The following is a 56225-nucleotide window of genomic DNA, read 5'->3' as shown; positions in this document are numbered from 1 at the left end:
GTTGGCCGGCGTCATTGCCTGTGTCGATCAACGTGCCTTGCGGATCCTGCGGCCCTACGACAAAGCCGAAGCCGTCACGCTGAAGGAGGCCGCGGACCTTGCCGGCAAGTCCGAAAGCGCCTTGCGCGAGTGGATCGAGAAATACCGCATCGGCAGGCTCGTTGTCGGATCCGTCATGGTCAGCATGCCGGCTCTGTACGCCTTGTTGGACGATTACACGTTCGCGCTGGCCGCTACCTGGCGGGGGATCGCGCCAGCTCGACCGTGCGGCCCTACTTCGAGCGCGCCGGGATGCGGAGGTAATCGAGATCGCCAAGCGCCTCGGGATCTGTCGCGCGAGCGTCTATCGGGCGCTCTCGTCCCAAACCACAACCTGAAGGGACATCAACGTGGCGATCGGACAGACAGGCGGTCGGCCGAGCACGCCCCACAAGGCGACAGCGGACCTGAAGGCCGCCGCCCATGCGATGGAAATGCTGCATCCTGACGAAAACAAACAGCCTCCTCCGTCATTTGAGGGACGCTGAACCGACCCAAGCGTTCCAGACTACGGCCCCGACACTCCGATGATCAGGGTCTTTTCACCATGCCTGTCGATCTCCCCATCCGCGAAAAGCAGCCTTCTGCACTAAGGCCGACCGTCTCAATGGCCCTCTGCATTGTCATCGCAGCGCTCGCCCTGTTTACGTTCGCCATGTTGCCGTCTTCAGCCGGTACAGGACGATTGCTGCCGCCCGAGGTGATGTACGGTCCATAGTGCCGAACGGTCTATCGCATCGAGGCGGACCAGTCGCAGCTGAGGGCATGCGGGTAAGCGAGGCAATGCGACCGAAACCGGGTTTAGCCGAATAAAAAACCTGGTCAGTTGGGTTTCGGCTCCGCGTGCTTCGCCACCCACATTTCATTCGACAGCGGCTTATCACTCACCGCATAGACGTGATGCTCGTTCTGGCTGGTCACATCCACCGAAGCGAGCGCCGGCTTCTCGTACCGGATAGCCTTCCCCGCCGCCTCAAGCCGGAATTCCAGCGGCTGTGACGGATCCTTGTAGATCAGCATGAGGAAGGCATGGGCATCCCCTTCGAAAGCGCCCGGCACAGCCAGCGCGATCTTTCCAGCTGCGGTCAGGGCGGCTGCCTCTGTCTCAGCCGTGCGCCTGTTCTTCGCCCCACGCGGACGGCCAGGCGGATTGCCAGTCGGTTTGGTCATTGCAGCTTCCCCGGCCGTATCCTGGCCAAGTCCTCAGCGGCATGCATCTCGATCAGTGCCGTAAGCTCATCATCGGTCATCTGCTCGATGGGCTTGCTCACGAACGTGGACTCCACAGCCGACAGCTTGGGCGCGTAGAACGGCGCCGCGGCCTTGGCGGCCTCCAGTCGCTCGGCGAAGCTCGGAACGTAGCCGCCGATCGCCTCACCCCGCGTCACGCTCAGCAGGAACTCATGCGGCAACATGCCGGAGGCGGCCGCACGCTCCCGCTGCTCCTTGCTGGCCCGATTGATCGCACCCTTGGGCCGTCCGGGTGCTCGTCCTGTCGGCTTCGTCATGGCGACCAATCTACAGCGCAAGATCGTGAAATGCGAGAGCCGTCCGGTTTACCCGTAGGCCGCCACTGCCTCCCGCACGATGTCGGGCCGATGCGCGATCGTCATCAGCAGCACTCGCGTGGCGCCCTCTGGTTTATTTCGTCCCTGCTCCCAATCCCGCAGCGTCGCGAGCTTCAGGCCGAACGCATTGGCAAAGGCCGGCTGCGACATTCCGAGCTTCGTCCGGATCTCCCGGGCGTCGACCTCTGCACCCGGCCGGCGACGAACAGGAGTAACAATCCGCTCATTTCCGCTCATTCCGGCATCAAACGGCGTCTGGCGCCCGCCCGCGCGCATCGACACGGAAAATTCCACTTCGGCCTCCCATCCGACGCCATAGCGCCGTCATGACTCTCAGGCTGGGCAGAAGCGGTCTTGGAAGAGGGATCGGTTACATGGGTAGCGGATACGCGCAAAATCGACTCGGCAACGAAGTTTGCGGCCTTGGCGACGGTCTCCTTGATCCACCCCAGCGCATCAGGCCGGGCCATCATGCGTTCGGCCTCCGCGATCACCGTCGCGGGATCTCGACCGCCGATATCCGACACATGGGCCGGTGCTGTCGTCACCCGATCCAGTATCTCGCCATAATGAGCAGCCCCGCGCAGCCGGATCGGCCCCCAGGGCGCTTGAGCTTCAATGTAGACGAGGGGCATCGGCTACCGTCCGCCTTTCTGCGGCCATCAATCCGGAACGAACGAAGCTGAAGCACACTCAGGTTTGTCGGTCATGAGATAATCCCACACGGCGCGGGCCTCCCGATGTCGGGCGTGGTGCATATCCCGAGCATCTCGCCCATCACCACTGACCGCCAAGCTGAGCTTATCGGCTAAGATCAGAGCCGTATCGAGCAGCCTCCAGATTTCCCCCACCGTGGTGTAGGTGTCTCGCAATTGCCCTCTCTGAAGATCGGGGAGTAACCGATGCGCTAAATGGTCATGGCGAAACCGCATAAGCACTCGCAGCGCTCGTTGCCCCTTGGGCGATCTTCGCAGCGAAGCATAGGCCTCGATTGCTTCGTCGGCCGCGGTGAGCACGGTTTCAGCGTTGATTTCGGCCATCTCTGGCATTTCAAAAAGCCAGTGACGTGCTCTCTCGGCCAACTCGTCCTGGCATCGCTTTTGCCGGAGCAAATGTAACACGAGCGGGATCGATGCCACATCCCTTTCGTTCGGATGTCTCGTTGCGCTCCCCGGATCGAACAGGCGTCCTAGCGTGCTTGCGATCGTGAATAGTGCTGCCGTCTGCAGGGTATTCATGCACTGCGCGCCACTGAATGCGGGAGAGCGGCCATGCTCTATCTTGAATTGGTGGATGGCATCATTTCCGCCCTCGAAAGCCGCATTCACCCTGGCTGCAAAATCGGCCTCCTCGCAAACCGCGTGAGCCATAGCGTCCAGGCGCTCTATCGCCTTGGCGCGTGTGAGCCGAACTGTTTTCGGCTTCCGCCGCTTGCTCATGGACAAGACATGTTTAGGGCTCGCCCAGCGATCCCATCGCCAGCCGAGCCCCGCAAGTCCCCGAAGGGATAGGCAACCAATATGCGCCCGGTAGCCTTACCGTTCAAGCCCAAGTGCGTGTCGCACGCCATCTGTGATGCGCTCCATGTCGTGAGGGCCCAAGGTCTCGCTCAGGAACTCCCGACCGACTGCCACCCGGTCAAGACGCGCATGAGAGACGGAGGCGAGTGCGCTGCATATGGCCCATGTCGGCACGCTCAAAGACCGATAGGCTCCGGCTGGAAAAGGCACCTTCGGCTGGCGTCGGCATAGGTGGTTCCGATGCTGAAAACGGCGCCACGATGCAGCGGCCGGGCTTTGCCCCGTGACGGCGGTTGTGCGACCGCGGTGAGATCACCACCACACGCCGCTTCTTCCGCATCTCGGGCGGCACCACGCCCGCCATGTCGAAGTCGCACATCAGGATTTGCCCGCGCTGCGGGACGAAGCTGATCGGCATTGCTACTCCGCCTGCTTCCGCAGCCGAACGCCTAGTTGCCCGTGGTTCATGAACTCGACGCGGGCACGTCGACTGAGCCTCTGGCGACGAGCAGGCCGGAGGAGATCAACGACGCACACAGGTCCGGACACGAGGCGCCCCGACTTTCGTATTTCCACCAGTGATCTGCTTGATCTTCCCCTTCGGACACGTGCCGTCATCGACCAGCATTGATTGTCCTTCGGGCAAGGTGCCGGCAGCAGGTTCCAATGCCGATGCTCGGGGAGCCGCGAGGAGACCCGTTGAGAACGCGGCAAGTATGACCGCCACCGCTCCTGCTTTGACCAGCATCATCGTTCTCCTTCGATCTTCTGCAACCTGACACCGGGCTGCGCGTGCTTCAGGAACTCGATGCCGTTCGTCATAGAAGATCCGAAGCTTCTTTGGCGGCGGCGGGCTCCAATTGTATTCCTGCTCCATTTCAAAGGCCGGGTCGCTGGCACACTTCGTCGTCATCCGCAAAATCCGCGACATCCGCGTTTCGTGCACTTCGCGCGGTTGATGTCTGTCCAGGCCCCCTGATCCGGAACACCTTCTCCGCACGATGCGGTGAGGGGCAATGGCCTATTACAACACAGCTTACGGCTCGACGCCGTCCTACGGTCAGAGCGCGACGCCGAGTCAGGGAAGCTCGTCCATATCGGCCCAGCAGATGGGACAAGCCAACGCGACATCACCCCTGGGCAACGTCCTGAGCCGCCTTGTCGCCACGGCTGCATCGCAGCAGCCCGGTCAGCCGATGCAGTTGCAAGGTGCTGTGCCGCAGCAGAGCGCGCCCGGTGGGATCTTCTCGCAGCTGATCGCATCGCTCGGAAATCAGAACGCGTCTCAGATGGCCGGTCCAGCCATGCCCAGCATGCCCTTCTCGAACGGCTTGATCGTCGCGGCGCCGGCACAGACCCAAGCGCAGAAGCCGCAGCAACAGCCAGCCGGGGACACTCCCTTGTTCGGCAGGACGCGCTTCGTCAACGGCCTGAACGTGGTGGGGTGACCTGTGCCATATCTCAACACCCAAAGCGGCCTCGGCGGCTTCTTCGACGCGCTGACATCGCAGCTTGTTCAACGGCGGCAGGCTCAGTCGGCCTATGATGCGTATGCGCAGGCGCAGGGTGCGCAGCCGCTTTCGGCCGATCGGCAGCCTGGCTTCTTCGACCGTCTGATAGGTGCATTCTCGACTGCGCCCCTCGACACCACGTCCAAATATGCTGCGGCCGCCTCCGGAACGACGCTTTCAAGTGCCGCGACTGGGCAAAATGCGCCAGCTCCGGCCACCTCGACGCCCGGCACCATGGCGCCTCCCGCTCCCCCGATGGCCTATACGTCGCCTGTCGCGGCACCTTCTCTAGTGTCGACGCAGTCGATCGTCGGTCCGGCCCCAGTGCCGCCCGCGTCTCCTCCCACACCGGCCGGACCGCTGCCGTCGATGGCGTCGGCTCAGGGTGTTCCGCAGAGTGGCGGCCTGCAGGGGCTGTTCACCAGCGCGGCTCAGAACTACAGCCTGCCGCCTGGATATCTGCCGCGCCTTGCCGCGATCGAGAGCAGCTTCAACCAGAACGCGGTCAGTCCGACCGGTGCGGCCGGCCCGTATCAGTTCACCAAGGGCACCGCCGCGCAATACGGATTGGCGGACCCCACCAATTGGGCGGACAGCACGGATGCGGCGGCGCGGCTCACAGCCGACAATGCGGCTTCGCTGACGCAGGCGCTTGGGCGTACCCCGACAGCCGGTGAACTCTACCTCGCGCATCAGCAAGGCGCGGCCGGCGCCGCGAAGCTTCTGGCGAACCCAACGGCCCGTGCGGGCGATGTCGTCGGCGACAAGGCCGTGAGGGTGAACGGCGGCGATCCCAACATGACCGCGGGGCAATTCGCGGGCATGTGGATGAGCAAGTTTGGCGATCCAGGTCCCGTAGCGCAATCGGCGATAGCGGCAGGCTTCAACACACCCTTCAACGGCCAGCCGATCGGCCCGAATCCGAACGGCTTCACGCCTCCGCAATCTCAGGATCCTGGCCTTCCAACGATGGCCGCGTCCGGCATGGGGACGCAGCTCCCGAATGCGACGCCGTTCCCAATAGCGCGCATGTCGCCATCGGCTGCCCGACTGGCCTCTTCCTCGGCCGGTCAGCCGATCCAGCCCGCTCCGGGCGGTGATAATACGCCTGATCAGCCGACTTCGCTCGCCTCTACCGGCTCGTCACCAGGATCCACACAGCAGGTCACCGGCGCTCCGCCGAGCCAGCCCTATGGCAGCGTGCCGCTCAATGTCGGCGGCCAGATGCTGACCCGGCAGCAGGCCGAGAATGCGGACGGCTTCGACCACACGGATTATGACGCGGCGGCCGCCAAAGCGGGCTTGATCCCTTCTGCGGCGACCGCACCGCCATTCGGGGATGGCGGGCCGTCTGTCGCCGCACCTTCGTCATCCTCGCGCAGCGCCGGGACCGCCGTGGCGCTCACTCCGGCCACGGCCGCGCCGTCTGCCGTCAGTCCTCCACCCGCCGCAGGCGCGCCGACGTCGAGCAACGCGGCCTTCTCCATTACGCCCACCATGATCGGCGCTCTGATCAAGAACCCCGATACGCAGCAGTTTGGCCTTCAGCTTTGGCAGCACATGCTGACCACGAAATCGCAGCCGCAGATCGCGCATTCGGGCGATTGGATCCTCGATGCCAATGGGCGCCCGCTCTACCAGATCCCCGACAAGCCCGAGCTCACCGACACGATCAAGAATTATCAATACGCTGCAGGGCAGGGCTACACCGGCGGGTTCACGCAATATCAGTCCGACCAGCAGAAAGCCGACAAGGCGCAGCTCGTCGACATCCCGCTGCCGAACGGCCAGTTCCAGAAGGCTTGGGCGCTGCCTGGGCAGAACCCGACCCCGGCCAATTATGTCGGCACACCGTACACCCGACAGCCAGCCAATCAGGTGACGATCGATCAGAAGGCCGAAAGCTCGCAAGAGGGCGAGTACGGCAAGGCGGTCGGTCAGGAGATCGGGGAGACCGTGAAGGCGGGCGCCAGCGCCCCGCAGGCCCTGAACCAGATCGCCATGATGCGGGCCGCGGCGGCTAGAGCCGGCGACAATCTCAGCACAGGTCCGTTCGGAACTTGGACGCTGAAGGCCAAGCAGGCGATCAGCAACGCGCTCGGCATCGAGATCCCCGGCACGTCCGAGGGCGAGGTCATCAACAACATCGGCTACGGCCTCGCGAAGCAGGCGGCCCGCGCCATCAGTAATCGTCCGACGCAGTTCGAATTCGGTCAGCCGCTCGCCGTCAAGCCGGGCTTGTCTCTGTCGCCGCAGGGTATGCAAGCGGTTCTCAACATCCGCGAGCAGGATCTTCGCGACCAGGTCGCCTTAGCGAGGCTCGCGAGCGTCAAGGCGAACCGGGATAATTGGGCGGCCGTGAAGGCGGATTATTACGACCAGCATCCCGTGATGAGCCCGTTTGATCCGTCACAGCCTCTCGGGGCCGGCGATGTGCAGGCAATCAACGATTCCGTGCAGGGCCGGCAGTCGCAGAGCATCAGCGCGCAGGAAGCCTCCGCACTGCCTGTAGTGTCATCGCCTGAGGCTGCGGCCCGTCTAAAACCAGGAACGATGTTCAAGACGCCCGATGGGCGGATCAAGCAGCGATAGAGGCCGACATGGCAGCGGATCCTTGGGCGGCCTTTCAGGATGTCGCGGTGGTGGACAACCCCCCACGGGGTGCGGCGCCGGACGCGGGTGGCGGCCGCCCGCTGACGGTGCGAGGTGGTACCCCTGCACCGGTTACAGCCTCGCCCGGTGCCGATCCATGGGCAGGGTTTCAGGATGTCCAGGTGGCGCCAGAAAAAGGCGATGCCGCGCCGCAGTCGCGCGGCTGGCGCGACACGGCGGGCGACATGGCCACGAGCACTGCGGCCGGCATCGAGCGCAGCGCGATCGGGGCAGTTGGTTTGCCGGCCGACGCCGCGCATTATGCGGGCAAGGGCATGTCGTGGGTCATGAACAAAGCGCGCGGGGCGGCTGGGCTCGATCCGATCCCCTTCGACGAGAACGACCCGACCGACCCAAGCCATTACATTGGCGCGGGTGCGATCACGAAGCGGCTTGAGGATGCAGCCGGCCCGATCTACCAGCCGCAGACCCGTGCAGGTCGCTATGCAGAGTCGGTGGGCGAATTCCTGCCGGGCGCCATGCAAGGCGGTATCCGCTCGCTTCTGAAATACGGCGTCGCTCCCGGTGTCGCGTCCGAGGCAGCCGGGGAGGCCACGCAGGGCACCGCCGTGGAGCCTTACGCGCGAATGGGAGCCGCAATCGCGACAGGAGGCGGTGCCGCGCTGGCCTCGCGCCCCGGAACCGCCGCGGGCATCCTGTCCGAAGCGGCCGGTGGGCTTGATGGGCCGACCCTGGCACGCGCTCAAGACCTCATGGACGCGGCGACGCGGCAGGGTTCGCCCATCACGCTGGCCGAGGCCGTCCAGCAGGTGACGAACAGCGGCACGCGGCTCGGCGCCGTGCAGCGTGTTGTCGAGCAGTCGCGTGGTGGCGCCGACACCATGGCGAAGTTCTACGCCAATCGGCCCGATCAGGTGCAACAGGCCGGCACCGCGGCCATCGACCAGATCGGCACCGTGCCGGCCGTGCCGCTCGACGGCTCGATCGGTCCTGTCTACCCGAACACGGCCGCGATTGGCCCGGGTGTGCAGCGCGCGGCGCAAGGGGCGCTCGATGCGTCGCCGCAGGGGCAGGCTTCCGCGCAAGCTCTGGCGGACGCAGGGCCGCGCGTGACGCCGGAGCAGGCCGGCCAGGTGATTCAGCCGGCCTTGCGCCAGACCTATGACGAGCGGCTGGCCGCACGATCGGCACAGGCGCGCCAGGACTATGCGGCAGCGGGACCCGACACGGTCGACCCCAGCCAGGTTCAGGGCATCATCGACGACCTCAATCGGCAGATTGCGGCCGACAAGACGGGGCTGCTGGCCGGCCCGCTCGGCGACCTCCGCAACCGGATCTCCATGCAGGCAAAGCCGCAACGGCCGCAGTGGGAGGCCGACCCAGCGGCCGGCGGCGATGTGGGGCCGGCACCGGACATGCCGTCGCCGCCACCGGAAGCCTACATGGATGCGCAGACCCTCGCGCCGAAGCCCGATCAGCCGCGGCCGCAATCATTGCACCAGTTCGTGCGCGCGGCCGGCGGCGTGCGCGATCCCGGCGGCGATCTCGCGGCCATGGGGCTCGATCAGGTGCCCGGGATCGTAGCAAAGCCGGGCCAAGGCCTCTCGCCCGATTATATGCGGCAGGCGGCGGCGCAAGCGGGCTACCTCGGCCCGAACATCGATGACGCGATGGCCAGCACGACCATTGGTGACCTTCACGACGCGCTCGCCAGCGAGAGGCCTGTACATTCCGTCCATGACAGCGCGGCGGTCGACGCGTGGAACGCCTACGATCTATCGAGGGCCGACGCCGATCAGCTTGGCCGCCCGACGGGACGCTCCGCCGTGCCGCTCAGGACGCCACTGTCGGCCTATGGTGACGAACTCGGGGCCGCGACCCCAGGCCAGCCGTCGCGCGTGCCGATCACCAACGTCGCGAACCTGAACCGGTCACGGAAGTATTTCCGCGACCGTATCGACCTGCCGCAGATCGCGCCGCGCTCGATCGACAAGGAAACGGCGGCCCGCCTCGGTCCCGCGCTGGGAGACCTCGACGCCGCCATGACGGCGGGTAGTCCGGCCTATGCGCGGGCGAACGCCAATTTCGCCAAGAACAGCGTGCCGTTACAGCCGTTCGAGAACACGCCCGGGATCGCCCGCGCCATCGAGCAAGATCCGTATGGCTCGCGGTTCCTGTCGCCGGCCGATCGGGTGCCGGGGATGATCGTGCAAGGTGGTCCAGAGGCAGCCCGCGCGTTCAACAGCGTCGCGACGTCGCCGGCCCGCAAGGCGCTCGAGGATCAGTTCACCACACAGATCCTCGATCAGGCCACCGGGCCGAGCGGCGCGGTCGATGCCGATCGGCTGGCCAGGACGGTGCGGGACCATGGCGACACACTGCGGCAATTCCCGGCTGTCCAGGCTCGGGTGCAGCGCGTCATCGACACCCAGCGCGCCACCGAGCCGCCGCGGGACAGCCAGGTCGGGCGACTTGCGGCCACGCGGGACTTTCGTGAGCAGGCCGCCATCCTGCTCAGCCCGAACCCGGTGCCGGGCAGCGCGCGGGACGTGGGTGACGCCGTGCGCCAGGTCGCGGCGCAGTCGCCCGACGCCGCAAGGGCACTGGTGTCGCAGCACATCCGGCAGGTGTTCAGCGAGGCGACGGAGAGCAACATGGGCGGCCCGAACCAATGGGGTGGCGCCAAGTTCAACGCCGTGATCCGTGGTAATGACGAGTAGGGCCGCAATCTGCGGGCGGCGGTCGAGGCGTTGCACGGGGCCAAGGTCTGGAACGACTTCCGCAAGACCCTCGATGTCTTCGAGGCCATGGGCCGGCGGCAGGCGCCGGGTTCGCAAACCGAGTTCAACCGGCAATTGTCCAGGGAGCTGCAGAAGGGCGGCAAGGCGGGCGAGTTGGTCGCATCGGCGGCCTCGCCGGCAGATTGGCTCGGCAAGGCCCGAGACATCTATGATAGCTGGCGCTACGGGCGCAACACGGCCGCGCTGGCCGACATGCTGACCCGGCCGGATGCAGCCAAGCGTCTGGCGCAGATCGCCAAGGCCCCGGCCGGCAGCGCGCAAGCAAGCGGCATGGCGGCAATGTATCTGCTGGGGGCATCGGCGCACCAAGGCCGAGACCGCGGTGCGCGTTAGGTCGGCAAGTTCCCGGCCGCACGGCAGTCGCAAGATGATCGCGCATCTCAGGGTTGAGAAGACGGGGATTGCTATGTGCATCCGAGCAGAGGCTAAGAGCTTATCAACTTCAGCGAGAACACCTGATCGCCGCATTGACACAACCAGTGGATGCGTTACCGATCGTTCATCTTACTGGGAGGAAAAGGTGAAGCGATTCGGTCTGGTAGCGTTTGTGCTGAGTCTGGGCTTGAGCAGCATCTCGCAAGCTGCAACCCAGGATTTCACCGTTCAAGGTACGGCAGGTCCATGGAGCCTGACTGCAAATCCGCTGCTGGACTATGGCGTCGGCGACAACACGGTCCCAACCATCATCAGCAGCGGCTTCGACTTCTCGGCCGGCTCGACATTCACGATCGGCTACATTTCCGGCTTCACTCAAACGAATTACCTCAGCCCAACGGTGGACGGCATCGGGGATCTCACATGGCCGGTGACAGGCTATATGACCTATCCGAGCTTCTACTATTCGGATCTCACCACCCCGAGCTACCTGCAGGAATTGGTAGGGGCCTTTGCAACCTCGGGCGGGACTGTGATCGGGAACCTCTTCGCGGTGCATGACGGCGGCACGTTCGTCACTCCCGCGGGCGCAAGCGAGTTGCTGCTCGGCATCAACGATCGCGTCTTCGTGGACAATCTCGGCTCCCTTACGGTTTCGGTCTCAGACGGGACTCCTGTTTCACCAGTCCCTGTCCCCACCTCACTTCCCATGTTCGGTGGCGCGCTCCTGGCTCTCGGCGCGCTCGCCTATCGCAAGCGCCTCAGAGATGCGCTGTGAGCTGCGCCAACTGTGGCCGATCCGTGTAGTAGCCGACTGAACCGGACGGAACGACCGAGCCGTAGGTATAGTTAGCCTGCGACGCGAAATTGCCGCCGAGGTACCACGTCCAACCAATCCAAACATCGGAGTTGGCCGATAGGTAGTCGAGTTGGTTCGTGCCTGCCTGCATCGGTAGCGTGCTGGTGGTCCAGCCAAATTCACCGACAAAGGCTTTAAACGGATTGGCTTTGGGTGTGCTCGTGTTTCCGTTCGTGTACCGGCACCAGTTGGTCATATCGACCATGATCGTGCTGCCAAAGCTGGCGTTGCCACCCTGCACGTCGTCACGGATACCACTGTTATTGCTGTCGAGGTAGGCGTGCCCCTCGAAGGCAAAGTTGTTCAGCGGATCGCCGTTGTTTCCCGTCCATCCCGGCTGGTTGAAGGTGCCCCACGCTGCGTCCTGCACTGACGTCCAACCGCGTCCTGCGCATCCGAGATCGCGCTATCGCAAAGCACGAGGCGGCGGAATTTGCCGGTCCACAGCAAACTGGCGAATTTGAAGAACCCGACTTCCGTCTGCCCGCCCACCGTGAAGCTGAAGGGAGGCGTGTCGACCGGAGTTCCGACCAGCGCGCCATCCTTGAAGCCGCGTAGGCCGCCCGTGACCCCGGAAGCAGCAGTGCCCGCAAATTCGTGCCACTGCCCGGTCACGCCGCCCACCGAGACGTTCAGGTTCGACGGCGGACCCGTGGTGGAGCTTAGCAGCGTGTAACCCGTGCTGGCCGAGAATGTGAATGGACCCGAATAGATGTTCTGGTTGACGAACCATGGGCCGTTCGAGGTCTCGTAGAGATCGGCGATGACGGTCTGGCCCGTCTGCCCGGCCCCCGGCATGTTGAACTCGCCCCGACATCCCGAAGCGACCGAGATGCTTGGATAGCCATCCGTGTCGGCCAGGAGGAGACTGGGCAGCGTGCCACCGAAGGTCAGATGGTTGCCGGCCGGTTCTTGGTCGTAGAGAGCGGTTACCGCGATCGTTCGCGATGACGCCCAATCCTGAATGGCCTGTCGGGGCAAGTCGCCCCGGTTGTTGAATGGAAAATCCATGTCCGAATTGCCGGACGTGTCCCACGGCGGCCGAAGCCGGATGGCCGGGCCGATGTACGGGGCATAGAGGCGGCGCAGGCCGAAGATGTTGCGCGGCTGGGCGGCCAAGGCGATGAAGCTGTCTGGTGCGGTCGCGAACCCGAGCAAGGCCGGATCGGCCAAGCCTCCGTTGTTCGTGCTGCCGATCTGCACGCCGGCCGTGGCTGTGGTCGGCGTCGCCGTGAAGCTCAGTTGCTCGTTGATATGCTGCCCGGCCGCCATGACCACCGAGGAGGGCGTGAAGGTCCAGCCAAGGTCCGTCCCGTCCGCAGTCTTGGCATGCGGCGTGATCGTGATGGGGCTTGAAATGTTGCCGCCGAACAGGATCTTGAAGGGGCTCGACGCAACGCCCGACGCGCCTCGGCGGATCGGGACGTTGCTTCCGTCGACCGGGAGAAACAGCGGATAGGCGGTCGGCGCGGCGGCGTATTTCTGAAGCACCGCACTTTGTGGCGACGGAACCCCGGATGGGCTAAAGTCGCGGTTGTTCGTACCGGGCACATAAGGGTCAGGGTCGTAGTAATAGCCGGTATTTGGGCTGAAGTTGTAGCCGGCCGACCAATAGGTGAATTCCATATTGCAGGCCTGGACGTATGCCGTCATGGCATCGCCAGCTTGCAGGTACGGTGCGTCGAAGCCCCACCCGCATTCGATGAGCGCCATCTTCACGCCATGCGCGTAAGCCCAGGCCACGACGTTCGACAGCCGCTGTGGGCCGATGTTGACGTTCGGCGCAAGACCGGGCGGCGCTTGCCCGCTTGCAGTGTCTGGTTTGGAGAGCACCTGCGCCCAGGTATAATTCGACCCCGAGCTATCCCCGTCGAGGTAGCAATGGACGTCGGCGACGAGCGCGTTGGCCGGATCGACAAGGTTTAGGAACCACGCCGCATTGTTGACAACCCAGTCCCACGCGCCTTGGTAGTGATCGCCGGCCACATAGAAGGGCTTCGTGTCGCCCGCGTTGCGGATGACAGTCAGAACTTGTTGATTGAGCTGGAAGCATAGGTTCTGGCTGTAAGGCGTCGACGGCGCGCTGCTGTTCGGGTCAAGGTTGTTCGGCTCGTTGATCGGCGAATAACCGTGGACCGCGCTGTAGCTCGGGTCGGCCATAATCAGAGGGAGGAGCTTCGTCCAATAATCGGCGAGATAAGATATCGGCAATCCGGTCGAACCTAAACGTGGGCCGGTGAGGCGCCCCGCGCCAAACGCGACCGTATGGTTTGCGTCGATCAGCACCGTGATGCCGAGTGTCTTGCACATCGCGAGAACAGCGGACAGTTTGGCGAACTCTGTCGTTGATATCGCGCCGCCGAGCGTCGGCTGCATCGCATTCCAGCCTAAGGGCTGCCGGATAAAGCTCATGCCGTGCGCCGCATACTTCGTCAGCATGTCGACCGACGGATAGGGATTGCCGCTTTCCGGCCCGGACATGTTGACGCCGAGCTTGAACGCGCCCGGCAACGCTTTGGGCGTCAGATCGTAGACGGAGCCTAGGCGTGCGGCAGCACCGCCCCGCCGCCTCATCATGAGAGCGGTGATGGGCATCAGTTGTCGATCGTTCCACTGGCCGTGAAGGGCCAAACGAAGCCGAAGTCGGGGTTGGGCGCGGCGGCGGGCGGGGGTGCAGGATGTTCCATGCCGCTCAGACTCGCCTGCGATCTCCATCGCCTCACAGACGTGTTCCGCAGCATCCGCGCGATCCGTGGATTTCGCGAACAAAGAGGCACACGCTCAGGAGCCGCGCCCGCTTTTCGGATGGCGAGATCATCGAGGTCAGTGCTCGCAGCGCGAATTGGCGGATGCGAGCAATCTGGCTAGAGTTTCGGCGTCCCCACGGCGACCCTTTTCGAGACACATTGCGACGCTTGCTCAAATTTTTGCACACGATCGGGGCGGTCGGGCTCATGGGATCGGTCGCGTCGCTGCTTGTCATGCTTCACTTTGCTCCTCCCCCGGCCTCAGCGGCTGGGTATGCGCTGTTGCGCGGCGCGATGGGCGCCATCGCCAAGTGGATTTTTATGCCGTCGATCGCACTCACGTTGGTCGCGGGCCTGTTCGCAATGGCACTGAACAACGCCTATCAGAATGCTGGCTGGGCCTGGCTGAAGCTGGCGACCGGTGTTCTCATCTTCGAGGGCTTCGCGCACGTTCAGGGAGCAATGCAGGACGAAGCCGAACGAAGTGCGAGAGCCGTTGCGGGCCAGGTCGATCCAGCGACATTGGGAGGATCGCCAGGGGCGGAGCAACTGACATTGTGGGTGGTGCTCGTTGTCGCGGTGGCCAATGTCGCGCTCGGCATTTGGCGTCCAAGACTGACCCGGCTTCCGAAATAGCCGTTCCAAGATCACGGGCGGCTGACGGTCTTTAGACTGCGGCTTGGATTGAGCGCGCTACAGGCCGCACCTGACGGCCTCGACACGCGCAAGCTGGCTGTGGCGATCATCAATGCAAAGGGCTCGATGGGGGCAAGGCTGTGTTGCGCAGGAGCCTGAAGCAATCGGTGGTGACGCGGTTTGGGAGATTTGGGCGGAAGGACGTTGTGCGGCGTGAGGGGAAGCGGTGGGTGCGAAGGTGTGGCTGACGCCGCTGCCGATTGTTCAAAAAATGAGCAAGTTCAGTCCGCATAGCTGCCTTGCGCGCCACCGTAAGCCATGCAATAAAGTCGTCCTGGACAAAAAAAGAGCCGCCCGAAGGCGGCCCAAGTCTAGGGAGGAAACACCCAAGAAGGGCATGCGACCTAAGTCGCTTTGAGACAATGCTCTCGCATTGCACAAATGTCTAGCCCCTTGTGGGGCTTTTTGCGTTTGGCTAATTAGCTTCGCGTAAGGCGACCCCGATCTGCAACGCTCTTGAGCCGACTAGAACAGCGTGGGCTGGCTCGGTGTGTGGGGGATCTGACCTGTTGCGTGGTCGCGGCAGCACGGGGCGGCGGGCGCGCTCTTTGCCATCCAGGCCCAGCCTCAAACAAGCCCCGGCCCGGTCGCTGTACCACTTGCCCTCATCAGTGATGAGTACCGGGTGCGGGACACTGCAACGCGGCTCCGGTCGCTATCCGAGCGCTTAACCGCCTCTTAACAACATCGCGCAACTCTGACTGATCGAGTCCATAGCACCACAGGCCAGAGCTTTGCCATGCTGATGAAAGCGCAGCCGATTGTTGATGGTCATACTGAGACAGTTCTCGAAGCAGCCGTGAGGCGACGGCTCTCAATGCTGGCGGTAGCGGAGGCTGAGAGGCAGCCGAAAGGCCGCCGATCCCGCAGGTTGTGGGGGCTTGGTATCGCTCTTCAGGATCGCGGCTTAACCAAGGCATGAGGTTGAGACACCGCTATGCCTCTGGTGCTCATCTCTGGTCCTTGTTTTTGCGTAGCTGCCTTTGTGCCGCGTGTTGACTTGCCACGATGGCACAAGCGGCCGGCGTTCTAATCTCTGGCGCCGGCCGCTTCTTACACCGCCCGGTTCCAATTGCCTTTCCAGGTCCGCGACACGGGCGGCACCATCGCGCACCGGATCGTTTGATTAAACGCACGATCACGGTGCGCACCGCTGCCAATACCCCTACCACACCCTCGACACCGGATGCCGCAAGGCCGCCTCGGTCGCCATGCGGTACCGTTGGCCAATCGACATGTGCGGTTGTCTTCTCGCCATGCCATTTCACGGCTGTAGGCTTCTAGGTAGGGAGCCGGCGGTATGGTGGTGGCCCTTGCCGTGTTCGACGCCTGTCCCCCCGGTCAAGAGGCCCGACGGGATAGGCGAAGCAAATATCTGGCGGCCTGCCGATCCGAAGCGCGCGTCCAGTGATTGTGTTCATAGAAAGAGGTGCACCATGGATCCGCAGATCGAAACCGTAGCGCGTGCAATATGCCAGGGCGCGGACCTCGACCCCAACCTGATGATCGATACGTCAGATTACCAAGGGGGCGCGAGGTCCATTGATCACCATCAGGTTTCGCAGTGGCACACCAAAGTTGCCGAGGCCACAAAGTTCGTCCTGATGCACAAGGCTCTGGTTCACCAAACCAGGGTGCAGATCCGGCTGACACAACCTTGAGGACAGACCGATAAGTGCAGGACGGGTCGGAAACGCTCCCGGGTAAGCATTCAGGATCATGATGGTGGCCCGCCCTTGGGCGACCGCCCCTGTCGTGCCGGCCTCGATCAGACCGCATACCGGTCCGCCCGGTCGGCACAGCGGGCGAACTCCCAGATGCGGCCCACCCCTTCCTCGTTCGCTTTAAGTAACGGCCACTAGGGCCGATGGCTGCCTCCCGCAGGTACTCACGCGACCTGGTTGCGGGAGAACGAGAAAGGCGTCGATTTCGGGGGTTTTGCGATGTATCGGACCCCCGCTACCAATCGCTCAATCGAGAAGAGCGCCTCCTAATTTGTTGTATTTGTTCGTTTGGTAGCGAGTCGGTGTCCGGCCGTTGTTAGACGTCTTACACATCTATCTCACAGTGTGACCCCGCGCCATCGGTGACGCCTTTGCCAAATCTGCCGTACCTTACTCGTCGCGGTGCCGGTCGGTATTATCTTCAAATGCGCATGCCACCCGGCTCGGGATATGCAAATCTCCTCCGGTTGTCCCTTGGCACAAGCGACCCTAAAGAGGCTCGCCGCAACCTTTGCAATGCTGAGACCGGAACCCGTCAGGCCGAGGAGATCTTGGCGCGATGCAGTTTATTCGCGCGCGCTGGCCGAGCTGCAACGTGGCAGGAGATTGACAATCGACAGCGTTTTCACTCGACCTTCTCGCCCTTTGCCAAGGAGGTACAGTTCTACAATGTGCCCGAGGAGACGCGGCTCGCCTTAGTAGCTGAATGGGAGTTCTTCTCCACGATGCTGCATGACGATAAGACCCGCGTTTATTTGGGAGCCATGACGCAAGATCGAGCGCCGGAAGCAGCTGAAGCTCGGAACGAGAGTGGTGCGTCAAATCAGTGCGAATCAAATTTTGATGGCCCCATCGCGCTCGCGGCTCGGGACGGCGCGTGACCGGGCGAAAATTGTTCCTGTTCCTCGCCGATTGCTTGAGCGAACAGAGCCGAAGCGCCGTAAACGCCAGCATGAGGACCGGTGCCGTCGGCATGAACACGCGCAGCAGGTCGTGGCCGCGATCGGAGCCGGAGACACGATAATCCTTGAGCTCGCTTTGCAGCTCGTCCAGCACATGCGCCTTGGCGTCGAATCTGTTCACGCGCACCATGGCGCTGACAGTGCCGATGCGGTCTGCCGTGAGGAGCTCGGCCGAATCGATCGACGTTCGCGTCAGCCCTGAGAACAGCGTCGCGAAACCGGTGAAGCAGAGCAGGTCGCTGCCGCCCGCGAGCTTGGGGTTCAAGCAGAACTGGAAGCTGGCCACCACGAAGTCCTGTAGGCAGTCCTTGCTGACCGCGACAGTGGAGGTCGTGATGAGCCGGGCGGCGAGTAAGGCAATGACGAGGTAAGGAGCGCACAGGCTCGACGAGAGCCGGAAACAGGCGAAGTCACGTGATTCACCCTTTGTTTCATTTGGTACGATCGTCATTTCGCTCAGTCCGAGTTGCCGCCCACGATCTTGCGCGTCAAGTCGTTTTCCTGGCAGCATCGGGTGCAAGTTCACCCGTGACGAGCAGGGTTGATGCCCACCGACGTAGCGGATCGGTTTAGATCCAGCGTTCTTGAGCCGAGTGCTCAGGCCGCATTTCTGACGTACGCGTTGGCGACAGCCGACGCCCTGATCGTTAGCCGCGCGTTGCGCGACGTCGCAGCTCCACAGGGACAGAGTTACGGCTTCGGTGATGACCTGGCGCTCAGCATCGTGCTCGCCGCGATCGAGGCGCTCGACATCGATCTGACGGTACGACCCAGGACGTGAAGCTTGGGCCACCATTATGACGGCGTTGGAGATGGTGGCCGGTCCACCCGCGTGTCGTTGCCACGGAACAGTATGGCATTGGGCTTTGGTTCGTGCGCGCGGAGCGGGATCACGGCGTGGCGGTGCTCGACGACCAGTTCGGACCTGGACCTTGATGGTCCGCTGCGCTGAGGAGCACGTCGACTTCGTGGTGCGGCGCGTCGGCGAAGGTGCCGCACCGGCGTCGGCGATCCGCCGCTGCCAGGCCACGTTGCAGGTCGATCGCAAGCCCGTCACGCATCATGGTCAGCGGGCGGGTATCTCGTCCTCGACGTCGGCTCCCTACTGCCGAGCCTGGAGACCGGTTTGCGAATGACTTCAGCTTCACGGACGGACAATCGAGGACGGAGGCGAGCTTTCTGGCCGGGCATACCGTTGGCGCCCTCAAGCCAATGCGCGACAGATGCCCGGCCGGCGTGAGTTGACGCTCCGATGCTTTGCTTCGTGCCGCCCGGAGTTGCCGAAGGAGCCCGGGCGATCGCGATTCGGCATCGTGCTAGCCGTTGTTTTGACCTCATTGGCGATGACGCTGCCGTGGCTCCGACCCGACCTGCGCCATGCAAGTACCGGGCACGCTCCGGTCAATCGGAGATGACCGAGCGGGACGGCAAGCCGCACTTCGTGACCGCGGCTCAATCGGCGATCCTGAGGCGCATGGCCGACGGCGGCACGCTGACCCGGTCGCTGGCCGGCGAACGGATGGGGTCGTTGCTCGAGGACCCGTTCACGGTCTTCGACGACGTGTCGCCTCGTCTCCTCCTCGCCGCTGGCTTCGTGGAACTTGTGCGTCTGGGACGCCTGCGCGATGACCGCGCCAATGTTTACCGCATAACGGCCGCAGGCCGAGCGGTCCTCAAGCCTGGACCATAAGGCATGGACGGCATGCTGGTCGTCTCACCTCACCAGCGCCATGACCTGCGAACTCAAGCCGGCGAATGACGCCTGGTACGTTGGATGTAGCCGCCGTTTCTGCTGTCAGGGTGAAAGAGCGAGCGGTCGGCGGCCGGGGGCCATCTGCGGTTGAGGAGAAGCCATGTGCGTTGCGCCATCTACACGCGGAAATCCCATTCGGAAGGGCTTGAGCAAACCTTCTACTCTTTGGACGCGCAGCGTCTGGCGTGTTCGCACTACGTGGCCAGCCAAACCTCGGAGGGCTGGGGCGAATTGCCGGACCGCTATGACGATGGCGGCTTCTCCGACGGGACGTTGGAACGTTCGGCTTTGCAACGCCTCCTCGCGGACGTGGCAGCCGGATCCATCGACATCGTTGTCGTCTACAAGATCGACGACTCTCACGATCCCTGCGGGATTTTGCTCGGCTCGTTGAAGCATTCGAGCGGCACGGGGTGACGTTCATCTCGATCACGCAGCAGTTCAGCACCACCAGCAGCATGGGACGGCTCACCCTCAACGTGCTCTTGTCTTTCACGCAGTTCGAGCGGGAGATCACGAGCGAGCGCACTCGGGACAAGTTGGCAGCATTGCGCGAGAGGGGCGTTTGGGCCACGGGGTTCCGGCCCTATGGCTACCGGCTCGAGGACCGCCTCCTGATCGTTGAGGAGGCTGAGGCAGCCGTCGTCTGCCGGGTTCACGACCTCTACGCGAAACTGAAGTCGGCCACACGGATCGCCGGCATTCTGCACCGTGGCGGCCTGAGGACGCACCGCGGAACGCCTTTTAACGAGACGGTTGGTTGGCGAACCCTGCAAAACCGGCTCTACTGCGGCGAACGCGCCTATCTCGGGAAGTCTTACGGGGTGTCCACAAGGGGATCGTATCGGATCGCGGTGGATACCAGATCCGAGAGCCGTCAAAACACGGCGTGATCTCCACGCTCGACCACCGCCTCGCCTCGGACCAAACGCGCGTAATGGTCGAACAGCGTTTCGGTGCCCGTGGATGGCGTGGCATGTGCATCGTAGCGCGCAGTCGCAGGATCCCAGACGAGCATGGACTCGGTCGCGTAGTAGCGACCGATCCGAGCGAGCTCGGCCTTGGCTGCCAGCGCCGGGATCACCCTCCCGATCGCCGAAAGCGCGGCGATGATCACGTCGAGCAGCATCACCGGCACATGGGTGAACCGAGGTTCGCGCCCGAGCAGCGCGAACAGCCGCTCGCCCTGCGCCTTCGGCGTGATCGCCTCGCCGGGTCCTCCGATCGGGAGCACGCGGTTGCGCCGTTCCTCGTTATCGATGCACTCCGCGAGAAAGGTGCCCAGGTCGTCGTCGCTAATCGGCTTGCAGGCCGTTAGGGCACCGTTGCCGAACACCAGGAACGGCTTGCCGCGTTGTAATCGATCGAGCTGGCCCGATAGCGATTTGAAGAAGGCAGTGGGACGCACGATGGTGTAGTCGAGCCCCGACTGGGCCAGCACCGACTCGAAGGCTAGTTTAGCGTGCTGGAACGCGAGAATCGGCTTTTGAACGCAAATTGCCGAGAGCAAGACGATATGCGTCACACCTGCCTCTTTGCTGACGCTCAATGCGTCGACATGCGCTTGATAGTCGATGGCCCAGGAGTCCGCCGGCAGGCCTGTGCGCGAGGCTAGACACGAGACCAGGACGTCGAATGGCTCGCCGCGTAATCCGTCGCGAGCCAGCGACAACGGATCCGTCACGTCCCCGCACCGCACGATCGCGCCCGCGAGTGCTCGGGCACGATCGTCCCGCTTCGTCGGCCCGGAGATGTTGGCGCTGTGTCTGACGAAGCAGACAACTTCGTGACCGCGCGACACCAGCACCCGCACGGTGGCTCGCCCGATGGTGCCGGTGCCGCCGAGAACCAGAATGCGTCGTCCCATGGTACACGTCAGATCCGCGGTCACGGGCGCTTTGTCCAGGCGGACAGCATGCCGATGCGAACGATAGTCGCTTGTGATGCCGCGTCAAACCCATTTGGACTGGGCGCCCGGATCGTCGATCCGGCCGTTACGACGAACGCGCGCCTGCAGCACGCGCCTTCTTCGGAAGCGAGATGCTCGCCATTCGCGAGGACTGAGGATTTGGCCGATGTTGATTCAATCTCGCGCCAAATAGTAGCCGCTGGCTGCTCGCCACCTTGCGGACATTCAGCGGCCGATACTGAACCGGCCGACGTCGACCCAACCCAAACATTGAAGAGGTCTGCTTTAGCTGAAGCTGATTGGCCCGAACGGGCGAGTGTGGCCGTGAAGCGACAGTCTGATTCGGAGCGGCAGGTGCAAAGAAGCCGGAATCGGCGGAGCAAACGGCGACCCAATGACGCCTTCGCAGTCACTCGTCGCACCAGTCGCAAGCACACATCCCCGCCAGCCATTGCGGCATCGTGGGCGTCACGCCGAGCTACGGCCTGATCGCAACAGAGGGCGTTTTTCCGCTCTCCTGGTCGCTTGATCACGTCGGGCCGCTCGCCCGCTCAGTGGCCGATGCCGCGATCCTGCTTGCCGGCTTCACAGGCGCACCGCTGTCCTGGCGCGAGCGGCAGCTCGCAGGCTCCGCATCGGGCTGATCCCCGCCCATCTCGATTCGCCGCCCACCACCGCAGGCGAGCGCACGGCGGTGTCCGACGCTCTGGAGCGCCTTCGCTGAGGCTGACGGCGCGGCTGAAGCGTGATGAGACCTGTGTGCGACGCCGTCGCACTCTGCGGCGACGCAATTCATCGGGGTCTCGCTCCGAGATGAGGATGATCCGTCATGCTCGGAGCCGACCCAGGTCCGCTCAACCCGCTATGAACCCAGTCCATCCTGCTTAAACTTCCTGCAGCGCCCCTCCCGCGGAGCGGGTTCGTGCTCTGGCGCACTGCAGGCTGGACGCGCACGACGGGAGCTGCCGAAAGGTGGCCGTTTACTTTGCGTTGCGACGACAGCAACGCCGTCACCCGGCCCCATGCCTCGAACCATGAACGCGAGTACTATCGTGTTGATCGGAAATAGGTTCAGGACCGACCCAGTCGCCACGATACTCATGCTGTTTGTAGGGAGAATGTGAGACTTCGTACCGATGCACAGCCTGAGCAATCCATGTGCATCCCGCGCATTGCTCATAGAATCCGAGTTGTCGGAGTAGCGGATGGCTTCTCATGGGGATTCTCGACGCGCGGCCAGATCGGCCGGGTCATTTTGCGATAGTCGGTGAGCCTTGGATTGGAGGGGTAAGGGGCGCCAGCGTCGATGTAGAGGATCTCGGCCGCGATCGGCACAAAGCCAGCGTAGAAATGATTGGTCGACTTGATCAGCAATACATCCTGGGCGAGCGGATCGAGGCCGAGATTGTCGAAGATGTCGGGCTCGAACGTCTGAGTACGGTTGGTGTTCAGGATCACATGAACACGGCTATCCTCGATGCGGACGAGGGCGGCGGGACCGAGGGTGACGCGGCTCGCGCCGAAGCTCTGCCAGCCTTCGGCGACCGCCCGCACCACCTCGACCGTGGCATCGATAGGGACCCCGCTATCTGGGCCCGCTTTGCCACCGAAGCGCAGAACGATGCGCGCGCCTTCGCCGGCCGCCCGGCAGAAGCTGACGGCCATCGGATCCCAAATCGTTGCCACGGCGACGTTATCCATCCGCCGTGCCAGGACTTCTCGCAGGATCAGGGTTCCGTCCCCGGCGACTCCGCCGCCCGGATTGTCCCAGACATCGGCGACCACGACCGGCTTCCCTGGGCGCTCGGTGACGCAGGCCTGCGCGCGGTCGAGCCCGTCCTTGATCGACAACATCGGCATGGCGGTTTGTCCCCGCATGGCGAAGACCTCCATGCCGAGCCGCTCGGCCAGCTCAGCGGCCTTCGCAGGGTCGTCATCGGTGACGACCAGCATCTGTGTCCCCATCTCCGGCACGTCGCCCGCCATGAAGCCGTGGATCAGCGAGATGGAGAGCACGCCGTCCTGGCCCTGCATCGCCTTGATCCGATCGACGAAGGAGCGGATCGGCTCGCGACTTGTCGGATAGATGTCGATCATGCGGCAGTCGAAGGTCGCCATGACCGGCCTGATCTCTCCTCGCAAGGTGCGAACCGCGAGGTCGACCACGTGCTCGCCACGGTCGTAGAAATCCGTGTGGGGAAATTCCAGGAACGCCGCCAGGATGTCGGCCTGCGCGACGCGCTTCCTGGTCAGGTGGCTATGAGGGTCGAGCTCCGCCGCGACCAGGACATCCGGCCCGACCAAGGCGCGGATCCGCTCTAGCAAGTCGCCTTCGCAATCGTCGTAGCCTTGCGCCACCATGGCACCGTGAAGTCCGAGCACCACGCCATCCACCGGCAGGGCTGCGCGGAGCTGATCGATGATCTCGTCCCGCAGTTCCTCGTAGGCGGCACGCTGGAGCAGACCACCCGGTTCGGCCCAGGTGGCAGTTCCCTCCACAAGATCGATATCGTCCGCCACGGCGCGGCGGCGCAGCGCGACCATGGGCGAGGAACAGAGCGTGGGCGTTGCCGGGTGGCCGCCGGGGGCGGCATAGAAGGCCGCTTCGAAGCCGGACCGATCCGTCGGCACGGGCGAGGAGGTATTCGTCTCGGTCGCGAAGGACGCCGTGAAGATGCGCATGATGGTCCTGTCGGTGAGAGGCTTCAGCCTGCGGTCGCGTGGCTGAGCTGGCGTGCCTTTTCGATCAGCAGTGCAAGACAGCGTTCACGCTGCTCCACGGCGCTGTCGATCGGCAGCACGAAACAGAGGGTGAAGGCCGCGATGCCGTTCCGGCCGAACACAGGCACGGCCTGACACCAAGTGTAGCTGCTCGCGAGGCCGGTGGCTTCGAAGAAGCCATTCTGCCGAGCCTGGGCCACATCGGACAGGAATTGGTTTGGCGAGAGCAGACCGCCGTTTGGGAGCCTAAAATCCGCCGGCGGGATCAGCGTCAGGATCGCTTCGTCAGACAGATGGCCGAGCAGCGCGCGGCCCGAGGCCGTCCAGGGAAGTGGCACTTCGGCGCCGACTTCGCTGGTGATGCGGAACGCGCCCGTGCCGTCCCGGCAGTCGAGCACCACATATTTGTTGTTCCGTCGCGTGCAGCACTGCACGGTTGCGCCGGTTGCGGCCGATAGAGAGTCCAATGCCTCACCGAACCGGCGAAGGCCGGAGTCGCTGTTCAGATAGGCGCTGCCGAACAGGTGCATGGTGCGGCCGAAGAAGACCTGCCCTTCCGCTCCGGCCGGTTCCAGCATTCCGGCCTCGATCAGCCGGTTGACGATCTCATAGATCGTGGAGCGGGGGGCCTTGAGCGCGCGGGCGATCTCGCCGGCACTCAGAGGCTGTCGCCGCTGCAGCAGCAGTTCCAGAACCCCGATCGCCCTGTCGATGCCGCGCTGCCGCTCGCCGGTGCGGGGCAGCATGGCGCCAGCGAGCGCCTCAGCGTCGGATGATTGCGTCAACGTCATCAGCGGCTCCGGCCGTCTTCCCGGAAAGGCTCTTGCACAAGGCGAAAACCGGGTCTAGCCTTCATTGTCCGATATTTAATACGACAGTCCGATATTCCGGACAAGATGCTGTAATCATACCTTGCGCAGCAAACCGCATGCCGCGGCCCTGCCGGTGTGGATCAGCCGAGCCAGAGAGGGTGATGGGATGACGAGAGTGTCGTATTTCGCCGCCGGTGTGGCCTGCATGGCGTTGCTGGCCGGAACGGCTGGGGCGCAGGCCGCCGCCAAATGCATCACGGGGGCGCATAAGGCGCCCTATACACTAGGCTGGGCCAATATCTATTCGGTTCCGACCTGGATGAAGCAGACCACAGATACGATCAGCCAGGAGGTGGACGCGCTGAAGCAGCAAGGCCTCGTGTCCAAGCTGATGATCACGGACGCGCAGGGCAACGCCAATACCCAGATCCAGCAGATCCAATCGATGATCGACGCCAAGGTCGATGCCATCCTGATAGACGCCGGCTCGGCCACGGCGCTGAACCGCGTGATCGCGGACGCCTGCGCGAAGGGCATCGCCGTGATCAACTTCGACAGTCTGGTCGATACGGACGACCTCACCGCCAAGGTCAACACCGACCAGGGCGAGTGGGGCAAGGAAGCGGCCGAGTGGATGGTCAATCAACTCGGCGGAAAGGGCAAGATCATCGTCATGAACGGCCCGGCCGGCATCTCGGTCAGCGACGATCGCCGCAAGGGTGCGGAGCCCGTGCTCAAGGCCCATCCCGACATCAAGATCCTGGCTGAGACCAACACCGAGTACAACGTCGCGCCTGCCCAGGAGGCGATGACGAACCTCCTGTTTAACAATCCCGAGATCGACGGCGTGCTCTCGCTCGGCGGTGCCCTGTCGGCCGGCGCGATCCTGGCCATGGACAAGCAGGGCCGCGCCCTTGTGCCCACGACGGGCGAGAACTACCGGCAGTTCCTGGAACTCTGGAAGAAGAAGGGGCTCAAGGGCTGGGCCACCATGCAGCCGAACTGGCTCGGCGCGCTTGCCGCATATACGGCCGTCGAGGCGCTCCAGGGCAAGGACGTGCCGGCCTATGTGAAGGTGCCGCTGCCGATCATCGACGACAACAACCTTGCGACCTATATCGCCCGGACCAAGGATTTCCCCACGGACGGCTACATCTACTCGCCCTACGATCAGGCGATGTTCGCGAAGCTTCTGACCCAGAAGTAGACCGCATCGTGGCGACGCCGGTTCTCGAAGCGCGTGACGTCCGGAAGGCCTTTTTTGGCAATCCGGTCCTGAAGGGCGTTTCGATCGCGCTCGAGCCGGGGCGCGTTCACGCGCTGCTGGGCGAGAACGGGGCCGGCAAGTCGACGTTGATCAACATCCTGTCCGGCGCTCTCGCGCCGGACAGCGGCGGCGTCTTGGTGGATGGCGTGGCGCTTCCGCTGACGCCCGTCGTCGCGAGACGGCATGGGATCGCGGTGGTACAGCAGGAACTCAGCCTGACCACGCACCTGTCGATCGCCGAGAATATCGGCCTCGGTGCCTTCCCGCGCCGCTTCGGCCTCGTGGATTACGGCGCCCTGGCGCGGTCGGCGCGCGCCTTGTGCGAGCGTGTCGGCCTCGACGAGGACATCGCGCGCCCCGTGGGCGACCTGTCGCTCGGCCGTCGGCAGTTGGTGGAGATCGCCAAGGCGCTTTATCGCAACCCGCGCGTCCTGATCCTCGACGAACCGACCTCGTCCTTGTCGGCCCATGAAACCCGCACGCTGATCGGCCTCGTCACCGCGCTGAAGCGGCAGGGAACCGCCATTCTCTATATTTCTCACCGCCTCGCCGAGGTCATGGAGATCTGCGACTACGTGACGGTGCTGAAGGACGGCTCCCGCACGGCGGACCGATCTCTGGACGGCGTGGATGCGGCCGCCCTCGTGCGGCTGATGGTGGGCCGCGATCCGGGCGACCTGTTCCCGACCTGGAGGCCGACCGCGGAGCAACAACCGGCCATCGCGGTCCGGGGATTCGCGGCTGGCCGCGTCCGCGGTGTCGATCTCGACCTGCGCGCCGGCGAGGTTCTCGGCATCGGCGGTCTCGTCGGCCAGGGTCAGGAAGATCTGCTGCTGGGCCTTTACGGCGCGATCCCCGCTGCGGCCACCACGGCGCAATTCGGCGGACGCGATGGCCTGCCCGGCAGCGTGACGGCCGCCAACTCATGCGGGCTAGCCTATATCCCGGCCGACCGGAAGCGCGAAGGCGTGCATCTGGTCCATGCCATCGGCAGCAATATGCTGCTTCCGGGCCTCGCCCGAGGAGCTGGCTGGGCGTGGCGTTACCCTGCGCCCGAGTCCACGCAGATCAGAGCCCTGGCGGCTCGCTTCGGGATCAAGGGTGATCTCGGTCGCGCCGCGCAGGCGCTCTCCGGGGGGAACCAGCAGAAGGTCGCCCTCGCCAAATGGATGCCGCTCGATCCGAAGATCCTGTTGCTGAACGATCCGACGCGGGGTGTCGACATCGAGACCAAACGGGACATCTACACCATGCTGCGCGGCTTCGCGGCCGAAGGTCGAGCCGTGATGCTCGCGAGTTCCGATACGCCGGAACTCGTGCATCTGTGCGATCGGGTCGCCGTGATGCGCGACGGTCGAGTGGTCGCTGTGCTTGCCGGACCGGAGATCAGCGAGGAGCGCATCGTTGCTCTCGCGATGGCGGCCGATGATGTCCGGAGCGCCGCATGAGCACGATGTCGGCTTCGGCCGTCGCGCACCGCGGCCTGTACCGCGCCGTCCAGCTGCGGCGGAACAAGGGCATCGGCGGCCTCACGATCGTGGTGCTGCTGTTCCTCGCGGCCTATGCGGTGCTGTTTCCGGGCCTTCTGACCTTCGAGGGCTTCGCGAAGTTCAGCCAAACGTGGCTCCCGTTGGCCCTGACCGCCATGGCGCAGGCCATGCTGATGCTGGCCGGCGGCATCAGCCTCTCGGTCGGCGCGACGGTCAGCCTGGGGGCCGTCGTGGCGGCCACGACCATGGGAACACCGCTGGGCGTCGCGGGAGGGCTCGGTGCCGTGGTTCTAGTCGGCTTGGTCGTCGGCGCGATCACGGGGGCGATCACGGTTCGCCTGCGCCTGCCAGCCATCATCGTGACGCTCGCCGGCTCCTTCATCATCGGCGGCGTCGCACTGCTCATCCTTCCGAGGCCCGGCGGTTCAGTGCCGACGACCGTGTCCGACTTGCTTGCCGGCACTAGCCCAGTGGCATTCGGGCTCCTGCTCGCCACAATCGCGCTTTGGAAACTCTACGCCGCGACGCCACTCGGTCTTGGCCTTTATGCTGCCGGGGAAAACCCGGTCGGCGCCTATCGCTCTGGCGTCGCGGTGGATACGGTTCTGATCGCGGCTTACGCGATCAGCGGGGCGCTGACGGCTCTCGCGGGGTTCTTCGTCGCGGCGCAGACCGGATCGGGGGATCCGGTGATCGGGTCGGCCTTCACGCTGAATTCGATCGCGGCCGCGGTGCTGGGCGGGGTCGGGTTTGGTGGCGGACAGGGTACGATGCGCGGTGCCTTCCTGGGCAGCCTGCTCCTCACTGTCATGATCAACGTGATGTTCTTCCTCGGCCTTCCTCCCGTGGCCCAATATATCGCCCAGGGGCTCATCATCGTGGGTGCCGTGGCTTTGCCGGAAATCGCGAAACGCAGGGCTCACCGGGCCGGGCGGGTGCAATCATGACCGCGCCGTCCTCCACTCTGAAAACATCGAGGCTTTCCGGGCTGCTCGGCAATCGAGCGCTGCTCACGTTGGGCATCGTGATCGCAGTCTGGATCGTGGCGAGCCTCACCAGCCGCGGCTTCGGCACCTGGGGCCATCTGCGCTACCTCATCGAGCTCGCGGCGGTGATCGGCGTGGTCGCGGCCGGTCAGACCCTGGTGATGATCGGGGGCGGCATCGACCTTTCGGTCGGCGCCGTGATCACCGTTACGGCCGTGGGCGTGCCGCTCCTCTCCATTCCAGGGGATGCGACGGGTCTGGGGGCCATCGCGGCCATTCTCGGCATCACGACCGCCATCGGCATCGTCAACGGGGCCGGCATCGCCTATCTTAGGGTCCATCCAATGATCATGACCCTGGCCATGGCGACCTTTCTCCAGGGCGCTCTCATTCTGCTGGCGGGCGGCAGCGCCGTCTCGGTCGACAATGCCGTGATCGACATGCTGGGCAACGCCCGCCCGTGCGGCATCCCGGCCAGCGTGCTTTTCTGGATCGCCGTGGCCCTCGTGACGGTCTTGATGCTGCGGCGGACCCGCTTCGGCGCGCGTGTCTATGCCCTCGGGGCAAACCCGCTCGCCAGTGCTCTTTCGGGCGTGAATGTACCCATGACCACGCTGGCACTCTATGGTTTCAGCGGGCTCATGGCCGGCCTCGCGGGGCTTCTGGCGCTCGGCATGAACGGCCAGGGTTACGTCGGCATCGGCGATCCTTACGTGCTGATGTCGATTGCAGCCGTGGTGCTGGGCGGCACCTCGATCCTGGGCGGTCTCGGAGGCTATGCCGGTACGGTGCCGGGTGCGGTGCTGCTGGTCACGATCTCGGGGCTGATCACCGTCGTGAACGCCTCGGCCGGCTGGCGCAGTGTCTTGTTCGGCGTGCTGATCCTGGGGCTCCTGCTCCTGTCAGGACGCGAAGCCGCCCGGCGCTAGCCTATGCAGTCCATAAGTCTCCACCGCTGTACCGAAGAAGAGCGCGTGCTGCTCGTGAGCCGACAGGGACGCCGTGATGGCCTTGAAGCTGTCCCATACCTCGTCGAAGGTGGCGCGCAGCCCCGCGACGGGAAAGTCGCTCGCGAACATGGCCCGGCTCGGGCCGAAGCTCTCGAGGCAGGCATCGACGACCATCGCCAGGCTCGACAGGGTCCAGTTGGGATCATAGGCGACGAGGTCCGAAATCTTGATGCGGACATTCGGGTTGGCAGCCACGGCCGCAAGGCCGGTGCGCCAGGCCCGCAAGCCCTCCGGCGAACGATCGATGGGGCTCCCGCAGTGGTTCAGGACGAAGGGCTGGTCCGGGAAGTCGGCCGCCAGCCTGGCCGCCGCGAGAAGCTGGGGCGCGAACACCATCAGGTCGAAGCCGAGGCCCGCGCCGCGAAGCTGTGCGAGATTGGCGCGCCAGACGGGATCCTCCATGAGGTCGCCGCGCGCCGCGAAGCGTCGGGCCGGGTCGGGGTCCCAGCTCAGGATGTCGCGGATGCCGACGACGCGCGGGTTGGCGGCCTGAGCCGCGATCGAGGCGGGTGCGTCCGGCTCCGCGAGCGAGACCCGCGCGACATAGCGCAGGGCCACGCCGTCCTGCTTGTCGAGCGTGTCGAGCCAAGTCGTTTCGCTGAGGCTGTCATCGGCGCGCCATCCGGCTTCGACGTGAACGGTCGCCACGATATTGTGCCGCGCCGCGTCCCGGCTGTAATCGGCGGGCAGATAATTGCGCCGCAGCGGCTCGAGGTCGCCCAGGCCGCCACGCTCTCCTGCCTGAGGTCGCAGCCAGGGATGACGTTGCATGTCGAGATCCCACAAGTGGTGGTGCGCGTCGACGATCGGGCCGGCATAGGGCTCGGGCATGGCTCTCTCTTGGAACGTCAGGTCTGGCGCCTTGTGACACGGCTCACGCCGCGAGACACCTCCCTTCAAAGATGCGCATCATGACACTTCCCGGCTCCGACTTTCTCGACGACACGGTCCGGGGCGTGCCGCCCGGCACGTCGGGTTTGCCGCTGGCGGCCGTCGGTCATCAGAAATGGCATCCGGCCGAGGGCGTGATGAGCCTGCCGGTGCTGACGATGGACGAGGCGGGCTTCCGGCACAACGCCGCCGCCATGATGCGCTATGTCACGCAGCACGGCGTCGCGATCGCGCCGCATGCCAAGACGCCGATGGCCCCCACGCTGGCCGCCCAGCTCCTGGAGGCCGGCGCCTGGGGCACCACCGTGGCCGATCCCCGCCAGGCGGCCGTCATGCTGCGGGCCGGACTCACCCGGCTGATCCTCGCCAACGAGGTTGGGGGCCTCGGCGGCGCCCGACGGCTCGCGGCCCTGTGTCGGAACTACCCGGAAGCGGAGATCTATGCCTTTGCGGATTCCACCGCGGCTGTCGGCGCGCTTGCCCAGACCTGGACCGAGGTGGACCTGCCGCCGCTGCGCGTGCTCGTGGAAGTGGGCGCGGCCCGCGCCGGGGCGCGCGATCTTACAACGGCCAAGGATCTGCTCGAAGCCGTCGCTGCCGCTTCCCACCTGAGCCTCGCCGGCATCGCGACCTACGAGGGTGCGGCGGCGCAACCGACGCCCGAGCGCAGCCTCACCGTCATCGACGCGCTGCTCGACCTCGCGGCCGAATTGTTCGTCCACGCCCGCGCCCTGAAGAGATCGGATGAGGCCCTGATCGTGACCGCGGGCGGGTCCGTGTTCTTCGACAGGGTGGTGGCCCGGCTCGGCACCGTGGTTGCGGCCGACGGCGCCGCCACGCTGGTGCTGCGCAGCGGCGCGATGTTCTTCGGCGATCACGGGATCTACGAGCGCGCCTTCGCAACCATCGACGGGCGCGAGGGCTTTCGCCTCGACGACGCACCCGCCTCGATGGCCGCGACATTCCAGCCCGTCCTGCGGCTCTGGGCCGAAGTTCTGTCCCGACCGGAGGCGGATCAGGCCATCTGCGGCATGGGCATGCGCGACGTCTCCTTCGATCAGGATCTGCCGCGGCCTCTGCGGGTCTTCCGCAACGGGGTAGCCCTGCCGACACCGAACTCGCTTTTCGCCACAACGAAGCTGAACGACCAGCACGCCTTCCTGAGCGTGCCGCCCGGATCGGATCTTCAGGTCGGGGATGTGCTGGAGTTCGGCATCTCGCATCCCTGCACCTGCCTTCACCTCTATCGCGTGCTGTTCGGCACCGACCCGGCCGGCCGCGTGTTAAGGGCCCATCCCACCTTTTTCGGCTGAGCATCCTGCTTCGGCCCAACCTCAGAGGATCAGATGACCATCAAGCGTTTTGACGTCGGCAGCCGCATGTCTCAGGCCGTCTCGGCCGGCGGCTTCGTCTATGTGGCCGGCCAGGTGGCCGACGACCGCAAGGCCGGTATCGAGGCCCAGACCCGCGACGTGCTCGCGAAGATCGACGCGCTCCTGTCCCAGGCCGGCACCACCAAGTCAAAGCTCGTGGCCGTCAACGTGTTCCTGCCCAACATCAGCGACTTCGACGCGATGAACACGGTCTACGACGCCTGGATCGACCCAAAGAATCCGGCGGCCCGCGCCTGCGTCGAGGCGCGTCTCGCTGACCCGGACCTCCGCGTCGAGATGACGGCCGTCGCCGTTCTCTGACAGGACTTCACGCCTGCCCCGGCGACGGGTCAGGCCAGTTGGAAGGAGTTGCCTTGCATTCCGGCGTCCACCACACCCTCGACTTCGATCGCGACGGAAAGCACTTCGACTGGCTGAGCATCCCGGTCTCGGTCGACCGCTCGCCCTATTTTCAAGTCAAGGTTCCGGTCTGCGTGATCCGCAACGGCGTGGGCCCGCGCGTGCTGCTCATGGCCGGCAACCACGGCGACGAATATGAAGGCGAACTCTGCCTCGCGCGCCTCGCGCGCCGGATTGATCCCTCTCGTCTCAACGGCACGCTCACCCTCCTGCCCATGGCGAACGCCCCCGCGGTGCGGGCCGCTAAACGATGCTCACCGATCGACGGTGGCAACCTCAATCGCGCCTTCCCGGGCGACCCGACCGGAACCGCGACGAGCCGCATCGCCCATGCCCTCGAACATGACCTGTTTCCCCGGCATGATGTCGTCTTCGATCTCCATTCGGGGGGCACGTCGATGGCCCATCTGCCCTGCGGACTGATCGAGAGCCAGGATGATGCGGCCACACAGTCCCGCGCGCTGGAACTGATGCGCAGCCTCGGCCTGCCCTTTGGTTTCGTGGCCGAAAACGGGCGGCAGGCGCCCACGTCCATGGGGGCTGCCCGTCGCGCCGGCGTGATCGGCCTCAGCGGGGAGTTTGGCGGCGGCGGCACGGCCTCGCCCCGCACGATGCGGGCCACGGCCCAGGCCATCGACGGCCTGCTGCTCAAGCTCGCCATGATCGACGTCCCGGTGCTCGGCAGGATCCCGACCGTCCCAACCGGACCGATGCAGATCCTGTCGCTGGCGCGCCATTCGCAGGCCATCTATGCCATGCGTCACGGCTGGTTCGAACCCGCGGTGGATCTCGGCGCCACGGTCGCGGCCGGTGACCTCGCGGGCTGGTACCATGACCTCGAACGGCTGGAGATGCCCGAAGAGCCCCTCCTCTTCGCCGAAGGCGGGATCGTCATTTCGCACCGTCTTCACACCATGTCGGAAGCGGGCGACTGCCTGATCCAGGTCGCCGAGCCGATCGCACAGTGAAGGACACCGTAGCCATGCATGCGTCGATGTGGACCTATCCGTGGGACGTGCAGGACCTGTCGGCCGACACGGTCATGCACGAGTTCGCGGAGGCCGGGCTCGATACGATCAGCCTCGCGACGTCCTACCATGCGGGCCGCTTCCTGCAGCCGCGCAGTCCCGTCCGGAAGTCCTATTATCCCGAGGACGGCACGATCTACTTTCGCCCGACCCCGAGCCGTTGGGCCGACGCAAGGCTGCAGCCAGAGGTTGCGAGCGTGGTGCAGGAAGGCGATGTCCTGGCCGATCTCATCCGCCGCCGCGACGCAGGCGGCCTGCGCGTTTCCGCCTGGACCGTCTGCTTGCACAACAGCCGTCTCGGCCTGCTCCATCCCGAGGCCGTGACCCGAAACGCCTTCGGCGACCCTAATTATTTCAATCTCTGCCCGTCGCACCCGGAGGCCCGCGCCTACGTTCGGAACTTAGTTGCCGACCTGAGCGCGACCTATAAGCCGGACGTGATCGAACTCGAGAGCCCCTCGTTCATGGGCTTCGCCCACGGTTATCACCACGAGAAGGACGGCGTGGGCCTGACCGCGGAGGACGATTTCCTCCTGTCGCTCTGCTTCTGCCCGGCCTGTCTCGCGCGAGCCTCTGCCGCGGGGGTGGATGGCGAGAAGGCCCGATCGACGGTCCGCCGCTGGATCACGGATGCCTGCGAGCGGCCCGTACCCGCGCCGCGCTGGCCGGAGTTTCCGGTCAACGGTCTCGACGTCTTCCGTTCTCACCCCGAGGTGGAGGCCTTCGTGCGCTGGCGCTTCGAGCCCGTTACCACTCTTCTCCGGGAACTGCGGGACGCTGCTGACCCGGCGAGCCGCCTCGTGCTGATCGACCTCAAGGACGGCTGGCTCGGCGGCTGCGACATCGCCGAGGCCGCGAAGGCGCTCGATGGCGTGATCCTCTGTGCCTATGACATGGATCCAGCTACCGTCTCCAGAACCGTGTCCGAAGGCCGGCGCGCGGTCGGGCCAGACAAGATCCTGGGCACCGGCTTCAGAGTCTTCTATCCCGAGATGACGAGCGCGGCCGACCTCGCAGTTCGCGCCGCCGCAGCCCGAGAAGCCGGTGTCGACAGCATCAATTTCTACAACTACGGCCTGATCCCAAAAAGGCGGCTGGAATGGGTTTCGGAGGCATGCCGGGCTGACGGCTGATCTGAGATGGTTGCTTTCGAGCTCCGGTCGGGGCCAAGTGGATGGCAGAGACGCGCACGGCAAGTCCAGCCGCTCTACGGCTCATCCTGGCTGTAGGGGGCTTGTCCGTTTCGCGACGCGGAGCCGGGCGGCCCAGGCTGTTGGCCGATGCGGTCCCAGCACGATAGGATGTGAACAACCAGAGTCGCTGTCGCAGGTTGTGCGACGCATTCTGACTAGCCCATCACCGTGCTGCCCACTTCCTTCCGCCGCCAGGCCGCTGGCGTCGACCCGACAATACGCTTGAACTCGCGCCCAAAATGATAGACGTCGCAGAACCCGCAGGCCTCTGCCACGTCCGACAACGGCGTGTTCTCGCGAACCATCATCGACTGGGCCGCGATGAGGCGCTCGCGAATAAGCCAGCGGCGGGGGCTCTCGCGCAAGTATTTATGAAACAGCCGCCGTGTCTGCGACGGGCTGAGCCCGGTCAATCGGGCGAGGTCGTCCATGTTCCATGGGCGGCGGATCTCTGTGCGGACGGCGGTGACGACACGCGCAAGCGGTCCAGCCGCGCCACCGGGCACGGGGCCGGCGAGGGCTTGGTCGACGATGAGAAAAAAATCGCCGACGAGCTGATTCAGCCGAAAGTCGAGGCTCGAATCGCGTCGCCGGAGAGCAGAAAAGAGGCGTTCGAACCAGGATACGAGAACCGCCGGTTCGGCGATCGTCACGCGTGGAACGCCGTCGCCGAAAAGCTTGATTCGCGTCGCCGCGGGGTTCGGGCCGTCGAAGCGGAACCAGAGAAGCAGCCACGGCGAGCGCGCATTGGCCACATGAGCGTGCGGCACCTCGTTCGGGATCCAGACGAGCTGGCCTGGCTGGATATCGATGTACTGCGCCGGCAGCTCGACCGTGCCGGTTCCGGACAAGCAGAAGAGAAGATCCTGGCCGACGTGGCTCGCGCGTCGGATGCAATAATTTGGCGCGGTCGCAACCTTGCCGGCGCGCAGCACGCTGAAGGCGCTGAGGGTCCAGTCCGCATCTGGAACGTAGTGAAGGTTTTCGATGAAGACAGTCTCGTCAGCCATGCGCGTTTTATACAAAACAAGCGATCCGACTGTCCATTTCCGAACATCGGCCCTCTGCGTAATCTTCTGGACACAACGGAAGCACGCCGGGCCTTAAACGAGCGTGGTACGCAAGAGGCCGGCGGGGGAGACGACGATGATCACCATGACCAGGGACGAGACCGCAGCCTATGCGCGCGACGGCTATGTTCTCCGCAAGGGATTGCTCAGCCAGAACGAGGTCACCCGGTTCCGCGACACCGCGCGCGAGCAGCTCGAACAGGAAAACCGCAAGGGCGCCGTGATGGCGAAAGGCGACAAGGAGGGTAAGACCACCCTCCTGAAGATGTGGACCAAAGCGGAAGACGATCAGTACGGTCTTCTCGCCCGCGACGAGCGCATGGTCGATCTCGCCGAGGATGCCGTCGGCAAGCCGGTCTACCTCTACAGCCACAAGATGACCATGAAGCAGCCCAACGAAGGCGGCGCTTGGGAGTGGCACCAGGATTTCGGCTACTGGTACAATTACGGCTGCCTCGCGCCCGAGATGATGAGCATCTACGTGTCGCTCGACAAGGCCACCAAGGAGAACGGCTGCCTGCAGCTCCTCAAAGGTTCGCACAAGCTCGGCCGGCTGAACCATATCCGCGAGAACGACCAGACCAACGTCGAGCAGGAGCACCTCGAGGCGGCGATCAAGCGCTTCGAGCACGTCTATGCCGAGATGGAGCCGGGCGACGCGTTGATCTTCGACGGCAACCTGCTGCATCGCTCCGATGCGAACCGCTCGAACACCTATCGCTGGGGCTACATCTGCTCCTACAACGCCGTGGACAATGCGCCTTTCAAGCGGGTGCGCGAATACGGCAATTATGAGCCCCTCGAGAAGGTGGCGGCGGGGTCCTTCACCACCAAATCGCTGGAGCTCGCCTGAGCCAGCTGACCGGCGGCTGAGGCCGCCGGACCGATAAACGTCGGCCATCGGCCGAACGCGTCTGTCCGATCGACCGGGGCCCCGGTCGAGGGGCGGCAACAAAAAGCAGGGTGCCTCGAAGCACCGGATAGGGAGTGAGTGGATGGCCGATGCGGTCAGGAGCAGCGCGCGCGCTCCAGCGAGAGACCAGTTCCAACTGTCGCGGCTCTTACGGGCGCGCGAGGCGGGCGTGTTTTTCGCCCTCCTCGCGATTTGCCTGTTTCTGACATTCGCGACGGACGGCTTTCTGACGTCGGTCAACCTCTTGAACGTCGGCCGCCAGATCTCGCTGCTTGGCATCATGTCCATCGGCATGACCTTCGTGCTGATCTCCGGCGAGGTCGATCTGTCGGTCGGCTCGACCTATGCCTCCTCCGGTCTTTCGACCGGCATGCTGATCTGCCTGGGTTGGCCGCTGCTGCCGGCACTCGGCGTCGGTCTTCTGACGGGCCTAGCGATCGGCCTGATCAACGGCCTGCTGTCGACATACGGCCGGCTTCCATCCTTGATCGCCACGCTTGGCATGTTGAGCATGGTGCGCGGCACCGCATTGATCCTGACCAGCGGCCAGCCCGTCACCGTCAATACGCGCAATGGGGCGCTTCCGGACGTTCTCGCCACCTTCGAATACATGGGCCAGGGTTACCTTTTCGGCACGGTTCCCATGCAGCTCGTCTTCTTCATCATCATCGCCGCGCTCGCCTGGGTGGTGTTGTCGGCGACGACTTTCGGCTTCCGCGTCTTCGCGGTCGGCGGCAGCGCCAAGGCGGCGCGCGTGTCCGGCATCCATGTGAATGCGGTCAAGATCTGGGCCTTCATTCTCATGGGGGTGCTGGCGGCTTTTGCCGGGATCCTCAGCCTCGCCTTCCTGCCAAGTGGACAGGCTGGGCGGACAGGTCTCGGCCTTGAGCTCGACGTGATCGCGGCGACCATCGTCGGCGGCGCATCGCTGTCGGGCGGTGAAGGCACTATCCTCGGCACCATCCTGGGGGTGCTCATCATCGGCGTCATGCGGAACGGGCTCGTCCTGCTCGGTGTCTCGCCATTCGTTCAGGAATTCATGATCGGGCTCGTGATCGTCATCGCGGTCGGTATCGACAAATGGTCCACGCGCCGCCGAGCCTGAGACGTCGTCAATAAAAGCTAAAGAGGGAGGGTATCCATGAAACTCAGAAACGTTCTTCTCACTGCCGCCATCGTGCTGCTGCCGCTGTCCAGTCAGGCGGCCACGAAGCTCGGCGATTTTCCGCTGGCGGACCGCATCAAGGCCAAAATCGACTCGGGCAAGCCGCTCGACATCTATGTTTCGTATCACGATGTTTCGAATGAATTCGCACCGGCCATCAGGGCGGGCGTCGCCAAAGCCGCCACGGAGGACAAGGTCAACGCCCAGTTCATCGGGCCGGTCGGCGCCGACGCCAACGGTCAGATCAACGAGATCGAAACGCTGATGGGCAAGATGGACGGCCTCGCCATTTCGTCCGTCTCGAGTGACGCACTCGGCCCTGTGATCGACCGATTCCTGAAGGCCGGCATCCCGGTCGTGACCTACAATACCGACAATCCCAACAGCAAAAGGCTCGCCTTCGCGGGCCAGGACTTGGTGCAGTCAGGTCGCGAGGCCGGCAAGCTGATGTCCAAGGTCCTGGACGGCAAAGGCAAGGTGATGATCACGACGATCGACGCCGCCGCCCAATGGTCGCTCGACCGCGAAAAGGGCGTGCGCGAGGCCCTGAAGGACTCGCCCGGCATCGAGGTGGTGAAGACGCTCAACACCGGCACCGATCCGCAGAAGATCTATTCGGAGATCGAGAATGCCATGCTGGCCAATCCCGGCGTTACCGGCATCCTGTCGCTCGAATGCTGCTCTACCCCGGGCGCCGGCACCTGGGTCCAGCGCAACAACATGACCGGCAAGGTCAAGGTGGTCGGCTTCGACCTGCTCGACCAGACGGTCCAACTCGTGCAATCGGGCAACGTTCAGGCGGCGATCGACCAGGCGCCCGAGAAGCAGGGTTATGAGGCGGTCGATCTGCTGGTGAAGTTCCTGCATGGCCAACCGATCGACAGCATCGACACGGGCGTCGGCATCTACACCAAGGAGAACATCGACCAAATCGCGAAGAAGTAGGCGGCTGCCCCCTCGTCTCAGATGAAAGACATGGCAAATTCAGACTTCATCGCGATCGCCGGGGTGACCAAGCGGTTCCCCGGCGTGCTCGCGCTCGACCACATCGCGGTGAGCTTCCGATCCGGCGAGGTGCACGCCGTGATCGGCGAAAACGGGGCGGGAAAATCCACCCTTATGAATATCCTCGCGGGCGACCTGCAACCCACCGAGGGCGAGATCCGGGTGGATGGCGCACCGACAAGGTTCGCCTCCGCGCTCGAAAGCCGCGCAGCCGGGATTGTCGTCGTCTATCAGGAGCTGGCGCTCTGCCCAACGATGACCGTCGCCGAGAACATCATGATGTCCGATCTGGCGACCCGCTCCGTCGTGTCGTTCGTTCCGCGCGCTACGATGCGGGCCGAGGCCCGTGCGGCGCTGGCGCGGCTCGGCATGGGAGCGCTCGATCCCGACACCAAGGTCGGCCGCCTGTCGGTCGCCGAAATGCAGCTTGTGGAAATTGCCCGGGCCATTCGCCAGCGCGCCAGGGTTGTCGTGCTCGACGAGCCCAATTCAGCCTTATCGCGGCGCGAGAGCGAACGCCTGTTCGACGTCGTGCGGCAGCTTCGCGAAGAGGGCGTCACGGTGATCTACGTGTCGCACCATCTGCACGAGGTGCTGCACTTGGCCGATCGGATCACGGTCATGCGCGACGGCCGCACCATCGAAACCCTCGACAACGAGAACCTGTCGGAAGACCGCTTGATCAGGGCGATGGTCGGGCGCGACCTCGGCAACACGGCGCCATGGCATCGGAATCCCGCGGCCAGTTCTGAGGATGCGCCGATCGTCCTGTCCATCGAGAACCTGACCGCGCCTGGGCTCTCCGACATCAGCTTCGACGTGCACGCCGGAGAGATCCTCGGCATCGGCGGCCTTCCCGATTCCGGCAAGGACGGACTCGGCGAGGCCCTGTTCGGCCTCCATGAACGGACGGGGCGCGTGGCGATCGACGACAAGGATTTGCGTCCCGCCGATCCTCTCGCCTCGATTCGCGACGGCATGTCGTTCGTGCCGGCCGACCGCCGCGGCGCGAGCGGTCTGCTCTCGATGAGCGTGGCCGACAACGTCATATCCGCCTCCCTCGCGCGCTTCTCGGTCGGCGGCATGCTCCGGCGCGCCGCAATCCGGCGCGAAGCACGTGGCCAGGTGGCACGGCTCGATGCCCGCATCGCCCGCCTGGGGCAGAAGCTGGGCACGCTGTCGGGCGGCAACCAGCAGAAGATCATCCTCGGCCGAAGCCTCGTCACCAACCCGCGCGTGCTCATCCTCCATGAGCCGACCCGTGGAATCGATGTCGGCGCCAAGGCGGAGATCTATTCCATTCTCCGGGGCATCGCGGGCGAAGGCGTCGCGATCGTCATGATTTCGTCCGAGATCCCCGAGCTGATCGTGAATGCCGAGCGGGTTCTCGTTTTGCGCGCCGGCCGGATTTCCGGCGAGATGCGGGGCGAGGGCATCAACGAAGAGGCGATCCTGGCGCGGGCCATGGCATCGTGAGGGGGCGGCTATGACACGACCAAAGATCACCGTCATCGGAAGCTTCGCGGTCGGGCTGACCATGCGCGCCCCAAAACTGCCGATCTTCGGCGAAACCATGCTCGGGACGGATTTCGACATGGGACCGGGCGGCAAAGGTTCGAATCAGGCTGTGGGCACGGCCCGGCTCGGCGCCCATTCGGCGCTGCTGGCGATGATCGGCACCGACAAGCTGGCCGGCATCGCAACCGACCTTTATGCGGCCGAGGGCGTCGACACCGCGCTCGTCACCGCGCGCCAGGAGCGGGCCACGGGCGTCGGCTTCATCATCCTCAACGACAAGGGCGAGAACTTCATCATTCTCGACATGGGTGCGAACGAGCTCATGGACGCGGCTGCAGTCGACGCGGGCGAAAGCCGCATCGCCGAAAGCGCCGTCGTCATGGCGGTGCTCGAGATCCCGACGGCAGCGGCCGCGCGCGCCATGGAATTGGGCCGCCGGCACGGCGCCAAGACCGTTCTCAATCCCGCGCCTGCCCGCGCCTTGCCGGATTCGGTCTTCGCCCATGTCGACTACCTCACGCCGAACGAGAGCGAGCTCCGCATTCTGCTCGGCCTGTCGCCCGACGATCCACGCTCGTCGCGCGAGCTGGCCGGCGAATTACGCCGCCGCGGCGTCGGCAATGTCGTGGTCACGCTCGGTCGGAGCGGCGCGCTGATCCTGACCGATGACCTCGACGTGACGGTGCCGGCCGTGCCGGTCGAGGTCACCGATACCACGGGGGCCGGGGATGCCTTCAATTCGGGCTTTGCGGTCGCGCTGGCCGAAGGCCGCGATATCGTCGATGCGGTCCGCTTCGGCGTCGCCTGCGGCAGCATCGCATGCAAGACGCTCGGCGTCGTACCAAGCCTGCCGACGCGGGTCCAAGCGGACGCACTCTACGCCGAAGCCAAACACACCGTCTGGAGGAGCAATCCATGAACCGCAACAAGCTGCTCAACGCCGAACTGTCGCATGCCATCGCGTCCATGGGTCATGGCGACCTCATGATCGTTTGCGACGCGGGCTTTCCGATCCCATCGACCGCATGGCGCATCGACCTCGCCATCGTGCCGGACGTCCCCGATCTCGCGACGGTGCTGACGCCCATCTCGGAAAGCCTGATCACGGAGCGGGTCGCCTATGCGGACACGCTGCCCGAGCACAACGCGCCGCTTCTCGCCACGATCAAGCGCCTCTTCACGGACGCGGAATTCACGCCGGTGAAGCACGAAGCGATCCTGTCCGAAATGGCCGCCAAGGCCAAGGTCATCGTGCGGACCGGTGCCTTCGACCCCTGGGGCAACATCCTGCTTTACTCGGGTGTCGACGTGCCCAAGTGGTTCTCCAAGCCTGGCGTCGTGGCGCCCGACTACTACGCCAAGAAAATGAAGGCCTGATGCCGCGCATCTTTGATTTCGGCGGCCGCGACGTCGAGCGCAGCCAGACCGTGGCCGGGCTGCGTGCGCTCAAGGGCACGGGCGAGCATGCAACGCAGGTCACCGCGGAGACGGCGGACGAAGCGGCCGCGGCAGAGGCCGCCGGGATCGAGATGGTGGTCTGCCGTGCTGCTAATGTGCCGCGCGTGCGCGAAGGTTCGCGGCGCGTCTTCGTGACCGCCGCGCTCGGGTTCGCTGACGCCGTGACGGGCGACGAAATCCTGCGCACCGCCTTCACGGCTATCACGGCCGGCGCCGATGCGGTGATCACGGGGCGCGGCACGGACACAGTCCGGATGCTCGCCCATGAACAGATCCCCGTCATGGGCCATCTCGGCTTCGTCCCGCGCAAATCGACCTGGGTGGGCAGCGTGCGGGCGGTGGGCAAGACCGCGGCCGAAGCCCTGGACCTCTGGGATCGGTTTCGCAGGTTAGAGGACGCTGGTGCCTTCGCGGTCGAGTGCGAGATCATTGCGGCCCCCATGATGGCGGAGATCAACCGGCGCACCTCGCTTGTCACCGTCTCGCTCGGGTCGGGAGCGAGTGCGGACGTCATCTTTCTGTTCACGTCCGACATCTGCGGCGATGCCGGACGCCGCCCCAGGCACGCACGGGCATGGGGAGACCTGGCGGGCAAGCTTCAGGCCGTGCGAGACGAACGCGTCCGCGCCCTGACCCTGTTCCGGTTAGATGTGAGATTGGGATCCTATCCCGCCGCGGCGGAATGCACCGATGCACCCGGCGCAGAACTGGAAGACTTCAGGTCCAAGCTCGCGAGAAATCCGGATTGACACTCTGATGATACCGCCGGCTTGTTACCGACAACTTCATAGCCCGCAGGCTTACGCCAACCGCAGATCAAACCGGCCTGGACACCCCAACCAGCGCGGCAGGCCGTCTGGAGCGAATATCTGGTAACCGGTACGAGTGCTGACGCCATTGAATGACTTAATGGGCGCTCAGCGGGACGTCTGGATTCGGACGCTCAATCTTTCTCAGCTGCCCACTCGACTTGGTCGCAAGCGGCGGCGCTCCGCCGCCGCGGTCAGGCTTGCAGATCGGTTTGCTCGGAGAGGACCAGGGCGTCGTCCACCTCGACGCCAAGATATCGGACGGTGCTCTCCAGCTTGCTATGCCCGAGCAGAAGCTGACAAGCCCGAGGATTCTGGGTTCGCTTGTATAGGAGCGCCACCTTCGTGCGCCGCATGCTGTGGGTGCCATACGCCGCCAGATCGGGCCCGGCGAGCGCAACCCACTCATCGACAAGCCGGCTGTTCTGCCGTGTCGTGACATGGTCGCCAGGGTGGCTCCGGCTCGGGAACAGCCAGTCACCTGATCGCAGGCCGCGCTTCTTGAGCCAAGCCGTCACGGCATCCCGCGTAGGTCTGGTGAGTTCGAAGGGCACTGGGCGGCCGGTCTTCTGCTGCACCACCGTGGTGCGCAAGCGCACGCTGTCACCCAGTTGGATGTCGGCCACGTCCAGTTTGACCAAATCGCAGTCGCGCAGCTTGCTGTCGATCGCGACGTTGAACATCGCTAGGTCGCGAACGTGGCCATCATGCTGGAGGCGAGTGCGAATGGCCCGGATATGCTAGGGTTTGAGCCCGATGATCCGACCGCGGTTCCACGATACCTTTGGGGTTTGCTGAGACGTTGTCATGGTGAGCTTCTCTGAGAAGCCCTCCATGATGATTTGAGCCCAGTTCGCGTACGAATCAATCGGTCGGGTCAGGAGCTGCCGTTCACTCAACCCCGCCTTCTGCAGATTGGCAGACGGCACCGCCGTAAACCGGCCAGTCGCGGCGGCGCTGTGTTACCGCGGCTTTCGCAAGAGAGCGCTCTGATCGAGGGGCCAGGCCGAAGCTTGCACATCGACCACCGTGATTGAGACCTCGACAACGCCGCGGACAGCGCGCCTGCCCTGGGAAGACGGATGGCGTCGCGCCGGGATGCTCGGTTCATGAAGGCTTCGTTGTGTGATCCAAAGTCAGACGACGACCCTCATCGTCAATCCGATCAGCACTGCAGCCCCGAGGCAGTGCCGCCACGGATTTACACCGCGCAGCAACTCGTCACCGGCCCAGATCACCAGGCACGCCGTCGCAACGATGTGGGCAGCAATGCCCGCTGGTCCCGCTGTGTTGGTGATCATCTCGACAACAGAAGCGGTTGCGAAGATCCATAGCCAGACGTTCGGCCACTGCGCGACAACGATCTGACCCCGTGTGTCGATCAAGCCAAAACCAATCGATGAAACGCATCAGCATCTCGGAAAACGGAGTCCCCCCGATCGGAGCGGGGCACGGTTGCCAACCACCAGGGCCACTGTATCGGAGTCTCGGCCAAGATGCGCCAAACGCGGACATCATAGTGTTGCCCGAACTCTGACCCGCTTAAGTACCCACCGCAGACGGCCGGTGTCGACCGACTGCAATCTCGCGATCAGTTCCATCGAGACTTGGAAGGCAGCTTGACGCGCCCTGCAGACATGCTGTCCTTTGAGTAACAGCCTGCCGCACGATCAGAGAGCGGGCGTGATCGAGGGAATGCTCATGGCTGTCACGGCAGCGGCCACGTCTGCAGGTGCAAGCGAGGCGCGCGCGACGTCGTCTGGGCGCGTGGTGGCGAGCGTCGACCATGCCACGAAGGCGTTCGGCGGCGTTCTTGCGGTCAGCGACGTCTCGTTCGAGTTGCGTGCCGGTGAGGTGCTGGCGCTGCTCGGCGAGAACGGAGCCGGCAAGAGCACCTGCGTGAAGATGCTGGCCGGCGTGCACCGGCCCGACACCGGCCATGTCGTCATCGATGGCACGCCGGTCGTGCTCCGCTCTCCGCTCGATGCGCTGCACAGCGGCATCGCGGTCATGCATCAGCATCCCGGCTTGTTTGCCGACCTGCCGGTGGCCGAAAACGTTTTCATGGGCCACGCGCCGCGGGACCGATTCGGCAACCTCGACCGGGCGCAGATCCATGATCGGGCCGCTGACCTGCTGAAGATCGTCGGGCTGCGCTGTGCGCCCGACCAGGTGCTCGGGGGCCTTCGCAGTTCCGAGCAACAACTCGTCGAGATCGCGCGAGCGCTGTCGGTCAATGCGCGCGTCCTGATCATGGATGAACCCACGGCCGCCCTGTCGCGCGGCGAGGTCGAGCGGCTGTTCGGCGTTATCAATGACCTCCGCGCGCAGAACGTCGCCATGATGTTCGTCGGCCATCGCATGGAGGAAATCTACCGGGTCGCGGACCGCATCACCGTGCTGCGCGACGGGCGTCTTATCGGCACCTACCCGACCCGCGAGGTGCCATCCGAACGGGCCGTTCAACTCATGGTCGGCCGCGAGCTCGCCAACCTCTACCCGAAGAGCCATGCCGAAGCCGGCGCGGGCCGCATCGCCGTCGAAGGTCTCACGCGGACGGGTGTTTTCGAGGACGTGTCCTTCACGCTGCGGGCCGGCGAGATCGTCGGATTCGGCGGCCTTGTGGGCAGTGGGCGCACCGAGGTCGCACGCGTTCTGTTCGGGATCGACCAGCCGAATGCCGGGACCATCCGGCTCGACGGCAAGCCTGTCTCCTTCGCCGGACCGACGCAGGCCATGGCGGCAGGTATCGCCTACGTCTCCGAAGATCGGCTGGGGCAGAGCCTCATCATGGATTTCGCGATCCGCGACAATGCCTCGCTCGCCGTGATCGACAAGGCCGCGCCCATCGGGCTGATCAGCCGCGCCCGCGAGATGGCCCTGGTGAAGCCCCATCTCGACCGCTTGACGCTGAAATTCAACAGCTACGAGCAACCTGTGCGGACGCTGTCGGGGGGCAATCAGCAGAAGGTCGTGCTGTCGAAATGGCTCGCCACCGAGCCGCGCGTGCTCATTCTCGACGAGCCGACGCAGGGCATCGACGTTCGCTCCAAGGCCGAGGTCCACGCCATGATCGCGGATCTCGCGAAGCAGGGCATCGCCATCCTGCTGATCTCGTCGGAAATGCCCGAACTGCTCGGGATGTGCGACCGCATCGTGGTGTTCCGCGAGGGGCGGGTGACGGCCGAGCTGCCGCGCGCGGAGGCGACACAGGAAGCGGTGCTGACGGCTGCCACCGATTCGGCTCCGCCTCTGACGTCGGTGCCGCAACCCGATGCGTCCGAGGCCACCGCACGGGCTGCCTTTCCGGACGCGAAGCCGAACGCGGCTGGACCGGCCCGCTTCCTTGGCCGCGAGCTCGGGCTGGTGGCGGCCGTCATCGCGGTTCTGATTCCCGTTTCGATCATCAATCCGCGCGTCTTCAGCCCCTCGAACATCACGGCCCTGTCGATGGACGCGGCTCTTCTGATGATCGTCGCCGCCGGCCAGATGCTCGTGCTGCTGACGCGAAACATCGACCTCTCCATCGCCTCCGTCATCGGCCTTGCGGCCTATATCTCAGCCGATGCCCTGCACCTTCACCCCGGCATCGGCGTGCCGGGCGCGCTCGGCATCGCCTGTCTCGTAGGGCTTGCCTGCGGGCTGCTCAACGGTGCCATCGTGACCTTCGGCGGGGTGCCGGCGATCGTGGTGACTCTCGGCACCTTGGCGCTCTACCGGGGGCTCTGCAGCGTCCTGACAGGCGGCAAGCAGATCAGCGCCGACGACGTGCCGCCGGCCTGGCTCGACCTGACCAATGCCAAGCTTTTCGGAATCCCGGGCATCGTGATCATCGCCGCCATCGTGATGCTCGTCGTCGGCTTCGTGCTGCGCCGGCGGCCGGCAGGCCGCGACCTCTTCGCGGTCGGCTCGAATCCGGATGGGGCCCGGCTCATCGGTATTCCGGCCCGGCGGCGGATCATGACCGCCTTCGCGTTTTCGGGCCTGCTCGCCGGCTTCGACGGGGCGCTCTGGGCGTCACGCTATGCCACGGTCGATGCCCGCGTGGCCCTCGGCTATGAACTGACGGTGATCGCCGCGGTCGTCGTCGGAGGTGTGGCGATCCGAGGCGGGGCGGGAAGCGTCGTCGGGGTGGTGCTCGGCGCGGTCACGCTGCTGATCATCAAGAACGGCCTCATCCTGGTCCGCGTGGACCCGCTCTGGCTCGATGGCATCTATGGGCTCGTCATCGTGGCGGCGATCACCATCGATGCCGTGGTGGCGCGCCGCACGGCCCGGCAACGCCAGATCCGGAGGGCCCTCTGATGCGCCTGCTCCGCCCCTTCCTCAACTGGGATGGCTTGCTGGCCACACTGGCCGTGCTGGCGCTCACCTATGCGACGCTGGCCGTGCCGAACTTCGCGACCGGCTTCAACATCTCGCAAGCCATCGCCGGGATCTCGGAGAAGGCCCTCCTCGTGCTGCCGATGGCGCTCCTGATGATCACGCGGGAGATCGACCTTTCGGTCGCCAGCATGCTGGCGCTCACCAGCGTGGTCCTGGGCGCGCTGATCCAGGCCGAGGTGGCGATGCCGCTGGCTATCGCCGCGGCCTTGCTGACGGGCGCGGCGGCCGGTCTCGTGAATGGCATGCTGGTGACGCGGCTCGGCCTGTCGTCGCTGGTCGTGACCCTCGGCACCATGGCGCTGTTCCGCGGTCTCGGCTATGTCATCCTCGGCCCGTCATCCGTGAACGTCCTCCCGGATGCCCTGACCGACTTCGGCATCAACACGCTCGGCCCGATCCTGCCGTGGACGATGATCCCCTTTCTGGTGCTGGCGCCGATCTTCGTCGTCCTGCTGCACTTCACCCCGACGGGACGGCGCATCTACGCGATCGGCGGCAACCCGGATACGGCGCGCTATTCCGGCGTCAACGCGCGGCGCATCCGCCTGATGCTCTTCGTGATCTCGGGTCTTGTCAGCGCCGTCGCCGGAATCGTATTCACCGCACGGCTGTCGAATGCGCGGGCCGACAACGCGATCGGGTTCGAGCTCGACGTCATCACGGTGGCACTGCTGGGCGGCATCAACGTCTTCGGCGGGCGCGGCAACTATGCGGGGGTCTTCTGCGCCCTCGCGCTCATCGCGACCTTGAGAAATGTGCTCGGCCTCAGCCAGATCGGCGGGGACGCGCAAGGCATCGTCATCGGACTTCTGCTCATCGTGTCGCTCCTCGCCAGCAATGTCGTGCAGCGCATCCTGGCAGCGGTCCAGTGGCGCAACACCGTGAAGGCGCAACAACGCGACGTCGCGAACGCCGGCACGACCAAAGGCCGTTAGGGCCGATCAAGGGAGGTTCGAATGAACAGATTCAAGACGACGATACTGGCTGCGACAGCGCTCGCCTGCGTCGTGGGGGCGCCCGCCTTCGCGGCGGACACCTGCCACACCGAGGCTGTCAAGGTCGGCTTCCTGCCAAAGCTCGACACCGATCCCTATTTCCAGGTGGCGAAGACCGGCGCCGAGGAGGCGCAGAAGGAAATCGGAGGCTCGGTCATCCAGCAGGCGCCTTCGCAGGCGACGGCCGATGCGCAGATCGAATTCATCAACAATCTCGTCAGCCAGAAGGTCGACGTGATCGCCATCGCGGGGAACGACGCCAATGCGGTGGCTCCGGCGCTGAAGCGCGCGAAGCAGCAGGGCGTGCAGGTCATCGCCTACGATTCCGATGTCGCGGCCGCGGCCCGGACCGTCTTCCTGAACCAGGCCAACACCGCGCAGCTCGGCCAACTCATGCTCGATAGCATGGCCAAGATGATCGGCAACGAAGGCGAGTTCGCGATCCTCTCCTCGACGCCCACCGCCAGCAACCAGAATGCCTGGATCGCGTCGATGAAGGACCGGCTCGCCAAGGACCCGGCTTTCGCCAAGATGAAGCTCGTGCAGGTCGCCTTCGGTCAGGAAAGCGAGCAGATCAATCAGCAGCAGACGCTGGCCTTGGCCCAGGCCTTCCCGAACCTCAAGGGCATCATCGTGCCGGCCGGCATCGGCTTGCCCGCGGCGGCCCGCGCGCTCGAACAAGCGGGAATGACCGGCAAGATCAAGCTTTCCGGACTAGCGCCCGCCTCGCTGCTCCGCAAATACATCAAGGCCGGCGACGTCCAAGATGTCTGGTGGAACGTCAAGGATCTTGGCTACCTCACCTATTACGCCGCCCAGGCCGTGGCGCAGTGCAAGCTGACCGGCAAGGCGGGCGAGACCTTCAAGGCCGGCCGCCTGGGCGAGTACACGGTCGGGGAAAAAGGTGAAGTCCTGCTCGGACCGCCGGTGGTCGTGACGCCCGACAACGTCGATTCTTTCGCGTTCTGAACGACACCTACTGCCCATGGTTCGCAAGCTTGCAGGCGGGGAGATCGCCGTTTGCAAGCTTGCACCTGATTAGGGGCCGGCGCCCGTCGGAGCCGGTCTGCTCACGGGTGGCATGCGCCATAAGGTGCTGTTGGTGGCTTGCCACGTTGCGGACATTCGGCACACGGCCGCGGCACCAGTGGTTGTCACCCGTCTCGGCCGCTCGCGGCGGCGTTCAGCCGCCGCGATCTCGAAAGCACGATCACAGATCGGTTTGCTCGGAGAGAATGAGGGCGTCGTCCACCTCAATGCCGAGATAACGGACCGTGCTCTCAAGCTTGCTATGCCCGAGCAGAAGCTGACACGCACGAAGATTGCCGGTCCGCTTGTAAACCAGCGCAACCTTGGTACGCCGCATGCTGTGGGTACCGTATGCCGCCGGGTCGAGCCCGGCGATTGCGACCCAAGTGTCGACAAGGCGGCTGTACTGCCGCGTCGTGACGTGATCGCCGGGATGGCTCCGGCTAGGGAAGAGCCAATCACTCGCACGCAGGCGGCGCTTCTTCAACCAAACCGTCAGAGCTTCCCGCGTCGGCTCGGTGAGCTCAAACGGCACAGGCCGGCCGGTGTTCTGCTGGACGACCGTCGTCCGCAGGCGCACGCCGTCGCCGAGGTGGATATCGGCCACGCGCAGCTTGACCAGATCGCAACCGCGCAGCTTGCTGTCGATCGCGACGTTGAACATGGCAAGATCGCGGACGTGCCCGTCGTCCTGAAGGCGGGTCGGATGGCCCAGATGGGCCTGGGCTTGAGCGGCGGCTTCGGCCCGATGATCCGACCGCGGTTCCACGATACCTCTCTAGGGATTGCTGAGACGATGTCATGGTAGGCTCCTTCGAGGAGTCCCTCCTGATTACGCCTGTCGCGATCGGGCACGAATCACTTCGTCGCGCCGACAGCGGGCATCATCGGCTCGCCCGGACGTGGATCGTGATGAAGTACGAGCGGAGTTTGGCTTGACAGTCAGCGCAGTCGCTTGTTGCGGTCGCGTAGCAGCGGAACGTCTGCGCCCTTACCACTCGGATCGTAGCAGCATGGACCCGACACTCCTGGCCGCAAACCGGATCGAGCAAACCTTCTTGGGACTGCCTGCGTCCGGCGAAGCCGTTGGCGGATCGGTCTCCATCGTGGGCGCGGTCCACGGGACGGCATATGGCGACAGCGGACAGGATCTTGATGCGCTGGGCGGCCCGGATGCCGTGAGGCGTGCGATCACGGCGGCTTCGATCCATGTCGATCACTGGGACTTCGACTTCGATGGCCCACTGTTGAACGGCGGCGCATTGACCGCTTATGACCTCGGCAATCTGCGGACAGTACCGGGGGCGAACGCTGAAAACCGGCGCGTGATCGAGGCCGCGACGCGCGACATCCGAGCATGCGGCTCGATTCCGGTGCTGATCGGGGGTGACGACTCGGTCGCAATCCCGTTCATGCGCGCCTTCGATGACGCGGAGGCGCTCCACATTCTTCAGATCGATGCCCACATCGATTGGCGAGACAAGATTGGTGACGAGGCGCTCGGCTATTCGAGCACGATGCGCCGGGCCTCGGAGCTGCCCTTCGTGCGTTCCATGACTCAGGTTGGCATCCGCGCGGTCGGCAGCGCTCGTCATGAAGAGGTCGAAGCAGCGCGGGTTTGGGGTTCACGGCTCGTGACCGTCAGGCAGGCGAGGGCCAAGGGGCTGGCAGAGATCGCCAGGGCCATTCCACACGATGGTGAGATCCTCATTCACGTGGATTGCGACGCGCTTGATCCGAGCATCTGCCCTGGGGTCAATGCGCTTTCGCCAGGCGGATTATACCTCGACGAGGTGACGGATCTTGCTGCGGCAGCCCTTCAGGGCAGGCGCTTGGCCGGCTTTTCCATCGTCGAGTTCAATCCAGCCCGCGACATCAATGACATGACCGCGACCGTCGTCGGACGACTGGTCTGCCACGTTCTCGGCAATCTGGCCCGACGATCCGATCGGCAGACATAGCGGAATGCCGGCAACCGTCCCAAAGGACGAGCCCACTCGCGCGGCTCCGAACGTCTTCATCCCACGACCGCACCAGGAAACCGCGCGTGATGCGATTCGAGCCGCACGAGGCCAGGGGCGGCCTGGATTCCTGCTCGGAGACCTGACCGGCCTGGGCAAGACATTGTCGGCCTGGGCCGCCATCGCGGCGATGCCGGAGGACGACGTGCTCATCGTCTGTCCGAAGGGAGCCATGCCGCAGTGGCGCCGAACGATCGCACAAAGCGGCCTTGCCCCGAAGCGCGTCACTGTCATCAACTATGAGCGGACCAAAGCACTCCTCGTGCCGCCGCCCACCAGCACCAAGCGATCGACGCGCGCCAAGAATAACGAGCTCGCCCGGCAGGGGCGGCCTAAGCAGGTCTGGCCGATCGTCGTCTTCGACGAGAGCCATCGGCTCCGCAACCCCTATGCCCAGCAGACGATGGCCTGTCGGCAGATGGCCGACGCCGCGACGTTCACGCTGTACCTCAGCGCGACTGCGGGACAGTCGCCGCACGAGCTCGGCTATCTCGGCCGTGTGCTGGGATTTGCGGCCGGTCGGCCGACCGAGACATTGGCGGATTTTCGCCAGTTGATGAAGATGCTGGGTATTGGTCGGGCCAAGGGCCGGTGGAAGAATTGGACATGGGAGCCCAACGAACGGGATCGGGGCGTCATCGCAGATCTGCTCTACAAAGGCCCGAACGCGATCGGGATTCGCCGGCATCCCGGCGACATCGCAGGATGGCCCGAGGTCCAGCGGGAACTCGCACCGACGGTGCTGACGCCGGCCGAGCGTCGCCTTTATGAGGTGACCTGGCGCGAGTTCCGCCGCGAGTTCGGGCTCTTGGGCGGCGGCACGCGCCGCCCGGCGGGTTGGGCGGCCGACCTTCGTTTCCGACAGAAGGCCAGCCTGCTGCGCGTTGCCGGAACGGTCGCTTTCGCCGAGGATCTTCTCGAAGCTGGTCAACAAGTCGCCGTGTCGGTGGCCTTCCTCGAAACCGGCACCGCCCTGGCCCAGGCTCTCACCGGTCGAGGGTGGCGGGTCGGCCAGATCGATGGACGCGCATCGGCAGAAGCGAACGAGACGACCCGCATCGCTTTCCAGACAGGCATGCTCGATGTCGTGACGTTCACCGTCACGGAGTCGATCTCCCTGCACAGGAACGAGATGCCGGGAGGCCACCGTCCGCGATCGCTGATCGTCCACGACATGCGGTACAGCGCGATCCAGCTGCAGCAAATCGAAGGCCGTTGTCACAGGGACGGTGAGCGGGCGATCATTTACTACACCTTCGGGGAAGACACGATCGAAGAGCGGATTACGGCAACCGTGATCTTGAGAATGGCCGCGATGCACGGCTTGGCCGGTGACGACGCCGTGCTTCAAGACGCGTTGACGAGCTTTCTGGACGACGAGGCATGACGCAGTAATTCTGAAGAAGCTGGGCTGCGCCAAGTGCAGACCTTGCGGTCTTGCCCGGTTCCGGTCGTTCGATAAGGTGAAAGCTCAAGTCTATGCCCTCGCGAAGGCTGCCCATCTGCAACGTCCGACACTCTTCAGTTCCGCGGTTACTTCTGTTCATGTGTCGCAGTCGCGCCGCCAGCTCGTCGGTAGATAGACCTCGATCGAGGCCGGCAACAAGGCAACACCATCGTTTGCTTGAACAAGCGACATCGCCATGGCGAAGTTGTCGATCCCAAAACGGGGTACGGCGGACACCCCGACGCGCTCCAGATAGCCGTAAACCACCCCGCGCAAAATTCGGGTACGGGCGAGATCCCGATGAAGGTTTCCGCCGCCAAGTCCGTGGAACGACCGATGCTCGTGCCGCGAGGGGGTGGCCGGCATTCAGAACGGCGACTAGTGGCTCGCTGAGCACATGATGGCCTGATCCGTCATTGTACCTCACATCTCCCGTGGGCTGGAGACGTCCCCAGGTGGGCTTGCTCGGACATTGTGGCCCCGCCTGCGGCGAGTAACGTCCCTTCAGACTCTTCCATCAATGGCGAGGTGGTGGAATCGCCTCCTCGGCAAGAGCCATCGATTGTCCGCATTTGCGAGAGCATGCATGAGCATGAGATCGACCCTGCGCCTCGCCGCCCTGCTTTCTTGGCCCGGATTCTATGCCCCGCAAGCGATGGCGGAAATCGCCCTTGGCTGGCCTGTTGCCTGTCAAGTGGGTGAGACCTGCGAGATCCAACATTATGTGGATCATGGCGGTGGGGCAGCCGCCAAGGATTACCGATGCGGCACCGTGACCTACAAGGGCCACAACGGCACAGACATCCGCCTCTTGACGATGGCTGATGAGCGCAAGGGCGTCAACGTCCTGGCAGCCGCGCCCGGGAAAGTGCTGCGCGCTCGGGATGGCATGGCCGACGTTTCCGTGGCGGTGATCGGTCACGACGCGATCAAAGACCGGGATTGTGGGAACGCCCTCGTGATCGCGCATGCCGACGGTTTCGAAACCCAGTACTGTCACATGGCTCAAGGCACCCTCATGGTGAAGCCCGGCGACGTCGTGGCGGCGGGGCAGCCCATCGGTCATGTTGGCCTGTCTGGCGACACTGAATTTCCGCACCTTCACATCACAGTGCGGCGCGACGGCAAGGTCATCGATCCGTTTGCCTACGGTGAGACCGAGGGGGCGTGCAGCGGAGGCGTCTCGCTTTGGTCTCCGGCGATCCAACGGACGCTCGCCTATAAGGCCGGGACGGTCCTCAATGCAGGACTGGCGTCTCGTGCTGTGACGATGAGCGACATCGAGAACGGTCTCGGCCCCGAGGTCCTCACACCGGACTCACCAGCCGTCCTGGCCTATGTCCAAGCCATCACGCTGCGGCAGGGCGACGTTCAGCGAATCGTTTTGATTGGGCCGAACGGACCGCTGCTCGATCACAGCGAGCCGCCCCTGCCGTCAAACAAGGATCAAGTCTACATGGGCGTTGGTCGGAAGCGACCTGCGTTAGGATGGCCTCCCGGACGTTACGCGGCGACCTACACGGTGGCACGCGACGGCAAGGTGTTCATTGAGAAGACCTTCGCGGCGCAGATCGGACCGTGACCGGGTTGACGGGCTCCCTGCGAGGTTCACCGCTCACGGGATGTAGGTCTGGAGCAAGGGCCGAAACGGCGTCGCAACCTGATTGGGCATCAGCGAGGCTCCAGGACGTCCTCCAAGTGGCTCAACGTGATCGTCCGAGGCTGTATGAGAGCTACATGGTACCCGAAAGACCCGCGACACCCTGACGATCTCTCGCCGCTCTACGGCCTGCAGCGAGGCCGTGACACAGGGCGAAATACAACGTGTAGAAGTTTGTTGATGATCTCTGCACCCATGCCGGGCTGTGGTCATCAGGTGCGAGCAAAAAAGCGATCGGCTTCTGCCCAACAGGCGCGCTGATGACGGCTGGCCTGGTCGCGGAGCAGTTGACAAAACCGTTTTCGTCGCTCGGCGTCGTTCGACCCTGGTAGCAGGCGTGAAACGTTCGTACCTGAGTCTTGCCCGCTTGCGCTCGCGAGGTCGCTCGGCAGATCGGCGGGGGACGAGATATTGCCTGTTTTATGACAGTTGCCCGAAAGCGCCCCTGCCCGGGTGCTTGAATGACCACGCCCGCCTGCATCCTCCATAGACATGCGATTTCTTGGATTTGGCACGTCGACGCCCACAACGTTGTTGAGCTTGGCGGCTAGGGATCCGTTCCGGAAACAGCGCTCTCCCACGGCCTCTACCGCTGACGCTCGGATCGGACTTGTCGGGCATTGTCGAGAGGCTCGGCGAGGGCGTTCCGGACTTTCGGGTCGGTGACACGGTGTTCGGCGTGACCAATGCGCAATTCACGGGTGCCTATGCCGTCCTCATTCATGGGGCGGCGGGCAACGTCGGTGCCTATGCGGTTCAACTCGCGCGCCGGGAGCGCGTGACGGTGATCGCCACCTGCGGGACGAAAGACGTTTCTTATGCCAGAACGCTCGGGGCCTACCAGGTCATCGATTATCGCACGACCGAATTCACGAGCATCGTGAACCGTGTGGACGCGGTGATCGACCTTGTCGGCGGTGAGATACAGACGGGGTCGTTCGAAGTGATCAAACCGGGAGGAGTCTTGATCTCAGTTGTTTCCCAACCCGATCAGAACCTCGCAGCCCGAACAGAGACCCGTGCGGCCTTTTTCCTCGTCGACGTCACGACCACGCGGCTTGAGCGCATCGCCGAACTGATGCGGGCCCGCAAACTCCTCACAAACATCGGCGCAGTCTTGCCGCTGGCGGACGCGGGTGAGCCATCCAACGTGACTGACCATGCCTGCGCTCGCTCCCCACCGGTATGATCACGTTCAACGCGGACCTGGAGCAATCGGCCAAGCTAGTCACCCCTTCTGGGCTGCGCCGTTTCGGAGATCAGCACGCTACCCGACTCCTGACCAAGCTACCTGCCTCAGGCCAATGGTCGAGGTCGACCCGAAGCGGCTCGCCGCTGCGCGGCCGACTGATTGCGGGCAAGGGCAGCAGCGTTATTGCATCCGCTCGACCCATTGAGAACGCGAAACACCTGGCTCAAATGGATCGCCGAAATATTGCGTTTCACGAACGACCTTGCCGTCCAGGAATTCCATGATGCTCACGGTGTAGGAGGGTTGTCCGTCATAGGTGAGAACATATTCGGTAATCCAAAGGTCGCCCGAACCGACGATCCGCCGCACCGTGAAACGCTTCTGATTCGGCTGTGCGGCCCGAGATGATTGAATGTGTGCCCGCCCTCGAATGAACTCACCGGACTGCGGATATTCGAGGACAGCATCTTCTCGGTAGATCTGATGCTCTCGTTCGAAATCATTCGCGTCGGACGCAGCCCAATGTGTCTCCAGAGCTGCGCGCACACTGAGATCGTCCATAACGAACTTCCTGGTCGAGTGGTTGCGGCTGTGACTGCGCAGCCGCGACAGCATGTCCCCAAAAAAATTGACGCCGCAACGTAGCTCGCCACCTGGACCGGCAATTACACTGCGGTCCAGGGGCGGATTGTGCCAATAGTTGCCGCTGGCCAGTTGCCACCTTGCAGACATTCAGCAGGCCGATACATGTCGATTCAAACCCAACATTGAAGAGGTCTGCTTCAGCTCAAGCTGGTTGGCCGCGACACGCGAACTTGGCTGTTATCAGATAATCTGCTTCGAAGCTGCGGACCAATCGAAGCTGCCTTTCGAAGTCTGCAACTCTGTCCGCCGCCGAGTGGATGCAAGATGACGACAGCGAGCCAAGAATCGGGTTCGATGACGCGTGGCTACCGGATCAAGTCAACCGTTGAAGCCCAACCGCTTGCGCTTCGAGAATACGTCGGCGAGCACCCGACCATCCCGCGTGGCCGTGAGGCGGCACCAGTGGTCGAGGTGATCGGCCGTCTCGCGCAAGCCGCATAAGGCGACGATGATCGGTTCGCCGATGTCGACGTTCCCATGATAGACGATGTCACGGGCCGTTGTGGTCAACGCCGGATAGCGCGCCCCGAAGGTCGCCCATTCCAGGCGGTCGACCGCTGACTGGAATGACGAAAAGTAGAGCAGGCCGGCGCCGTTGAAGTCCTGCGACGGGCACGGCAGGATCGTCGTCGATTCCAACACCT

At 64.4% G+C, this 56225-nt stretch carries 53 protein-coding genes and 2 pseudogenes (2 of these 55 running past the window's edge); 35 read left to right on the top strand and 20 right to left on the bottom strand.

What is annotated here, in order from left to right:
* Positions 1–487, top strand: the 3' portion of a protein-coding gene (locus tag M8523_RS23525) for a hypothetical protein (protein ID WP_282587336.1). It extends 134 nt beyond the left edge of the window; the window shows 487 of its 621 coding nt (coding positions 135–621); its start codon lies beyond the left edge, outside the window; it ends in the stop codon at positions 485–487.
* 374 nt (positions 488–861) lie between these two features.
* Here the strand turns inward: M8523_RS23525 and M8523_RS23520 are convergent, their stop codons facing one another.
* The 6 genes from M8523_RS23520 to M8523_RS23495 form a co-directional block, all read right to left on the bottom strand.
* Positions 862–1209 (bottom strand): hypothetical protein, encoded by a 348-nt coding sequence (locus tag M8523_RS23520; protein WP_282587335.1) that lies wholly within the window; start codon positions 1207–1209, stop codon positions 862–864.
* Positions 1206–1547: a hypothetical protein gene (locus tag M8523_RS23515; RefSeq protein WP_282587334.1), complete on the bottom strand. Its 342-nt coding sequence runs from the start codon at positions 1545–1547 to the stop codon at positions 1206–1208. Before M8523_RS23515 ends, M8523_RS23520 begins: the two co-directional genes overlap by 4 nt.
* 48 nt (positions 1548–1595) lie before the next feature.
* Positions 1596–1901: a helix-turn-helix domain-containing protein gene (locus tag M8523_RS23510; protein WP_282587333.1), complete on the bottom strand. Its 306-nt coding sequence runs from the start codon at positions 1899–1901 to the stop codon at positions 1596–1598.
* A 368-nt stretch (positions 1902–2269) separates the two neighbouring features.
* On the bottom strand, positions 2270–3046 hold the full coding sequence (locus M8523_RS23505; RefSeq protein ID WP_282587332.1) for an AbiU2 domain-containing protein: 777 nt from the start codon (positions 3044–3046) through the stop codon (positions 2270–2272).
* 199 nt (positions 3047–3245) lie between these two features.
* Positions 3246–3545, bottom strand: coding sequence for a type II toxin-antitoxin system PemK/MazF family toxin (locus M8523_RS23500; RefSeq protein WP_282587331.1), 300 nt, complete (start codon positions 3543–3545; stop codon positions 3246–3248).
* Positions 3546–3650: 105 nt separating this feature from the next.
* Positions 3651–4058 (bottom strand): DUF6719 family protein, encoded by a 408-nt coding sequence (locus M8523_RS23495; protein ID WP_282587330.1) that lies wholly within the window; start codon positions 4056–4058, stop codon positions 3651–3653.
* Positions 4059–4143: 85 nt separating this feature from the next.
* Here M8523_RS23495 and M8523_RS23490 point away from each other — a divergent pair, with 85 nt between their 5' ends.
* From M8523_RS23490 to M8523_RS23470, 5 genes are all read left to right on the top strand, one after another.
* A complete protein-coding gene (locus M8523_RS23490; RefSeq protein ID WP_282587329.1) occupies positions 4144–4575 on the top strand; it encodes a hypothetical protein in 432 nt (143 codons plus the stop codon).
* A 3-nt stretch (positions 4576–4578) separates the two neighbouring features.
* Positions 4579–7230, top strand: coding sequence for a transglycosylase SLT domain-containing protein (locus M8523_RS23485; protein WP_282587328.1), 2652 nt, complete (start codon positions 4579–4581; stop codon positions 7228–7230).
* A gap of 8 nt (positions 7231–7238) precedes the next feature.
* On the top strand, positions 7239–9971 hold the full coding sequence (locus M8523_RS23480) for a hypothetical protein (RefSeq protein ID WP_282587327.1): 2733 nt from the start codon (positions 7239–7241) through the stop codon (positions 9969–9971).
* A gap of 30 nt (positions 9972–10001) precedes the next feature.
* Complete coding sequence (locus M8523_RS23475; protein ID WP_282587326.1) at positions 10002–10385, top strand: hypothetical protein; 384 nt, start codon at positions 10002–10004, stop codon at positions 10383–10385.
* Positions 10386–10572: 187 nt separating this feature from the next.
* Complete coding sequence (locus tag M8523_RS23470) at positions 10573–11205, top strand: hypothetical protein (protein WP_282587325.1); 633 nt, start codon at positions 10573–10575, stop codon at positions 11203–11205.
* Here M8523_RS23470 and M8523_RS23465 read toward each other — a convergent pair.
* The gene (locus M8523_RS23465; protein ID WP_282587324.1) at positions 11189–11656 is read right to left on the bottom strand and encodes a cellulase family glycosylhydrolase; all 468 of its coding nucleotides are present in this window, start codon (positions 11654–11656) and stop codon (positions 11189–11191) included. The two genes, M8523_RS23470 and M8523_RS23465, sit on opposite strands and share 17 nt — an antisense overlap.
* Positions 11590–13881, bottom strand: coding sequence for a glycoside hydrolase family 5 protein (locus M8523_RS23460; protein ID WP_282587323.1), 2292 nt, complete (start codon positions 13879–13881; stop codon positions 11590–11592). Before M8523_RS23460 ends, M8523_RS23465 begins: the two co-directional genes overlap by 67 nt.
* A gap of 311 nt (positions 13882–14192) precedes the next feature.
* Between M8523_RS23460 and M8523_RS23455 the strand changes: the two genes are divergently transcribed.
* Both M8523_RS23455 and M8523_RS23450 read left to right on the top strand, forming a co-directional pair.
* Entirely contained in the window at positions 14193–14669 is a 477-nt protein-coding gene (locus M8523_RS23455) for a hypothetical protein (protein ID WP_282587322.1), read from the top strand.
* Between the two features lie 1496 nt (positions 14670–16165).
* A complete protein-coding gene (locus tag M8523_RS23450) occupies positions 16166–16390 on the top strand; it encodes a hypothetical protein (RefSeq protein ID WP_282587321.1) in 225 nt (74 codons plus the stop codon).
* 552 nt (positions 16391–16942) lie between these two features.
* Here M8523_RS23450 and M8523_RS23445 read toward each other — a convergent pair.
* The gene (locus tag M8523_RS23445; RefSeq protein WP_282587320.1) at positions 16943–17866 is read right to left on the bottom strand and encodes a hypothetical protein; all 924 of its coding nucleotides are present in this window, start codon (positions 17864–17866) and stop codon (positions 16943–16945) included.
* A 93-nt stretch (positions 17867–17959) separates the two neighbouring features.
* Here M8523_RS23445 and M8523_RS23440 point away from each other — a divergent pair, with 93 nt between their 5' ends.
* The 4 genes and pseudogenes from M8523_RS23440 (at position 17960) to M8523_RS23425 (ending at position 20061) form a co-directional block, all read left to right on the top strand.
* Positions 17960–18196 (top strand): hypothetical protein, encoded by a 237-nt coding sequence (locus M8523_RS23440; protein ID WP_282587319.1) that lies wholly within the window; start codon positions 17960–17962, stop codon positions 18194–18196.
* A gap of 630 nt (positions 18197–18826) precedes the next feature.
* The gene (locus tag M8523_RS23435) at positions 18827–19105 is read left to right on the top strand and encodes a hypothetical protein (RefSeq protein WP_282587318.1); all 279 of its coding nucleotides are present in this window, start codon (positions 18827–18829) and stop codon (positions 19103–19105) included.
* 165 nt (positions 19106–19270) lie between these two features.
* Positions 19271–19677, top strand: a pseudogene (locus M8523_RS23430) (recombinase family protein); the annotation flags it as partial.
* Positions 19654–20061 (top strand): recombinase family protein, encoded by a 408-nt coding sequence (locus M8523_RS23425; protein ID WP_428351144.1) that lies wholly within the window; start codon positions 19654–19656, stop codon positions 20059–20061. The pseudogene M8523_RS23430 and the gene M8523_RS23425, both read left to right, overlap by 24 nt.
* On the opposite strand, the gene M8523_RS23420 is transcribed toward M8523_RS23425, so the two are convergent.
* On the bottom strand, positions 20046–21035 hold the full coding sequence (locus M8523_RS23420) for an NAD(P)H-binding protein (RefSeq protein WP_282587351.1): 990 nt from the start codon (positions 21033–21035) through the stop codon (positions 20046–20048). The genes M8523_RS23425 and M8523_RS23420 overlap by 16 nt on opposite strands.
* A 479-nt stretch (positions 21036–21514) precedes the next feature.
* Between M8523_RS23420 and M8523_RS23415 the strand changes: the two genes are divergently transcribed.
* Positions 21515–21721 (top strand): amidase family protein, encoded by a 207-nt coding sequence (locus M8523_RS23415; RefSeq protein ID WP_282587350.1) that lies wholly within the window; start codon positions 21515–21517, stop codon positions 21719–21721.
* Positions 21722–22253: 532 nt separating this feature from the next.
* Here M8523_RS23415 and M8523_RS23410 read toward each other — a convergent pair.
* Entirely contained in the window at positions 22254–23759 is a 1506-nt protein-coding gene (locus M8523_RS23410; RefSeq protein WP_282587316.1) for a M81 family metallopeptidase, read from the bottom strand.
* Between the two features lie 23 nt (positions 23760–23782).
* Positions 23783–24589, bottom strand: a complete 807-nt coding sequence (locus M8523_RS23405; RefSeq protein WP_282587315.1) for an IclR family transcriptional regulator — start codon at positions 24587–24589, stop codon at positions 23783–23785.
* 187 nt (positions 24590–24776) lie between these two features.
* Between M8523_RS23405 and M8523_RS23400 the strand changes: the two genes are divergently transcribed.
* From M8523_RS23400 to M8523_RS23385, 4 genes are read left to right on the top strand one after another with little or no spacing between them, the layout of a single operon-like run.
* Complete coding sequence (locus tag M8523_RS23400) at positions 24777–25817, top strand: ABC transporter substrate-binding protein (RefSeq protein ID WP_282587314.1); 1041 nt, start codon at positions 24777–24779, stop codon at positions 25815–25817.
* An 8-nt stretch (positions 25818–25825) separates the two neighbouring features.
* Positions 25826–27325: a sugar ABC transporter ATP-binding protein gene (locus M8523_RS23395; RefSeq protein WP_282587313.1), complete on the top strand. Its 1500-nt coding sequence runs from the start codon at positions 25826–25828 to the stop codon at positions 27323–27325.
* On the top strand, positions 27322–28314 hold the full coding sequence (locus tag M8523_RS23390) for an ABC transporter permease (protein ID WP_282587312.1): 993 nt from the start codon (positions 27322–27324) through the stop codon (positions 28312–28314). Before M8523_RS23395 ends, M8523_RS23390 begins: the two co-directional genes overlap by 4 nt.
* Positions 28311–29282 carry an ABC transporter permease gene (locus M8523_RS23385; RefSeq protein ID WP_282587311.1) on the top strand — a complete coding sequence of 324 codons (972 nt, stop codon included), beginning with the start codon at positions 28311–28313 and terminating at the stop codon, positions 29280–29282. The genes M8523_RS23390 and M8523_RS23385 overlap by 4 nt, the downstream gene beginning before the upstream one ends.
* On the opposite strand, the gene M8523_RS23380 is transcribed toward M8523_RS23385, so the two are convergent.
* Positions 29256–30194 carry an amidohydrolase family protein gene (locus tag M8523_RS23380; protein WP_282587310.1) on the bottom strand — a complete coding sequence of 313 codons (939 nt, stop codon included), beginning with the start codon at positions 30192–30194 and terminating at the stop codon, positions 29256–29258. The genes M8523_RS23385 and M8523_RS23380 overlap by 27 nt on opposite strands.
* A 71-nt stretch (positions 30195–30265) precedes the next feature.
* Between M8523_RS23380 and M8523_RS23375 the strand changes: the two genes are divergently transcribed.
* The 4 genes from M8523_RS23375 to M8523_RS23360 are packed head-to-tail and all read left to right on the top strand — an operon-like array spanning position 30266 to position 34208.
* Positions 30266–31567 (top strand): alanine racemase, encoded by a 1302-nt coding sequence (locus M8523_RS23375; RefSeq protein WP_282587309.1) that lies wholly within the window; start codon positions 30266–30268, stop codon positions 31565–31567.
* A gap of 33 nt (positions 31568–31600) precedes the next feature.
* Positions 31601–31948: a RidA family protein gene (locus M8523_RS23370; protein WP_282587308.1), complete on the top strand. Its 348-nt coding sequence runs from the start codon at positions 31601–31603 to the stop codon at positions 31946–31948.
* Positions 31949–32001: 53 nt separating this feature from the next.
* Positions 32002–33015 (top strand): M14 family metallopeptidase, encoded by a 1014-nt coding sequence (locus M8523_RS23365; protein ID WP_282587307.1) that lies wholly within the window; start codon positions 32002–32004, stop codon positions 33013–33015.
* A 14-nt stretch (positions 33016–33029) separates the two neighbouring features.
* Positions 33030–34208 carry a beta/alpha barrel domain-containing protein gene (locus M8523_RS23360; protein ID WP_282587349.1) on the top strand — a complete coding sequence of 393 codons (1179 nt, stop codon included), beginning with the start codon at positions 33030–33032 and terminating at the stop codon, positions 34206–34208.
* Positions 34209–34423: 215 nt separating this feature from the next.
* Here M8523_RS23360 and M8523_RS23355 read toward each other — a convergent pair whose 3' ends face one another.
* Positions 34424–35278, bottom strand: a complete 855-nt coding sequence (locus M8523_RS23355; protein ID WP_282587306.1) for an AraC family transcriptional regulator — start codon at positions 35276–35278, stop codon at positions 34424–34426.
* Positions 35279–35414: 136 nt separating this feature from the next.
* Between M8523_RS23355 and M8523_RS23350 the strand changes: the two genes are divergently transcribed.
* The 7 genes from M8523_RS23350 (at position 35415) to M8523_RS23320 (ending at position 42146) form a co-directional block, all read left to right on the top strand.
* Positions 35415–36191, top strand: coding sequence for a phytanoyl-CoA dioxygenase family protein (locus M8523_RS23350; protein ID WP_282587305.1), 777 nt, complete (start codon positions 35415–35417; stop codon positions 36189–36191).
* 142 nt (positions 36192–36333) lie between these two features.
* On the top strand, positions 36334–37356 hold the full coding sequence (locus tag M8523_RS23345; RefSeq protein WP_282587304.1) for an ABC transporter permease: 1023 nt from the start codon (positions 36334–36336) through the stop codon (positions 37354–37356).
* A 36-nt stretch (positions 37357–37392) separates the two neighbouring features.
* A complete protein-coding gene (locus tag M8523_RS23340; RefSeq protein ID WP_282587303.1) occupies positions 37393–38361 on the top strand; it encodes a sugar ABC transporter substrate-binding protein in 969 nt (322 codons plus the stop codon).
* Between the two features lie 30 nt (positions 38362–38391).
* Complete coding sequence (locus M8523_RS23335; RefSeq protein ID WP_282587302.1) at positions 38392–39897, top strand: sugar ABC transporter ATP-binding protein; 1506 nt, start codon at positions 38392–38394, stop codon at positions 39895–39897.
* Between the two features lie 10 nt (positions 39898–39907).
* Complete coding sequence (locus M8523_RS23330) at positions 39908–40858, top strand: ribokinase (RefSeq protein ID WP_282587301.1); 951 nt, start codon at positions 39908–39910, stop codon at positions 40856–40858.
* Entirely contained in the window at positions 40855–41316 is a 462-nt protein-coding gene (gene rbsD / locus M8523_RS23325; RefSeq protein WP_282587300.1) for a D-ribose pyranase, read from the top strand. The genes M8523_RS23330 and rbsD overlap by 4 nt, the downstream gene beginning before the upstream one ends.
* The gene (locus M8523_RS23320; protein ID WP_282587299.1) at positions 41316–42146 is read left to right on the top strand and encodes a 3-methyl-2-oxobutanoate hydroxymethyltransferase; all 831 of its coding nucleotides are present in this window, start codon (positions 41316–41318) and stop codon (positions 42144–42146) included. Before rbsD ends, M8523_RS23320 begins: the two co-directional genes overlap by 1 nt.
* Before the next feature lie 254 nt (positions 42147–42400).
* Here M8523_RS23320 and M8523_RS23315 read toward each other — a convergent pair whose 3' ends face one another.
* Positions 42401–42943 carry a tyrosine-type recombinase/integrase gene (locus M8523_RS23315; RefSeq protein WP_282587348.1) on the bottom strand — a complete coding sequence of 181 codons (543 nt, stop codon included), beginning with the start codon at positions 42941–42943 and terminating at the stop codon, positions 42401–42403.
* 399 nt (positions 42944–43342) lie between these two features.
* Positions 43343–43591 (bottom strand): hypothetical protein, encoded by a 249-nt coding sequence (locus tag M8523_RS23310; RefSeq protein ID WP_345894284.1) that lies wholly within the window; start codon positions 43589–43591, stop codon positions 43343–43345.
* Between the two features lie 316 nt (positions 43592–43907).
* Between M8523_RS23310 and M8523_RS23305 the strand changes: the two genes are divergently transcribed.
* The 3 genes from M8523_RS23305 to M8523_RS23295 are packed head-to-tail and all read left to right on the top strand — an operon-like array spanning position 43908 to position 48556.
* A complete protein-coding gene (locus tag M8523_RS23305) occupies positions 43908–46511 on the top strand; it encodes an ATP-binding cassette domain-containing protein (protein ID WP_282587298.1) in 2604 nt (867 codons plus the stop codon).
* On the top strand, positions 46511–47527 hold the full coding sequence (locus tag M8523_RS23300; protein WP_282587297.1) for an ABC transporter permease: 1017 nt from the start codon (positions 46511–46513) through the stop codon (positions 47525–47527). Before M8523_RS23305 ends, M8523_RS23300 begins: the two co-directional genes overlap by 1 nt.
* A gap of 21 nt (positions 47528–47548) precedes the next feature.
* Entirely contained in the window at positions 47549–48556 is a 1008-nt protein-coding gene (locus M8523_RS23295; RefSeq protein ID WP_282587296.1) for a rhamnose ABC transporter substrate-binding protein, read from the top strand.
* 241 nt (positions 48557–48797) lie between these two features.
* On the opposite strand, the pseudogene M8523_RS23290 reads toward M8523_RS23295, so the two are convergent.
* Positions 48798–49402, bottom strand: a pseudogene (locus M8523_RS23290) (tyrosine-type recombinase/integrase).
* A 227-nt stretch (positions 49403–49629) separates the two neighbouring features.
* On the opposite strand from M8523_RS23290, the gene M8523_RS23285 reads away from it, so the two are divergent.
* Both M8523_RS23285 and M8523_RS23280 read left to right on the top strand, forming a co-directional pair.
* Positions 49630–50577 (top strand): arginase family protein, encoded by a 948-nt coding sequence (locus M8523_RS23285; RefSeq protein ID WP_282587295.1) that lies wholly within the window; start codon positions 49630–49632, stop codon positions 50575–50577.
* 4 nt (positions 50578–50581) lie between these two features.
* Positions 50582–52024, top strand: coding sequence for a DEAD/DEAH box helicase family protein (locus M8523_RS23280; protein WP_282587294.1), 1443 nt, complete (start codon positions 50582–50584; stop codon positions 52022–52024).
* 156 nt (positions 52025–52180) lie between these two features.
* Here M8523_RS23280 and M8523_RS23275 read toward each other — a convergent pair whose 3' ends face one another.
* On the bottom strand, positions 52181–52450 hold the full coding sequence (locus M8523_RS23275) for a type 2 periplasmic-binding domain-containing protein (RefSeq protein WP_282587293.1): 270 nt from the start codon (positions 52448–52450) through the stop codon (positions 52181–52183).
* 220 nt (positions 52451–52670) lie between these two features.
* Here M8523_RS23275 and M8523_RS23270 point away from each other — a divergent pair, with 220 nt between their 5' ends.
* Positions 52671–53666: a M23 family metallopeptidase gene (locus M8523_RS23270; RefSeq protein WP_282587292.1), complete on the top strand. Its 996-nt coding sequence runs from the start codon at positions 52671–52673 to the stop codon at positions 53664–53666.
* Between the two features lie 631 nt (positions 53667–54297).
* Positions 54298–54933, top strand: coding sequence for a zinc-binding dehydrogenase (locus M8523_RS23265; RefSeq protein ID WP_345894285.1), 636 nt, complete (start codon positions 54298–54300; stop codon positions 54931–54933).
* Between the two features lie 183 nt (positions 54934–55116).
* Here the strand turns inward: M8523_RS23265 and M8523_RS23260 are convergent, their stop codons facing one another.
* Both M8523_RS23260 and M8523_RS23255 read right to left on the bottom strand, forming a co-directional pair.
* Positions 55117–55497 carry a nuclear transport factor 2 family protein gene (locus tag M8523_RS23260; protein ID WP_282587347.1) on the bottom strand — a complete coding sequence of 127 codons (381 nt, stop codon included), beginning with the start codon at positions 55495–55497 and terminating at the stop codon, positions 55117–55119.
* 402 nt (positions 55498–55899) lie between these two features.
* On the bottom strand, positions 55900–56225 hold the final stretch of the coding sequence (locus M8523_RS23255) for a Pnap_2097 family protein (RefSeq protein WP_282587291.1). 565 nt of this gene lie beyond the right edge of the window; 326 of the gene's 891 nt are visible here — the last part of the coding sequence; its start codon lies beyond the right edge, outside the window — the gene reads right to left on this strand; its stop codon occupies positions 55900–55902.

The organism is Lichenifustis flavocetrariae (assembly GCF_026130545.1).
GTDB lineage: Bacteria > Pseudomonadota > Alphaproteobacteria > Rhizobiales > Beijerinckiaceae > Lichenihabitans > Lichenihabitans flavocetrariae.
Note: the sequence above shows the minus strand (reverse complement) of the source record. Positions and strands in the feature narration are given on the sequence as shown.

Excerpts from the sequence above, each read along its gene's own strand:
- M8523_RS23520 (WP_282587335.1), bottom strand. The coding sequence starts at position 1,209 with ATGACCAAACCGACTGGCAATCCGCCTGGCCGTCCGCGTGGGGCGAAG.
- M8523_RS23515 (WP_282587334.1), bottom strand. The coding sequence starts at position 1,547 with ATGACGAAGCCGACAGGACGAGCACCCGGACGGCCCAAGGGTGCGATC.
- M8523_RS23505 (WP_282587332.1), bottom strand. The coding sequence starts at position 3,046 with ATGAGCAAGCGGCGGAAGCCGAAAACAGTTCGGCTCACACGCGCCAAG.
- M8523_RS23500 (WP_282587331.1), bottom strand. The coding sequence starts at position 3,545 with ATGCCGATCAGCTTCGTCCCGCAGCGCGGGCAAATCCTGATGTGCGAC.
- M8523_RS23495 (WP_282587330.1), bottom strand. The coding sequence starts at position 4,058 with ATGTCGCGGATTTTGCGGATGACGACGAAGTGTGCCAGCGACCCGGCC.
- M8523_RS23490 (WP_282587329.1), top strand. The coding sequence starts at position 4,144 with ATGGCCTATTACAACACAGCTTACGGCTCGACGCCGTCCTACGGTCAG.
- M8523_RS23480 (WP_282587327.1), top strand. The coding sequence starts at position 7,239 with ATGGCAGCGGATCCTTGGGCGGCCTTTCAGGATGTCGCGGTGGTGGAC.
- M8523_RS23460 (WP_282587323.1), bottom strand. The coding sequence starts at position 13,881 with ATGCCCATCACCGCTCTCATGATGAGGCGGCGGGGCGGTGCTGCCGCA.
- M8523_RS23450 (WP_282587321.1), top strand. The coding sequence starts at position 16,166 with ATGGATCCGCAGATCGAAACCGTAGCGCGTGCAATATGCCAGGGCGCG.
- M8523_RS23445 (WP_282587320.1), bottom strand. The coding sequence starts at position 17,866 with ATGACGATCGTACCAAATGAAACAAAGGGTGAATCACGTGACTTCGCC.
- M8523_RS23440 (WP_282587319.1), top strand. The coding sequence starts at position 17,960 with ATGCCCACCGACGTAGCGGATCGGTTTAGATCCAGCGTTCTTGAGCCG.
- M8523_RS23435 (WP_282587318.1), top strand. The coding sequence starts at position 18,827 with ATGACCGAGCGGGACGGCAAGCCGCACTTCGTGACCGCGGCTCAATCG.
- M8523_RS23420 (WP_282587351.1), bottom strand. The coding sequence starts at position 21,035 with ATGGGACGACGCATTCTGGTTCTCGGCGGCACCGGCACCATCGGGCGA.
- M8523_RS23410 (WP_282587316.1), bottom strand. The coding sequence starts at position 23,759 with ATGCGCATCTTCACGGCGTCCTTCGCGACCGAGACGAATACCTCCTCG.
- M8523_RS23405 (WP_282587315.1), bottom strand. The coding sequence starts at position 24,589 with ATGACGTTGACGCAATCATCCGACGCTGAGGCGCTCGCTGGCGCCATG.
- M8523_RS23400 (WP_282587314.1), top strand. The coding sequence starts at position 24,777 with ATGACGAGAGTGTCGTATTTCGCCGCCGGTGTGGCCTGCATGGCGTTG.
- M8523_RS23390 (WP_282587312.1), top strand. The coding sequence starts at position 27,322 with ATGAGCACGATGTCGGCTTCGGCCGTCGCGCACCGCGGCCTGTACCGC.
- M8523_RS23385 (WP_282587311.1), top strand. The coding sequence starts at position 28,311 with ATGACCGCGCCGTCCTCCACTCTGAAAACATCGAGGCTTTCCGGGCTG.
- M8523_RS23380 (WP_282587310.1), bottom strand. The coding sequence starts at position 30,194 with ATGCCCGAGCCCTATGCCGGCCCGATCGTCGACGCGCACCACCACTTG.
- M8523_RS23375 (WP_282587309.1), top strand. The coding sequence starts at position 30,266 with ATGCGCATCATGACACTTCCCGGCTCCGACTTTCTCGACGACACGGTC.
- M8523_RS23370 (WP_282587308.1), top strand. The coding sequence starts at position 31,601 with ATGACCATCAAGCGTTTTGACGTCGGCAGCCGCATGTCTCAGGCCGTC.
- M8523_RS23360 (WP_282587349.1), top strand. The coding sequence starts at position 33,030 with ATGCATGCGTCGATGTGGACCTATCCGTGGGACGTGCAGGACCTGTCG.
- M8523_RS23355 (WP_282587306.1), bottom strand. The coding sequence starts at position 35,278 with ATGGCTGACGAGACTGTCTTCATCGAAAACCTTCACTACGTTCCAGAT.
- M8523_RS23350 (WP_282587305.1), top strand. The coding sequence starts at position 35,415 with ATGATCACCATGACCAGGGACGAGACCGCAGCCTATGCGCGCGACGGC.
- M8523_RS23345 (WP_282587304.1), top strand. The coding sequence starts at position 36,334 with ATGGCCGATGCGGTCAGGAGCAGCGCGCGCGCTCCAGCGAGAGACCAG.
- M8523_RS23340 (WP_282587303.1), top strand. The coding sequence starts at position 37,393 with ATGAAACTCAGAAACGTTCTTCTCACTGCCGCCATCGTGCTGCTGCCG.
- M8523_RS23335 (WP_282587302.1), top strand. The coding sequence starts at position 38,392 with ATGGCAAATTCAGACTTCATCGCGATCGCCGGGGTGACCAAGCGGTTC.
- M8523_RS23330 (WP_282587301.1), top strand. The coding sequence starts at position 39,908 with ATGACACGACCAAAGATCACCGTCATCGGAAGCTTCGCGGTCGGGCTG.
- rbsD (WP_282587300.1), top strand. The coding sequence starts at position 40,855 with ATGAACCGCAACAAGCTGCTCAACGCCGAACTGTCGCATGCCATCGCG.
- M8523_RS23320 (WP_282587299.1), top strand. The coding sequence starts at position 41,316 with ATGCCGCGCATCTTTGATTTCGGCGGCCGCGACGTCGAGCGCAGCCAG.
- M8523_RS23305 (WP_282587298.1), top strand. The coding sequence starts at position 43,908 with ATGGCTGTCACGGCAGCGGCCACGTCTGCAGGTGCAAGCGAGGCGCGC.
- M8523_RS23300 (WP_282587297.1), top strand. The coding sequence starts at position 46,511 with ATGCGCCTGCTCCGCCCCTTCCTCAACTGGGATGGCTTGCTGGCCACA.
- M8523_RS23295 (WP_282587296.1), top strand. The coding sequence starts at position 47,549 with ATGAACAGATTCAAGACGACGATACTGGCTGCGACAGCGCTCGCCTGC.
- M8523_RS23285 (WP_282587295.1), top strand. The coding sequence starts at position 49,630 with ATGGACCCGACACTCCTGGCCGCAAACCGGATCGAGCAAACCTTCTTG.
- M8523_RS23280 (WP_282587294.1), top strand. The coding sequence starts at position 50,582 with ATGCCGGCAACCGTCCCAAAGGACGAGCCCACTCGCGCGGCTCCGAAC.
- M8523_RS23275 (WP_282587293.1), bottom strand. The coding sequence starts at position 52,450 with ATGCCGGCCACCCCCTCGCGGCACGAGCATCGGTCGTTCCACGGACTT.
- M8523_RS23270 (WP_282587292.1), top strand. The coding sequence starts at position 52,671 with ATGAGCATGAGATCGACCCTGCGCCTCGCCGCCCTGCTTTCTTGGCCC.
- M8523_RS23260 (WP_282587347.1), bottom strand. The coding sequence starts at position 55,497 with ATGGACGATCTCAGTGTGCGCGCAGCTCTGGAGACACATTGGGCTGCG.